The following is a 56,167-nucleotide window of genomic DNA, read 5'->3' as shown; positions in this document are numbered from 1 at the left end:
ATCGCGCAGGTGCGGGCCCCGGGCCTGCTCCACCCCGTGCTGGCTCGGCGCGGCACCGACGCCGTGCTCGTCCCGATGCAGGTGGCGCCGGGCGACGTCACGCCGGTGGTGCACGCCCTGCGGCAGGTGGCCAACCTGCACGGCATCCTCGTGACGGTGCCGCACAAGGCGGCCGCCCTGGCCCTCGCCGACCGGGCCACCGCCCGCGCGCGTTTGGCCGGCAGCGTCAACGCGCTGCGCCGGGAGCCCGACGGCACCTGGTCGGCGGACACCTTCGACGGCGACGGTTTCGTCCGTGGCCTGGTCGAGGCCGGGCACGACCCGAAGGGGTTGCGGGTGTGCGTGGTGGGTGCGGGCGGGGCGGGCAGCGCCATCGCGGTCGCCCTGCTCGACGCGGAGGTGGCCGAGTTGCGCCTGGTCGACACCGATCCGAGCCGGCTCGACACGCTGCGGCGGCGGCTGGCCGACGCGTACCCGGGTCGGGTCACCGCCGCGACCGGGCCGCAGCTGGCCGGCCTCGACGTCGTGGTGAACGCGACGCCGCTGGGGCTGCGGCCCGACGACCCGCTGCCGTTCCCGGTCACCGGGCTGCCGGCGCACGCCGTGGTGGCCGACATCATCATGCAGCCGGCGGAGACGGCGCTGTTGCGGGCGGCCGGCGGGCGGGGCCTGGCCACCCACCCCGGCGAGCCGATGCTCGCCCACCAACTGGACTCCTACCTGGACTTCTTCGACCTCTAGCCTGGCCCCTTCCGCCCGTCAGGGCGCTGCTGACGCGCCGGCCGGCTCCTCCCGGTCCCCGCCGCCGCTCACCTTCCTTACCGGCAGCCCGGCCACCAGCATCACCCTGTGACGGCACGGCTGTCCGGCCCGTCGGGCCGGCCGCAGTGACCGGTACCTGCCGGCGGAGTCTCTCGGACCCCGCCGGCAGGATCACCGGCGCGTCGGGTGGGCGGGTACAGCAGCCGGACCCGGTCAGGCTGCCTCCGCCGTACGGCCCGGCGGTCCCGCCGTCAGGTCGACGGGTCGGCCGTGCGCCCAGAGGTGTTCGAACTCCTCCCGGAAGTGGCGGTACCACTGCGCGCTGGCGGCGGTCACCAGCAGCATCGGCTCCCGTGCCGCCGGGCGGTGCGAGTAGAGATCGACGTGGATACGTCCGGTGTCGTCACCCGCGTCCAGCAGGATCATCCCCGACGCCGGGACGAACGGCAGCAACCGCACCTCCAGCCGTCCGCCGCCGGGGCGGTCCGTCAACGCGAGTTCCCGCAGCAGGTCCAACGTGGGCCGGACCCGGTTGACGAAGATGTCGCGGTCGTCCGGCAGGGTGGCCCGGCGGGCCGCCTCGGCCGGCGCCGAGGTGGCCGGGTCGATGAGCGTGATCCGGACCCGGGCACCCGCGGCGAGCCGGCGGTCGATCTGGTCGGCCCGGTTGCGCAGGGTCCGGCCGAGCGTCACTCCGACCATGGCGATGTCGTCGGCGTCGGTGAGGTCGACGTCCGCCCCGGAGGTGGAGGCGCGCAGCAGTGCGCCGCCGGCCTGGGCCGGTAGGTGCCGCATCATCCGCGCCGTGCGGTCGAGCAGCCGCACCACCCGGCCCAACTGCCGGCGTTCCCCGGCCAGGGTGGTGGCGAGCAGGGCGAGGGTGGCCAGGGTCGCGGCGGCCACGGTGGCGGCGTTCACGACGTCGAGGACGCCGAGTACGCCGATGGTCAGGGCGAGCGCGACGGTGACCGCGGTGTCCAGGTGGTTCAGCTGGCCACCGAGCGACCGCCGTCGCCGGACGGGGGTTGGCATCGCGTCCTCCCGGTGCGAGTGGTGCGGCCCGGGTCCACGTCGGACCCGGGCCGCACCGGTCAGTTCCGTGCGTCCCACAGGTACGGCAGCACGCGGCGGAACGCCGCCGCCGCGTGCCGGGCCGCCAGGTCGTGGTCCCGGTGTCCCTTGGCGGCGTCCGCGTGGTCGGAGATGCCGCGCAGCACCAGCCAGCCCAGCACTCCGGTGTTGTCGGCGTACTCCTCGCGGAACCCCTGTACGAGGCCACCGGACTCGGTCTCGACGGCCAGGCACTTCTCGTGGAACCCCTGCAGGAACTCCCTGATCCGGGAGTGCTCGTCGGTGATCACCGCACTGCCCGAGCCGAGCGGCCCCCGGGCCACCCGGAAGGCGCCGTCACGCTCCGGCGAGGGGATCATCAGCGGCTCGCCCTCGGTGCTGAACAGGTCGTTGACCGCGATCGTCATCGGCGCGGTCAGCGCGGTGGACTCGCCCCGCCAGCGGGTTCCCTCGGCGGTCTCCCGGCGCTCGTCGTAGTAGATGATCTGGTCGGCCAGGACCACGTCGCCGACGTCGAGCCGAGGGTTGATGCCGCCGGCGATACCGACGAGGGCGACGATCGGCGGGGCGTACCAGTGCCGAAGCTTGGCGTACGCGGCGGTGGCCGAACGCTGACCCCGGTCCAGGGTCTGCAGCAGGACCACGTCGAGCGAGCCGGACGGCGTTCCGAAGGTGGCCTCGTGCACCCGGGTGCGGTCGGGCAGGGTGCGCTGCCGGTAGTCGTCGGCCTGCCGGAAGACCGAGATCATCGCGCGGGTCTCCTGGGGCAGGACGGTGAGGACACCCACGTCGGCCCGCCGCTGCGGTCCCGGGTCACCGGGGCTCTCCTGCTCCGGCCGAGCCGCGGGGCCGCCGTACACCGGGCTGAACGAGCCCGAGATGTCGCCGATGTGGCCGATGTCGCCACCGACGGAGATGCCGCTGTTGCCGGTCTGACGGTCCATGCGCCCGCTCACTTCGTGCTCGGGTTGAAGGAGTCCTTGATGTCGCCGATGGCGCCGATGTTGCCGCCGGCGTACACGCCACTGTTGATCAGGACGTTGGCCCGCTGGCGGAACTCCGTCACGTCCACCCCGTTCGTCACGAGGAAGTCGAGGGTGGCCGCGACCACGCGACGGGTGATGATCTCGCGGTACTTGGCGACGTCCTGCTGTTGGAAGTCGTTGCGGACCTCATCCAGGGTGGCCAGCTCCCGCACCCCGACGCGGGCGCCACGGTCCACCCCGTACGGCAGGACGCCGTGGTTGTCCTGCACGCGTCGCACCACCCACCGTATTCCCGCCCGGATCAGGTTGACCGGTGCCTGCGCCACGACCCGGGGCGACTCGGCCAGCCCGGTCCAGGCCGCCCGCAGGTAGGGCACCGGCCCGAGGCTGCGGACGTCGTCGACGACGCGGTACTCGTCCCGGCACGGCGCGAGGGCGCACGTTGCGGTCTCCAGGTAGAGGGTGCGGCCCTGGAGCGCGAAGTGCACGTACACGCTGGTGACCAGCTCGCCCTTCCAGGAGGTCACCTGGCAGGCGAGATAGTGCCGGCGGGCGTCGAGGGGCTGGCGGATGATGCCCATCATCGTCGGCCCGTCGGTGGACAGGGCCAGCTCGGTGGTCTCGGTACCGACGGTGAAGACGTGGTCGGTGACCGTCAGCCCCGGCAGGCGGTGCTCCGGGTCGCTCGCCCGACCGAGCGGGGCGAGCCGGTCGCGGACGTACCCGACCAGCTGCTCGGCGACGAACGGCAGCTGCTCGTACTCCCGCTGCGCCTCGGCGGTGCGGTCGTCGAAGCCCTCGGACTCGCGGATCATCCGCAGCGCCATGTTCGTCGTGCCGAGCACCGGGCCGGATCCGACGAACGGCGAGTAGCCCGAGTAGACGATGGTGTTGCCGCCCTGCTGGCGCCGGATCTCCTCGATGCGGGCGTCGAGGACCGGTGCCGCCGGTCGCCCGGCGGGCCCGTGCTGGACGGCATGGTGCCAGCGCAGCACCCGGGCGGTCACCGGCGGGCCGAATCCGGCGAGGACGGTCACCATGAACGTGCCGATGAGCATGCCGGCCACGTCCGACACGGCGCTGTCGGCCCCGCCCTCGACGAACTGACTGACCGCCAGGCCACCGACCAGCGTGGTGAGCAGCAGCAGGCACGTCGAGGCGACGGCGAAGCCGACCGTGCCGGTGACGGCGGTCCGGATGATCTGGTACGGCCGTGGCGGCTCGCCGGCGGTCAGCCGGTGCAGTGTCTCGCGGAACAGGCGGGCGGTCGAGACGGCGGACTGCGTCCCGGCCAGCAGTACCCCACCGACCACGATCCCGATCAGGCCGGTGACGCAGAGGCTGAGCAGGAACACGCCGACGATCACGGCGTCCCGGACGAGCAGGATGCTGCTGGCCCGGCGGCAGTGGGCGAGGACGGTGCCGAGGTCGAACCCGTACGACGGCGCGACCGCCCGCCGGGGCTGGTCGTAGACCTCCTCCAGGGCGGCGCGGCAGAAACGCTCGTCGAGGTAGGCCCCGGCGACGAGATGCCGGGTGGCGGTGCTCATCGACAAGGGATGCGTCGCCCCGGCGGACGGCGGCGGAGCCGGCCGGGGCTGCGGGACGGACGAGGTCTGATCGGTCATGGCGCGACCTCCCGGGCAGAGGGGAGCGGGAACTGGGAGTGGACCGCGACGAGGCGATGGTGGCGTCACGGATCGTGAGAGCTTTCGTCAGATCGACGAGAACCCTTTCCCAAGGTAATCGGCCGGTCGCCTTATCGTCAAGATGACGAAAGGGTAGGCTCGACCTGTGAACGGTCCAGGAACGGTGACCCCGGTGTCGCTGACGGTCGACCTGGTCGTGCTCACCGTGCGGGACGATCGGCTGCACGTCCTGCTGATCGAGCGGGGTAAGGAGCCGTTCCGGGGAAAGACCGCCCTGCCCGGTGGGTTCGTCCGGTCCAGAGAGGACAGCGACGCCGCCGCACTGCGCGAACTCGCCGAGGAGACCGGCCTCGACGGCCGCACCCTCCATCTCGAACAGTTGCGCAGCTACACCCGGCCCGACCGGGATCCGCGCGGGCGGGTGGTCAGCGTGGCGTACCTCGCGCTCGCCCCAGACCTGCCGCTCCCCGTGGCCGGCACCGACGCCCGGCGCGCCCGGTGGACGCCGGTCGCCGACCTCGGGCCCGGCGACCTGGCCTTCGACCACGCCAGGATCCTGGCCGACGGCCTCGAACGAGCCCGCGCCAAACTGGAGTACACGACGCTGGCGACGGCGTTCTGCCCGCCGACGTTCACCATCACCGAGCTGCGCCGGGTCTACGAGGTGGTCTGGGGGGTGAGCCTCGACGCCCGCAACTTCCACCGCAAGGTGGTCAACGCCGACGACTTCCTCGTCGCCACCGGCACCCGGCGGGTGCCCGACGTCGGTCGGCCCGCCGCGCTCTACCGGGCCGGCGGCGCCACCGTGCTGTACCCGCCGATGCTGCGCGCCGCCGCGCAGCACCCCGTGGCCCGGACCTGAATGCCACCACCGGGCAGGCGGGCGGTCAGGCCAGGTAGTCCGGCGGCACCGCGTCGGTGAGCCACACCCCGTTGGCGCTGCGGTAGAAGACGTGCCCGTCGCGGGCCATCGCCGCCGCGTCCACGGTCAGCACCACCACCGCGCCGCCCCGGCGAGCGCCCACCCGCCGGGCCGTCGCCACGTCCGCCGACAGGTGTACGTGGTGCCGCCCGCCCCGGTGCAGTCCGGTGGCCCGGATCGAGTCGAGTGCCGCCGCGCCGGTGCCGTGGTAGAGCCGCACGGGCGGGGACGAGGGCTCCAGGCCCAGGTCGACGGGGATGGAGTGGCCCTGGCTGGCCCGGATCCGCTCGACCCCGTCGGCGTCCCGCTGCACCGCGAAGCGCTGCTTGTCGTTGCCGACGACCACCGCGTCGAGGTCCGCCCGGTCTATCCGCATCGCCGCGAGCAGGTCGTCGACGGCGACCCAACCGGCCCGGTCCGGGACGAGCCCGAACCTCCCGGGCTGGTGCCGCAGCGCCAGTGACATCCGCTTGCTCACCCGCACCAGCGCCCGTTGATCCACTCCCGCATTGTGGGGTACCCCCGTAGCCGGGTGCGAGCGGATTCTTCCCGCCCCCGGGGCTGAAGGCCGTGGACGCGGACGCACCTGACCGAGGTGCGGGCCACCCGGGCCCGCTACGACGACGCCCGCCGACCCGGCCGGGACGTCACGGCCGCCGGGTGAACCGGTGCGCGTCCGCACCCGCCAGCCGCCCCGCCGGTAGCCGGCGCCCGCAGACCACCAGCAGCAGGTCCTGGGCGAGGCCGCGCAACGGCGTCCCGGTGCCGAAACGCCAGTCCAGGTCGGTCGCCTGGAGTTGGACACCGGCCAGGTCGGCGCCGAAGAACCCGATACTGCGCGGCGACATGCCGGCCAGCACCGCCGCCACCCGATCGGGCGAGACGCGCCGGTCCATTCCCAGGCCGACGATGATGTCGAGGCCGTGGATCACGTCGTGCGACAGCGCGCCGGCCAACCCGCCACCCGGCGGCGTCCACGGGTGCTCGGCGTTGTCTGCCAACGCCGCGACCAGGTCCGCGGGCGACAGCCGCCCGGCGTCCCGGCGGGCGCACCGGTCGGCCATCCGGTTGACACTGCCCCGCGCCCGCACCAGCTCCAGCACGACCCGTCCGACCGACGTACGGAACGGCATCGTGGTGTGGGCGACCACCTCCCGGACCCGCCAGCCGTCGCAGAGGGTCGGCGCGTCCCACTGCTCCGGTTCCAGCGCTGCCAGCAGCGCCGCCTGCTCCCTGCGTTCCGCCGCCACCGCCGCGCGAAGCTCGTCCTCGCCCATCGTGGACCTCCCGTCGGGTTCGTGAGCCCGCTGCGGGCTCCTCGACGGGGATACGGGGCGGCCGCCCGGAACTCATCGGTGGCCGGTCACGGCACGTATGGTGACCGGGTGCGCGAGGCATCGCTGGACGACGGGCTGGAATCGCTGCGTACCGAGCTGACCGGTTACTGCTACCGGATGCTCGGCAGCGGCTTCGAGGCCGAGGACGCCGTACAGGAGACGCTGGCCCGCGCCTGGCGCTCCCGGGACCGCTACGACGCGCGGCGCGGCTCGCTGCGCACCTGGGTCTACCGGATCGCCACCAACACCTGTCTGGACATGCTGCGCAGCCCGCAGCGCCGGGCCCGCGCAATCGACCTCGGCGACCCCGCGACGGGCGGCGCGGACCTCGGCCCGCCCCTGCCCGAGCAGCACTGGGTCCAGCCCGTCCCGGACGCCCTCGTGCTGCCGAGGCACGGCGACCCGGAGGAGACGGCGCTGCGCCGGGAAACCGTACGGCTGGCGCTCGTCGCCGCCCTGCAACGGCTGCCCGCCCGGCAGCGGGCCGTGCTGATCCTGCGGGACGTGCTGTGCTGGCGGGCCGAGGAGGTCGCCGACCTGCTGGACGCCAGCGTCGCCGCGGTGAACAGCGCCCTGCAACGGGCCCGGGCCACCCTGCGCGCCGCCGAACTGACGGCCGGGGACGTGCTGCGCCCCACCGACGCGGCCCAGCGCGACCTGCTCGCCCGCTACTGCGACGCCTTCGCCCGACACGACGTCGCCGCGCTGGTCGCCCTGCTGCACGAGGACGCCACCATGTCGATGCCGCCGTTCGCCTGGCGGCTGCGGGGGCGGGACCGGATCGCCGAGGCGCTGCGCGACCCGCGCAGCTCCTGCGCCGGCTCACGGCTGGTGCCCACCGCGGCGAACGGGTCACCGGCGTTCTGGCAGACCCGTCCCGGCCCGGACGGGCGACACACGCCGTTCGCCCTGGTCCTGCTCGACGTGGCCGACGGCCGGGTACGGAAAATCGTCACGTACCTCGACGTGGACCGGCTGTGGCCACTGTTCGTCCGGGCGGGCGCCGGTGACGTCCCGGACCAGCTCCCGGAACGCGTTGTCCGCGCCGTCGCCGGTTGACGCACCGTCCTCAGCCCCTCTCGGCGACGACCATCGCGGTGAGTTCGCGGACCACGTCGACCAGCAGGTCCACGTCGGCCTCGGTGGAACGCCGGTTGACGATCGCCGGTCGCAACGCGCGTCGCCGGCCGGCTGCCACAGCTCGCCGAGCAGGGCGACGCTGTCCGGGTCGTGCACCGGGCAGCCGGCCGCGCCGGGCGGTAGCGCCGGCCGTCTCCACCCTGGCACCACCCGGCAGGCCGTCGCGCGAGCCGATTCCGCCGCGCTGGCCCGCCCGGATTCGCCCCGAGGCCGGCACGGCGCGAGGCCCGACCTGCCCCGACGGTCCGGGCGGTAAGGAGCGGACGTGAGGGCCGTCATAACGGCTGGACGCCCACCCCGATCGGGTTGCTAGCCTTCACGGCAGGTCATGAGCGCCAGCGCGAAGCCCCGGCTCGCTGGCCGGCAACCCTCCTCCACGGTGGGGTGCTCCGGGTGAAGACCAGGCACCGGCGCAGCGCCGGTGCAAGCGTGGCCTGGTCCCCAGGTCAGCACCGACCCGGGAGAACCATGTCTGCTCACCTGTGCGCCCCGCCCGTCGGCGGCGCCGCGCCCGCGGCCCCGTCGGCGACCGGCATCGCGCTGGTCAAACGACGGCACGTCGACCTGATGCGGGTCTGCAGCGACGGCTGTCGCCGCCTGTCCGCGTAGTCGACGGCCCCTCTTCCTCGTACCACCGCCAAGCGGTGCGCCCGGCGGGCGGGCGGTGATCCGGCGTGCCCACGTACGCCGACCGACATCCTCGGAGACAACTGTGCGACTCCTTCCCGCCCTGACCAGGGTGGTCGCCCTCGGTGCCGCCGCCGTCCTCGCCGCCACCACGCTGACCGCGTGCGGTGGCGACGACTCCGCCGCCGCCGCGGACAACCCGTACCGCCTGCTCCAGCCGGGCGTGCTGCGCGCCGGCACGCTCACCGACGCGCCGCCGAACGTGTACCTCGAGGACGGCGCGTTCACCGGCTTCGACAACGACCTGCTCGTCGCCGCCGCCGCGAAGGTCGGCCTGAAGGTCGAGTTCGTCGGCACCGACTTCTCGGCGCTGCTGTCCCAGGTCAACAACCGCACGTTCGACATCGGCAGCTCCTCCGTCACCATCACCGAGGCGCGGAAGAAGACCGTCGACTTCGGCAACGGCTACGACTTCGGCTACTTCGGCCTGGACGTACCCGCCGGCTCCCCGATCACCGGCTTCGACCAGCTCGCCGGCAAGCGGGTCGTGGTCGTGCAGGGCACCGTCCAGGACGACTACGCCACCACCAAGGGCCTGAACCCGGTCCGGGTGCCCGACTACAACGGGGCGATCAACCAGCTCAAGGCCGGCACCGCCGACGCCTGGATCGCCCCGGCCGAGATCGGCGAGAAGTCGGCCGCGGACAGCAACGGCAAGATCACGGTGGCGGCGAAGGAGCTCAGCCGCGCCCCCACCGCGTACGCCTTCGCCAAGGGCAACGACGCGCTGCGCGAGGCCCTGAACAAGGGCCTGGACGAGGTCATCGCCGACGGCACCTGGACCCGGCTGCAGGAGCAGTACTACCCGGGCCGGCCGATCCCGGCCGAGTTCACGCCGGGCAGCGGCACGGTCGCCGTCCCGTCGGCATCGGCCACCTCCTGACGGTACGACCACACGAGCGAGCGGGGCGGTAGGAAAGCGCTGATGGATCCGTTGAGCACCCTGTGGGAGACCTTCTTCGACACCGACTCCATGCGCGAGGCGCTGCCCGAGATGCTGACCGTCGGGCTGCCCAACACGCTGATCCTGGCGGTCTCCGCCGCCCTGCTCGGCTCGCTGCTGGGCATGCTGCTGGCCATCGCCGGCATCTCCCGTACCCGATGGTTGCGCTGGCCGGCGCGGGTCTACACCGACGTGTTCCGCGGCCTGCCCGCCGCGGCGACCATCCTGCTCATCGGCGTCGGCCTGGCGCCGCTGGGCATGGAGATCTGGGGGCCCAACCCGTACCCGCTGGGCATCCTGGCGCTGTCGCTGATCGCCGCCGCCTACATCGGTGAGATCTTCCGCGCCGGCATCCAGAGCGTGGAGGTGGCACAGCTGGAGGGGGCCCGCGCGCTCGGCTTCTCCTGGGGTGAGGCGATGCGCCTGGTGATCGTCCCGCAGGGCGTACGCCGGGTGCTGCCCGCCTGGGTGAACCAGCTGATCGCCCTGATCAAGGACTCCAGCCTGGTCTACTTCCTCGGCCTGCTGGCCAGTCAGCGAGAGTTGTTCCGGATCGGGCAGGACTACGCGGCGAACACCGGCAACCAGTCCGCGCTGCTGTTGGCCGGCCTGTTCTACCTGGCGCTGACCGTGCCGCTGACCCACGCGGTCAACTGGATCGACCGGCGGCTGCGCCAGGGCCGCACGGTGACCGTGCACCCGGACGACGACGGCGGGCCGGCAGCCCTGGCCGGCGAGAGCGCCCTGCCGCGGCCGAACCCGACCAGGAAGGACCCGCGATGACGGCCACCGCCACCACCACCTCGGTCAGCCTCGGCGTCCGCGACGTGCATCTGGCCTTCGGGGCCAACCGGGTGCTGCGCGGCGCCGACCTGGACGTCGCCTTTGGCGCCACCGCCTGCGTGATCGGCCCCTCCGGCTCCGGCAAGTCCACCCTGCTGCGCACCATCAACCGGCTCATCGAGCCGGACTCCGGCGACGTGCTGCTCGACGGGCGCAGCGTGCTGCGCGACGACCCGGACGCGCTGCGCCAGCGGATCGGCATGGTGTTCCAGCAGTTCAACCTCTTCCCGCACATGAGCGTGCTGCGCAACATCACCCTGGCGCTGCGCAAGCTCAAGAAGCTCTCCGAGGACGAGGCCGTCCAGCTCGCCCGGGCCCAGCTGGACCTCGTGGGGTTGGCCGCCAAGGCCGACTCCCGGCCGGCGCACCTGTCCGGCGGTCAGCAGCAGCGGGTGGCCATCGCCCGCGCGTTGGCCCTCCAACCACAGATCATGCTCTTCGACGAGGCCACCTCGGCGCTCGACCCGGAACTGGTCAAGGGCGTCCTCGCCCTGATGGCCGACCTGTCCGCCGGCGGCATGACCATGGTGGTGGTCACCCACGAGATGGGCTTCGCCCGCTCCGTCGCCGACACCGTCGCCTTCATGGACCACGGCGTGGTGCTGGAGGCCGGCGAGCCGGCCGCGATCTTCGAGGCCCCGGAGCACCCCCGGCTGCGCCGGTTCCTGTCCCAGGTGCTGTGACCGGCCGGATCGGCGCCGGTCCGCGCCGATAATGCCGGTATGCCACTGGACCGCTACGGCGTGCTCGTCGGGACGCTCACCGAGCACCACCGCGACCCTCCGGACGAGCAGGGCCGCTGGTTCCACGTCAACCTGACGGTCGCGGCGCCCACCGGCCACTACCGCTGTGCCGTGGACGTCGACAGCAAGCAGTCGGCGACCGGGGTGCAGTGGCGGCTGGTGACCCTGCCTCCGGACCTCCTCCCGACGCTCGGCACGTTGTCGACCGGCTACCACCCGCTGGCGACGACCTCGTCCTCGGGAGCGCTCGACTACATCCGGCATCCCGCGTTCCGGCTCACCGACGGCTGCCTGACCGCCCTGCTCCCCCGCCCGGTACGCCGGTGGCTGGCCGCCCGGGCGTGGTCGGCCGGATCCCACCTGGAGGCCGCCACGGCACTGGAGTCGATCCTGGTGCCCGGCGCCCGTACCGCGATCTTCGGCGAACCGTTCGAGCGCGGGCTGGGCATGCACAACATCCACCAAAATCAGGGCGATCCGGCCGGCTCGCAGTGGTGGGCGGAGAACGGGACCTGGCAGGACGGGGCCACCGTGGTGTTCCGGCCGGACGGTCGCTACGACGTGTTCCTGTCGAAGTTCACCTCCCAGTCGTACGAGACCGACGGTGCGGGACATCCGCGGTAGGTGCGGCGCGGTGCGCGGCGTTCCGCACCACGGCCGGCGGGCCGCCCGAGCTGTCGACCGGCGGCGGAGCCCGGGCAGGGGATCGCCGGCCAGGCGGTGCCGGCAACCGGCGCGACGGCCTCCGGTCGGGACAATGCGCTTGCCGGCGGGCGCCCGGGCGGCGAAGGTGGGCACTAACCGCGTACCGCGACGTCGAAGGGGGCGACCGTGGACCTGCGGACCGGTCTGGCGGAGGCCGCCCGGACGCCGGCCAGGGCGGTGGTGCTCGTCGAGGGCGTCAGCGACCAGGTCGCGATCGAGGTGCTGGCCGAGCGGACCGGTCGGCACCTGGACGGGGTCCGGGTGGTGCCGATGGGCGGCGTGACCAACATCGGCCACTTCCTGGAGCTGTTCGGCCCGCACGGGCTCGACGTCCGCATGTCGGGTCTCTGCGACGCCGGGGAAGCCTTCCACGTCCGTCGTAACCTGGCGCGCGCCGGACTGGGCACGGAGCTGGCGGCCGCCGGCTTCTCGGTCTGCGTCGTCGACCTCGAGGAGGAGCTGATCCGCGCCCACGGCACCGTCGGGGTGCTGGAGCTGGTCGAGGCGCACGGCGAGCTGGCCTCGTTCCGGCGCTTCCAGCGGCAGCCCGCGCAACGGCTCCGCCCCACCGACGCCCAGCTGCGGCGTTTCATCGGCACCCGCAGCGGCCGCAAGATCGAGTATGCCCGCCTGCTCACCGGATCACTCGACGCCGACCGCGTCCCCCGCCCGCTCGCGGAACTGCTGGACCGGCTCTGACGCCGGCGGCGGCACCTGTCGCCAGGGCGGGCAGCCCTCGCACGATGCCGCGCCGGTCGGCACGCCGACAGCAGCACCTGTCACGCCCTCGGCGGGCAGCGCTCGGGCCACGCCGCGCCGGTCGGCACCAACGGCCGATGCCGCCCCCGCTGGGCGGGAGCGGCATCGGCGGACGTGACGGGCGCGAGCGCCGTCAGGTCATGTCGTCGTAGCGGCGGTCGATCGGCGCGGGCGCGGCGACCGGCTCCGGTGCGGTGATCGGCCCGGAGTGACTCAGCTCCGGCGCGGCGGTCACCGGCTCGTCGTCGAGCTGCAACGGCGAGACCTCGTCGTCGGCGATGCCGGCATAGATCTCCTTGCCCCGCCCACGACGCTTGTCGTTGAGGAAGGCGACGCCTACCGCGGCGAAGTAGAGCGCGGAGAGGCAGATCGCCAGAGCGGTCATGCCGAACGGGTCCGGGGTCGGAGTGACCACCGCCGCGAAGGCGAAGAACACGAACACCGCCACCCGCCACCAGCTCAGCAGCTTCCGTCCGCTGGCCAGGCCGACGAAGTTGAGCATCAGCACGACCAACGGGAACTCGAACGCCACCCCGAACAGCATGATCAGGTTGGTGACGAACGAGATGTACCGGGTGATGTCCAGTGTGGTGGTGATGTCCCCGCCGCCGGAGATGTTGAGCAGGAACTCCAGCCCCTTGGCGGTGACGAAGTACGCCAGCACCGCGCCGGCGGCGAAGAGCGGGGCGGCCAGCGCCGTGAAGAAGTACGCGTACCGCCGCTCGTGCCGGTGCAGGCCCGGAGCGATGAACGCCCAGAGCTGGTAGAGCCAGACCGGCGCGGCGATGATCAGGCCGACCCAGAGGCCGACCTTCAACTGGAGCAGGAACAGGTCCGCCGGGCCGAGCTGGACGAAGTTGCACGACCCGTTGACCAGCCGCGCCTTCGGCAGGTCGCAGTACGGCTGCTGGAGCAGGTGCAGCACCGGGCCGGAGAGCCAGATGCCGAAGCCGAAGCCGACCAGGATCGCCAGCGAGGCGCGGAACAGGCGGTTACGCAGCTCACGGATGTGCTCTATGAGCGTCATGGACCCGTCGGCGGCCCGGGCGAAGTTGCTCGGGCCGCGCTTGCGGAGCGCGAAGGCCACGGTGTTCGGGCCCTTCGATCAGTTGTCGCGGACGCGCTGCACCGGGTCGACCGGCGGGGCGACCGGCTGCTGCGGAGCCTGCTGCGGGGCGTACTGCTGCTGCGGCTGGACGTACGGCTGCTGCACGTACTGCTGCTGCTGAGCCTGCGGCGGCAGCGGCTGGAAGCCGGCCTGCGCGTCGGCCTTCTCGGCCAGGTCCTTGTCGTCGTCGTGCAGGCTCTTGGTCTCCGCCTTGATGATCCGCAGCGAGCGGCCCAGCGAGCGGGCCGCGTCGGGGAGCCGCTTCGCGCCGAAGAGCAGGATCAGCACAACCACGAGTACGGCGATGTGCCACGGCTTGAGGGCACCCATGGGAAGCTCCAGTCGCTCTGTGTCGAAGGGTGTGTCGCCGCCCATCGTACGTGCGTCTCGGGCCGCTGCCACCCGCCGGGCCGCTGGTGACGCGGCCGGCCGGTGAAGTCTTGACCACCTGCGAGTGTCCCGTCAACCACCTACCGGCGCTCGGTGCTGCGCGAAACGGACGTCGATCGCGCAGATCGCGCGCGATTCACCGACCGCAGTCGATCATCTGCCGCGCTTGGCCTTGATCAGCTCGATCCGGTCCTGGGCGAGCTCGGCGCGCTGCTGCAACGCCTCCGCCCGTACCTGGAGCACCTCGGCGGCCTCGCGCAGCGCCTCCGCGTCGGCGTGGCGGCGCTGCAGGGCCACCGCCGCCCGGCGCAGCCGGGGCAGCCGCGCCATGACCGGCCGCACCGCCAGGGCCAGCACGACGAGCGCGAACAGCACCACCGCGAGCACGATCCACTTCACCACGGCGGTCAGCCTACTGGGTGACGGCCCCCACCGCCTGATCGGCCGACGGTGCCGCGCCGGCCGGTGTGGCGTACGCCGCCAGCGCGGCGGCGGCCTGGGCGCGGACCTGCTCGGCCAGCTCGACCGGGGCGAGCACGGTGACGTCCGGCCCGAGCCCGAGCACGAACCGGCGGGCCCAGCCCAGGTCGGTCACCCGCAGCGACACCAGCCAGTGGTCGCCGTCCACCTCCACCCGCTCGCACGGGTAGTACTCGGTGATCCACCGGTCGCCCCGACCGATCCGCAGGGTGATCAGCGGCAGGTCCGGCGAGGGACGGAACACGCCGTCGGTGAGGTCGTGCCGGCGGGCCTGCGGCGGCACGACGGCCGCCTCGTCGAGCTCGGCGACCGCGTCGATCCGGTCGGCGCGGAACAGCCGCACCCCCTCCGCCCGCCGGCACCACGCCTCCACGTACGCCCGGCCGGCCACCATGAGCATCCGCAGCGGGTCGATGGTCCGCTCGGTGGTCTCGTCCCGGGCCGCCGTGTAGTAGGTGATCCGCAGTGCCCGGCCGCGCTCGACGGCGGCGCTCAGCTCGCGCACCCGCTCGGTGTCGCCGGGCAGCCGCACCGCCACCGGCGCGCCCACCAGGTCTCCGGCCGCGCTCTCGATCTTCGCGAGCGCCCGCTCGACGGCCTCCCGGTTGGCCACCCCCGGGGTCTCCGCGAGCATCCGCAGGGCCACCACCAGCGCGAGCGCCTCGTCCGGGGTGAGCCGCAGCGGCCGGTCGATGCCCGCGTCGTAGGTGATGGTCACCCGGTCGCCGTCGAAGGCCATGTCGATCAGGTCACCGGGGCCGTACCCGGGCAGCCCGCAGACCCAGAGCAGTTCCAGGTCCTCGCGCAGCTGCCGCTCGGTGACGCCCAGGTCCCCGGCGGCCTCGGCGATCTCGATGCCGGGGCGGGCCAGCAGGTAGGGCACCAGGTTGAGCAGCCGGGCCAGCCGGTCGGCGGAGGCGCGTGAGCCGCCCTTCGCGGCCGGGCGGGTCACCGGGCACCCCCGGCCACGGCCAGATCCTCGTGCCGGGCGGCGATTTCCTTGAGCCGTTGGATCACCGCGTCGCGCACCTCCGGCGGATCCAGCACCCGCACGTCCGGGCCGTACCCGACGAGCTGACCGGCGAGGAAGTCCGGGTCGGCGTAGGGCAGGGTCAGCCGGTCCCCGGCGGGATCCGGCACTGTCCGCACCGCCCAGCGACGCAGGCCGGCGGCCCGGCCCGGGGCGGCCAGCACGGTGGCCCGGCCGGTCCGCTCCACCGGCCCGGACCAGCGGGCGACGTGGCTGATCAGATCCACCCCGGCCGGAGGTTCGTAACCTCCCGGCTCGCCGGTCACCCGCACGGCGCCCACCACCCGGGACAGCCGGAAACAACGGGTGGCGTCACGGTCCAGGTCGTGGCCGACCACGTACCACCGGCCACGCCAGCAGACCACCCCCCACGGCTGCAACCGGCGGCGGGTGGGGGCGTCCCGGTCGGGCACCCGGTAGTCGAAGTTGACCTGCCGCCGGTCGCGGGCGGCAGCGGTCAGCGGCGCGAACGCCGGGTCGACCGTGACCATGGGCTCCAGGCCCAGGGTGGCCTGCGGGTCGACGTCCACGCCCGCGGCGCGCAGCTTGGCCAGCCCGGAGGAGGCGGCGGCGGCCAGCCCGGCGTGCTGCCAGAGCCGCGCGGCGATGCCGACCGCGGCGGCCTCGTCCGGTTCGAGCGGGATGTCGGGCAGCGCGTACTCGCGGTGGGCGATCCGGTAGCCCGGCTCGGCGTCGAAGACGCTGGCCGTCCCGGTCTCCAGCGGGACGCCCAGCTCCCGCAGCTCGGCCTTGTCCCGCTCGAACTTGCGCTGGAAGGCCTCGTGCTCCTTGGGGTCGTCCGGATCGTGCTCGTAGCCGGGCACGGTCGCGGCGATCTGCGCGGCGGTCAGGAACCGTCGTGTGGACAGGAGACAGATCACCAGGTTGACCAGGCGTTCGGTGCGGTTCCGCGACACGGGTGAACGCTAGCAGCCCGCGCGGGCGACCCGTGCACCCGCGCGGGCGCGTCGTGCCGCCCGACACCACCCGACGGTGCCGGACCGTGTCAACCGGATGGACCCAGGGTGAGCCCCAGGTTGGAAGTCGAGGTCAGGACCGGGAGCGGCCCCGGACGTGGGCGGCGACCGTCGCGCCGATAGCGTGCCGGGCATGGTGCGATGGCGGTCCGGGACGGTGGCGGCGGTACGGCGACGGTGGGCCGGCGCCGTGGAACTCGACGTCGACCTGCCCGACGGGGGCGGCATGCGCGCCCTGGCCTACCCCGCGCTGGTCGGCGACCCGCAGCCCGGCGACCGGGTGCTGCTCAACGCGGGAGCCCTGCTGATGGGGCTCGGCACCGGCGGCTACGCCCTGGTCGTGGCGCTGCCCGACCGGCTCCCGCCGGACCCGCCGCAGGCCGGCGACACCCGCGACGCCGGGCACCTGGTCAAGGCCCGCTACACCCCGTTGCAGGCGATCATGCTCGGAGTGGACGAGGAGGCGTCCCCGCACCACGAACTGCTGGCCGGCGTGGACAGTCTGGACGGCCTGCCGGTGGTCACCGCCGACCTGCACTCGGCACTGCCGGCGATCGTGGCGGGCGTGCACGCCGACGCGCCGCAGGCGCGGGTGGCGTACCTGCTCACCGACGGTGGGGCGCTGCCGGCCTGGTTCTCCCGCACCCTCGACGGGCTGCGCGACCGGCTCGTCGGCACGGTCAGCGTCGGCCAGGCGTTCGGCGGCGACCTGGAGGCCACCACCGTGCACAGCGGCCTGCTCGCCGCCCGGCACGTGCTCCGCGCCGACGTCGCGATCGTCGCCCAGGGACCCGGCAACCTGGGCACCGGCACCCGCTGGGGCTTCTCCGGCGTCGGTGTGGGCGAGGCGGTCAACGCGGTCGCCACGCTGGGCGGGCGACCGGTCGGCTCGCTGCGGATCTCCGACGCCGACCCGCGCCCCCGGCACCGGGGCGTGTCGCACCACAGCCTCACCGCGTACGGCCGGGTGGCCCTCGCCCCGGCGGAGCTGGTGGTGCCCACCGGCCTGGACGTGGCACTGGCCGCCGAGGTGGACGCGGCGCTGGCGCCCCTCGCGGGGCGACACACGCTCGTCCGGGTGCCCACCGACGGCCTGGACGCGGCGCTGCGCGCCCTGCCGGTGACGCTGTCGACGATGGGCCGGGGCCTGGACGCCGACCACGCCTACTTCCTCGCCGCGGCGGCGGCCGGACGACACGCGGCGCGGCTCGCCCACTGAGCCCTGACCCGGGCCCGATGGACCCGGCACGCGCCGTAGCCGTGGGCCGCGATGTGCCCCCGACTCAGCCGAGCAGGAAGATCAGCGCCAGCCAGCCGCCGACGATGGCGATCAACGCGACCGCGAGCACCCAGGTCGGCACGGTGTACTCGCCCCGGCGGTTACGCTCGACTTCGGCGCGGATCTTCTCGCGGCGGCGCTCGATCCAGTTCAGCTTCTCGGTGCCGCCGCGCTCGCGGTCGGCCGGGTCGGAGGTCATCATCGCGACGCCAGCGTACCGGTGCGGCGGCGGCCGGTGCGCCGCGCACCGGCCGCCGCCGGCGTCTCACATGCTGGCGATCAGCCGCTCGACCCGCTCGTCGTACGCCCGGAACGGGTCCTTGCAGAGCACGGTGCGCTGGGCCTGGTCGTTGAGCTTCAGGTGCACCCAGTCGACGGTGAAGTCGCGCCGCTTCTCCTGGGCGTGCCGGATGAACTCGCCACGCAGCCGGGCCCGGGTGGTCTGCGGCGGGGTCTCCTTCGCCTCGAAGATCTCCGGGTCGGTGGCGACCCGGTCGACCTGGCCGCGCCGCTCCAGCAACCCGTACAGGCCCCGGCCGCGCCGCAGGTCGTGGTAGGCCAGGTCCATCTGGGCGACCCGGGGGTGCGACAGCGGCAGGTCGTGCTTGCGCTGGTAACGCTCGATGAGCCGCAGCTTGCTCACCCAGTCGATCTCCCGGGCCACCGGGTCCAGGTCACCGGTCTCGACCGCGCGCAGCACCCGGCCCCAGAGCTCCACCACCCGCTTGGCGGTCTGGTCGCCGCCCCGGCGCTCGACGAACTCGGTCGCCTTCGCCAGGTACTCCTGCTGGATCTCCAGGGCGCTGACCTCCTTGCCGGAGGCGAGCCGGACCTTGCGCCGCCCGGTGATGTCGTGCGACACCTCGCGGATCGCCCGGATCGGGTTCTCCAGGGTCAGGTCGCGCATCACCACCCCTGACTCGATCATCCGCAGCACGATGTCGGCGCTGCCCACCTTGAGCAGCGTGGTGACCTCGTTCATGTTCGAGTCGCCGACGATGACGTGCAGCCGCCGGTACCGCTCGGCGTCGGCGTGCGGCTCGTCGCGGGTGTTGATGATCGGGCGGCTGCGGGTGGTCGCCGAGGAGACGCCCTCCCAGATGTGCTCCGCCCGCTGGGACAGGCAGTAGACCGCCCCGCGCGGGGTCTGCAGCACCTTGCCCGCGCCGCAGATCAACTGCCGGGTGACCAGGAACGGGATGAGCACGTCGGCGAGCCGGCCGAACTCCCCGTGCCGGGAGACCAGGTAGTTCTCGTGGCAGCCGTACGAGTTGCCGGCCGAGTCGGTGTTGTTCTTGAACAGGTAGATCTCCCCGGCGATGCCCTCGTCGTGCAGCCGCTTCTCGGCGTCGATGAGCAGACCCTCCAGGATCCGTTCACCCGCGCGGTCGTGGGCGACCAGGTCGGTGACCGAGTCGCACTCGGGGGTGGCGTACTCGGGGTGCGAGCCCACGTCCAGGTAGAGCCGGGCCCCGTTGCGCAGGAACACGTTGCTCGACCGGCCCCACGACACGACGCGGCGGAAGAGGTACCGGGCGACCTCGTCAGGGGACAGCCGACGCTGCCCACGGTAGGTACAGGTGACGCCGTACTCGGTCTCAAGGCCGAAGATTCGCCGCTCCATGATGTGACATTAGCCGCCCGGGGGCCCCGATCGTCACGGTCACAGCACAGGTCGTGCGCTCCGGTCGATCAAATCCCGTCCGAGTATGACAAACCGTCCGTGCCCAGACTCGCCACGAACGTCCGGCAGGTCTGGTAGTCCGGCAGCAGGCCGGCCTCACGCGCCTGCGCCAGCGTCGGCGCGTCGGCGTCCCGGGCGGACAGCTGCGGGAACTCGGCCGGCCACTCGATGGCCAGCTCCGCATCGAGCGGGTGCACCCCGTGCTCGCCGGTCGGGTTGTAGGTGGTCGAGCAGAGGTAGTTCAGTGTCGCGTCGTCGGTCAGCGCGCAGAAGCCGTGCCCCAGCCCCTCGCTGAGGTACACCGCCCGCCGGTCGACGTCGTCGAGCCGGACGCTGTCCCAGTGGCCGAACGTGGGCGAGCCGACCCGCAGGTCCACCACCACGTCGAGCACCGCGCCCCGCACGCAGGTGATGTACTTCGCCTGCCCGGGCGGCACGTCGGCGAAGTGGATGCCGCGCACCACACCCCGGGCCGAGACCGACAGGTTGCCCTGCGCCAGACGCAGCGGGTGCCCGACCGTCTCGGCGAGGTGATCGAAGCGGTACCACTCCATGAACAGCCCGCGCGGGTCGCCGTGCTGCTGCGGGGTGATCTCCCAGGCGCCCTCGATGCCCAGCTCACGCATCTTCATCGCCCCGCCGCCTCGTTCTTCTCGGCCAGCAGGCCGAGCAGGTAGTCGCCGTAGCCGCTCTTGGTCAACGGCTCGGCCAGCTCGCGGAGCCGGTCGTCGTCGATCAGGCCGGCCCGCCAGCAGATCTCCTCGACGCAGCCGATCTTCATGCCCTGGCGCTCCTCGATCACCCGGACGAACTCGCCGGCCTGCATCATCGAGGTGAACGTGCCGGTGTCCAGCCAGGCGGTGCCCCGGTCCAGCACACTCACCGACAGCTCGCCGGCCACCCGGTACGCCTCGTTCACCGCGGTGATCTCCAGCTCGCCCCGGGCGCTGGGCTTGAGGTCACGGGCGATCCCGACCACCCGGTTGTCGTAGAAGTACAGCCCCGGCACGGCGTAGCGGGACTTCGGCTTCTCCGGCTTCTCCTCGATCGAGAGCACCCGGCCGTCGGCGTCGAAGTCGACCACGCCGTACGCCTCCGGGTTGGCCACCGGGTACGCGAACACCCGACCGCCGACCGGATCGCCGCCGGCGGCCAACTGCCGGCCCAGGCCGGCGCCGTGGAAGATGTTGTCGCCCAGGATCAGCGCCACCGACTCGTCGCCGATGAAGTCCGCGCCCAGCACGAACGCCTGCGCGATGCCCTCCGGGCGGGCCTGCGTGACGTACTCCAGCCGCAGGCCCCACTGGCTGCCGTCACCGAGCAGCCGCTGGAACTGGGCCTGGTCCTCCGGCGTGGTGATCACCAGGATCTCGCGCACACCGGACATCACCAGCGTCGACAGCGGGTAGTAGACCATCGGCTTGTCGAAGATCGGCATCAGCTGCTTGGAGACCGCCCGGGTGATCGGCCAGAGCCGGGACCCGGTGCCACCAGCGAGAAGGATTCCGCGCACCCGGCGAGACTACCTGCACCGGTGTGAACCGGACACCGGGGTCGCCGTCCCCCGGCTCTCCTGCGGATTCGCGTAGACTTCCGGACCCGTGAGGATTCTCGTCACCGGCGGAGCCGGATTCATCGGGTCGGAGTACGTACGGATGCTGCTGGGCGTGCCCGGCGGCGACGCGTCCGGCGTGCCCGCCGTCGAACCGGCCGCGGTGACCGTGCTGGACAAGCTGACCTATTCCGGCAACCTGGACAACCTCACCCCCGTCCGTGAGGATCCACGGCTGCGCTTCGTGCAGGGCGACATCTGCGACCCGGCGCTGGTCGACGAGGTCGTCGCCGGCCACGACGTGATCGTGCACTTCGCCGCCGAATCACACGTCGACCGCTCGATCGCCGGCGCCGCGCCGTTCGTCACCACCAACGTGCTGGGCACCCAGACGCTGCTCGACGCCGCCCTGCGGCACGGCACCGGCCGGTTCGTGCACGTCTCCACCGACGAGGTGTACGGCTCGATCGACTCCGGTTCCTGGACGGAGACCTGGCCGCTGTCGCCGAACTCTCCGTACTCGGCCTCGAAGGCCGGCTCGGACCTGCTCGCCCTGGCGTACCACCGCACCCACGGCATGGACGTGGTGGTCACCCGCTGCTCCAACAACTACGGGCCCTACCAGTTCCCGGAGAAGGTCATCCCGCTGTTCGTGACCAACCTGCTCGACGGCGGCACCGTCCCGCTCTACGGCGACGGCGGCAACGTCCGGGACTGGCTGCACGTGCACGACCACTGCCGGGGCATCGCCCTGGCGCAGCAGAAGGGCCGCGCCGGCGAGATCTACAACATCGGCGGCGGCACCGAGCTGACCAACAAGGAGCTCACCGGCCGGCTGCTGGACGCCTGCGGCGCCGACTGGGACCGGGTCGTCCCGGTCGCCGACCGCAAGGGTCACGACCGCCGCTACTCGCTGGACATCGGCAAGATCAATGCGGAGCTGGGGTACGCCCCGAGCATCGACCTGGACCGGGGCCTCGCCGAGACGGTGCGGTGGTACCGCGACAACCGGGCCTGGTGGGAGCCGCTGAAGGCGGCCAAGACCGCATGACGCGCGTCCTCGTCACCGGCGCGGGCGGCATGCTCGGGCAGGACCTGCTGGCCGTGCTGGGCAGCCGTTCCGACCTGACGGTGAGCGCCGCCACCCGCGCCGAGCTGGACGTCACCGACGCCGGGGCGGTCCGCGCCGCCGTCGCCGGGCACGACGTGGTGTTCAACACCGCCGCCTGGACCGACGTCGACGGCGCGGAGCGGGCCGAGGCCGCCGCCACCGCGGTCAACGGCGACGGCGTGGCGCACCTCGCCCGGGCCTGCGCCGACACCGGGGCCCGCCTGGTCCACGTCTCCACCGACTACGTCTTCCCCGGCAACGCCGACGCCCCGTACGCCGAGGACGCGCCGACCGACCCGATCAACGCGTACGGCCGCAGCAAGCTGGCCGGGGAGCGGGTCGTCGTCCGATTTCTCCCCGAAACCGGCTACGTGGTACGGACCGCGTGGCTCTACGGCACGCACGGCCCGAACTTCGTGGCCACCATGCTGCGCCTGGCCGGCCAGCGTGAGCACCTCGACGTGGTCGACGACCAGCAGGGCCAGCCCACCTGGTCGTACGCCCTGGCCACCCGACTGGTGGCGCTCGCCGACGCGGCGCTGGCCGGACGGGCCCCCGCCGGGATCTACCACGGCACCTGCTCCGGCCGCACCACCTGGTACGGGTTGGCCCGCGCCACGTTCGCCCTCGCCGGGCTCGACCCGCAGCGGATCCGCCCCACCACCAGCGACCGGTATCCGCGTCCGGCCCCCCGACCGGCGTACAGTGTGCTAGGGCACGACCGCTGGGCGGTGGCAGGTCTGCCGCCGCTGCCGGACTGGCACGACACGCTGTCCGACGCCTTCGCCTCCCCCACTCCACCCGCCCCGTGGAAGGACGCATGAAGCTCACCCTGGTCACCGGCCTGACCGGTCTGATCCTGCTCGTCACCATCGTCGAGCTGCTGCGTCGTCGGCAACTGCGCGAGAAGTACGGCATGCTCTGGCTCGCCGTCCTGCTGATCGTCGTCCCGCTGTCGCTGTTCCCCCGGCTGCTGGACAACGTGGCCGGCACGCTCGGCGTCGCCTCCGGTGTCAGCCTCGTGCTCTTCCTCGGCATCGTCTTCCTGCTGCTGGTGTGCGTGCACCTGAGCTGGGAGGTCAGCGCCCTGGAGGAGGAGACCCGCACCCTGGCCGAGGACTTCGCCCTGCTCCGCGCCGAGGTGGAGGCGGAACGGGCGGCCCGGACCGAATCAGCCCGAAACGAACTGGTGTCCCACGATGGTTAACGGCAAGCGCGTACTGATCATCATCCCCGCGCTCAACGAGTCCGGCTCCATCGCCGACGTCGTCGGCGAGGTCCGCGGCGAACTGCCCGGCGTCGACGTGCTGGTCGTCGACGACGGCTCCACCGACCGCACCGCCGCCGTGGCCGCCGCCGCCGGCGCCCGGGTCGCGAAGCTGCCGTACAACCTCGGCGTCGGCGGGGCCATGCGGCTCGGCTACCGGTACGCCCGGGACAACGGCTACGACGTCGCCATCCAGATCGACGCCGACGGCCAGCACGACCCGCGCTACGTGCCGAAGCTGGTCGACCAGCTCGACGAGGTCGACCTGGTCATCGGCGCCCGGTTCGCCGGCGAGGGCGACTACAGCGTCCGCGGCCCCCGCCGCTGGGCGATGGTCATGCTGTCCCTGGTGCTGTCCAGGGTCGCGAAGACGAAGCTCACCGACACCACCTCCGGCTTCCGGGCCGCCAACCGGCGAGTCATCGAAATGTTCGCCGGCTGGTACCCGGCCGAGTACCTCGGTGACACCGTCGAGACGCTGGTGCACACCGCCCGACGCGGCTACACGATCCGCCAGGTTCCGGTCGCCATGCGCAAGCGGATGGCCGGCACCCCCAGCCACTCCCCCGCCAAGGCCATGATCTACCTGGGCCGCGCCTTCGCCGTACTGACGCTCGCGCTCATCCGCCGGTGATGCGGCGCCTGCTGAACCTCGTCCCGCCCGGCACCCTCGCGGTGGGTGCCGGGCTGGCGCTGCTCGGGCTGGCCTCCTACGTCCACCTCGCGGTCGCCGGGCACAGCCTCACCGGGGCCGACTACTCCTCCCTGTCGGTACTCTGGTCGATCGTCTTCACCCTCGGCATCGGCGTGTTCCTCCCCGTCGAACAGGAGATCGCCCGGGTCGTCGCCACCCGCCGCAGCCAGGGGCTGCCCCCGGGGCCGGTGCTGACCCGCGGCACCGCCCTCGCCGCCGGTGCGCTCGCGCTCATGGTGGTGGTCCTGCTCGCCGGCCACGACCTGCTCGCCGACCGGCTCTTCGCCGGCGACGCCGCGATGGTCTGGGTGCTCATCGGCTCGCTCGCCGCCATGGCGGTGGCCTACACCACCCGGGGCGTCCTCTCCGGCCTGCAGCTCTTCGGCTGGTACGGCGGACAACTCGGCGTGGACGGCGGCCTGCGCATCGCCATGGTCGCCCTGCTCGGGCTCACCGGCGTCACCTCGCCCCTCTGGTACGGGCTGGTCCTGGTGATCGCCCCGCTGGTCGGCGTCCTGCTCACCCTGCCGCCGGTGCTGCGCGCCGTCGGTGGCGGCGTACCGGTGGCCTGGGGCGCCCTGCTGCGAGGGCTCGGCCTGCTCACCGTCTCCAGCCTGCTCTCCCAGGTCGTGGTCAACATCGGCGTGATCAACGTCCGGCTGCTCGACCCCTCCGACGTCGCCACCGCCGGGGCGCTGCTCTCCGCGCTGGTGCTGGTCCGCATCCCACTGTTCGTCTTCGCCTCCCTGCAGGCGTCCCTGCTGCCCGGCCTGGCCACCTCGGCCAGCACCGGCGACCTCGGCGGGTTCCACAACCTGCTGCGGCGGGCGCTCGGCATCGTCACCGCCCTCGGCGTGCTCGGCGCGGTCGGTGCCGTCGCCCTCGGCCCCTGGCTGGTCGGTGCCCTCTTCGACGCCTCCGACGTGCTCGGCCATGGCGACTTCGCCTGGTTGGCCGGGGCCACCCTCGCCTACCTGTGGGCGATGGTGCTCGGCCAGGGCCTGCTGGCCCTCGACCGGCACCGGGCCCAGGCCGTCGCCTGGACGATCGGCGTGGCCGCCCTGCTCGCCGTGACGCTCGCCCCGATGTCGATCGCGCTCCGCGTCGAGCTGGCCTACGCCGTCGGTTCCGTCGTGGTGGCCGCCACCATGGCGCTGCTGCTGCGCCGCGGCACCCCACCCCACCCCACCCCGACCCGGCCCCTCGACGAGGCCGTGGCGACCGGAGCTTCCGGAGGCATCCGATGACCCGCCCGCAGGTCTCCGCGGTGATGCTGGCCTACGGCGCCGAGCCGTACCTGGTCGACGCCGCCCGCGCCGTACTGGACAGCGCCGACGTCGAGATCGAGCTGATCGTGGTCGACAACGGCTGCACCGGCGACGGCATCGACATCGTCAAGGGCTTCCCCGGCGTCCGGGTGATCCGCCCCGAGGAGAACACCGGCTACTCCGGTGGCTGCCGGGTCGGCGCCGCCGAGGCGACCGGCGAGTGGCTGGCGTTCGTCAACTCCGACGCCGTCGTCGCCCCCGACGCGCTGGCCAAGGTCGTCGCCGTGGCCGGCGAACCGGGCGTCGGCGCCGCGATGGCCTCCATCCGGCTCGCCGACAACCCCGAGCTGATCAACACCTCCGGCAACCCGCTGCACTTCACCGGCCTCTCCTGGGCCGGCGGCAACGGCGAGCCGGCCAGCGCCCACGCCGTACGCACCACGGTCCCGTCGCTCAGCGGCTGCTGCTTCGTGATCAACCGGGCGCTCTGGCGGGAGCTGGACGGCTTCGCCGCCGAGTACTTCGCCTACCACGAGGACACCGAGCTCAGCCTGCGGCTCTGGCAGCGCAACCTGCGGCTGGAGTACGTCCCGGACGCCGTCGTGCGGCACCACTACGAGTTCTCCCGCAACGCCCTGAAGCTGTACCTGGTCGAACGCAACCGGCTGGTCACCCTGCTCACCGCGTACGAGACCCGCACCCTGGTCGTGCTCGCGCCCGTCCTGCTGCTCACCGAGGTGGCCATGCTCGCCGCCTCCCTCGCCGGCGGCTGGTCCCGGCAGAAGTTCAGGGGCTGGGGCTGGCTCTGGACCAACCGGGCCTGGCTGCGCGCCCGCCGCCGGCAACTGCAGGCCGAGCGGACCGTGCCCGACGGGATCATCGCCGAGCGGATGACCGCCACGGTCGCCCCGTCGAACGTCGACTCGCCACCCGGTATGGGCGTCTTCAACGCCGTCGCCGCCGGCTACTGGGCCCTGGCCCGGCCGCTGCTGCGCAAGCGCTGACCGTCTCCGCGAACGGCCGCCCCGGCAGGATCCGGGCGGCCGTTCGGCGTATCCCGGGCCGGGCGGGTCGCACCGGGCGGGGTCGGCCGGCCGGATCGCGCCGGCCGGGGCCGCCAGGCGGGGTCGCATCGGACGGCGGCACGCCCTGGGCTGGTTGGTGCCGGACGGCGACCCCGCCCGGGCGGGGTCGCGGCGTCGGGGGGCGTACACCCGTCGCGGCCGGCATGCGGCGCGAGCCGGCGGACCGGTCGGGCCCGGACACGCCGCAGGGGCCGGGGAAAATCCCCGACCCCCGTGGAGCTGAGGCTGTTACGCCTCCGGCTGCTCGTTCTGGTTGCCCTCCAGGTCCGCGGAGCCGGCGGAGGTGGTCGGCTTGTGCGCCTCCTCCGTCGGCACGGTCGGCGTCTTGGCCCGGCCGCCGGCCGGCGCGGCGTCGCCCGCCGCATCGCCGTCCAGCAGGGCGGTCAGCGCCGCCCCGGTGATCCGCCGGAAGGTACGGCCCACCCGGGCGCGGTCCAGGACCGCCACCTCCAGCTGGTTGGCCGCGATGGTGCGGGCGGCGCCGCCCTCACCGCCGACGGTGCTCAGCGCCCGCACGGCCACCCGCACCGCCTCGCTGAGCGACATGTCCGGCCGGTGGTCGGACTTGAGGACGTTGGTGATCGCCTCGGCCTGGCCACCCATCGCCATCCGGCCCGGCTCGTCGTTGACCGAGCCGTCGTAGGTGATGCGGTAGAGCTCGTCCTCCTCGGACGTAGCACCGACCTGCGCCACACAGATCTCCACCTCGAACGGCTTGGACTGCTCGGTGAAGATCGCGCCGAGGGTCTGCGCGAACGCGTTGGCCAGGGCGCGGCCGGTGACGTCGCGCCGGTCGTAGCTCAGGCCGTTCAGGTCGGCCATCCGCACGCCGGCACGGCGCAGGTTCTCGAACTCGTTGTACCGGCCGACGGCGGCGAAGCCGATCCGGTCGTAGATCTCACTGACCTTGTGCAGGGCGCTGGAGAGGTTCTCCGCGACGAAGAGCACCCCGCCGGAGTAGCTCAGGACCACCGCGCTACGGCCCCGGGCCACGCCCTTGCGGGCCAGCTCGGAGCGGTCGCGCATGATCTGCTCGGGCGAGGCGTAGAACTGCATGGCCACGGCGGCGGTTCTCCTTCGGGCGCTGTGCTGACGACTGCTGACTGGGTGGGTGGGAGCGGGGTCAGCCGCCCGGGTTCTCCATCCGCGCGGCGACGACCGACTCGGCGATCGACGCCGTCTCGGCGTCGGTGAGCCGGTGGGTGCCCTCGGCCGTCGCCGTCATCACCACCGGGTAGATCCGGCGGGTCAGGTCCGGCCCGCCGGTGGCGGTGTCGTCGTCGGCGGCGTCGTAGAGCGCCTCGACGGCCAGCCGGGTCGCGTCGTCGATCGACAGCCCCGCACGGAACCGCTTCTTCAGCGCCGACTTGGCGAAGAGCGAACCGGAGCCGATCGCGTCGTAGCCGGTCTCCTCGTACGGGCCACCGGTCACGTCGAAGCTGAAGATCCGACCCGCCCCGGCCGGGTCCTTCGCGGCCAGGTCGAAGCCGGCGAAGAGCGGGATCACCGCGAGGCCCTGCATGGCCGCGCCGAGGTTGCCCCGGATCATCGAGGCGAGCCGGTTGGCCTTGCCGTCGAGCGAGAGCATCGCGCCCTCGATCTTCTCGTAGTGCTCCAGCTCCACCTGGAACAGTCGCATCAGCTCGATGCCGATGCCGGCGGTGCCCGCGATGCCGACCAGCGAGTACGCGTCGGCCGGGTGCACCTTCTCGATGTCACGCTGGGCGATGAGGTTGCCCATGGTGGCCCGTCGGTCGCCGGCCATCACCACGCCACCGGCGGCCGAGATGGCCACGATGGTCGTCGCGTGCGGTGCCATGTCGGCGGCCATGCCCGGCGGCAGCGGCCGACGGCCGGGCAGCATCTCGGGGGCCACCCGGCTCAGGAACGTAGTGAAGGAGGACGTCCCCGCGTTGGTGAACACATCTGGTAGACGCCCGGATGGATCAAAACCCGCTGCCACGTGGTTCCTCTCAGGTACGTGATCGCCCTGGCCAGCCTCATGGGACTGTCACGGGACTGGCCAAGACCACCGTTGCAGTTGAAGCAGAGTATCCCGCGCACCCAGCCGGTGCGATGATCGTGGTCCAGATGTCGGGGATCTTCCCCGCCGCAGATCCCGCAGACGCCGCCCTGCTCGGTCAGGAGGTCCTGGAACTCCTTCTCGCCGACGCCGTAACGGCGGCGCAGGTGATACTCGCGGCTGCCGCCGTGCAGACGAAGCTTGCTCTCCTTGCCCTTCTCGTTGTGACAGGGCTTGCAACAGCGGCCGTAGCCGCCCCGGCCGGCCCGGTTACCCGGGAAGTCCGCGAGCGCCTTGGTCTCACCGCACGTGGGACAGCGGCGGTGACCGTCCGGCACCACCGGCATGTCGCGCACCTCCCGACCGTGCTCTTCCTTCAGCCGCTTTGCGTAGCTCGCCTTCGAACGAAGGCTGAAGCAGGGTTTGCAGTAGCTGCCGCGACCGTCAGGCCGACGACTGTTGGCGCAGAACTCATCGAGGGGCTTCCACTCATCGCAGTCGCGACAACGGCGGAGGCCGTCCCGATCATCAAGAGGCCGAGGCATGTCCGGTTTGCCCGGCTATTACCTACTGGCCCCCTTTCTGCACGTAGCCCCTGACAAATTCCTCGGCGTTCTCCTCCAGGACGGAGTCGATCTCGTCGAGCAGGTCGTCGACGTCCTCGGTGATCTCGGCGTGCCGCTCGGCGACCTCCGGGTTCGCCTCGGTGGTGACGTCCTCGATCTCCTCGCCCTGACGGGCCTTGCCCGACTGCGACTGCCCGCCGCTGTCACGAGTGGCCATGGCTGCCTCCTCCACGATCGTCTCCGATGAACTTACCTCGCCTGAGCGACGAAAAGCCCGTCGCGCGCCGGCTTGCGGCACCCGACGGGCTCCATCGGTGGCCGATCAGCCGCCGGTCAGCGTCTCCAGCAGGTCCTTGGCGCTCTCGCAGCGGTCGAAGAGGGCACCGACGTGTTTGCGGGTGCCCCGCTCCGGCTCCATCATCGGCACCCGTACCAGCGACTCGCGGCCGATGTCGAAGATCACCGAGTCCCAGCTCGCCGCCACCACCTCGGAGGCGTACTGGGCGAGGCAGCGGCCCCGGAAGTAGGCCCGGGTGTCCTCCGGCGGCTCCACCATCGCGGTGCGGGTCTGCTCGTCGTCGAGCAACGTCTTCATCGAACCGCGCGACACCAGCCGGTGGTAGAGGCCCTTCTCCGGGCGTACGTCGGAGTACTGCAGGTCGACCAGCTGGAGCTTGTGCGAGCCCCAGCCCAACTTCTCCCGCTCCCGGTAGCCCTCCAGCAGGCGCAGCTTGGCCACCCAGTCCAGCTCGTCGGCGCAGAGGAACGCGTCGCGGCCGAGCCGGTCCAGCACGCTTTCCCAACGGTCGAGCACGTCGGCGGTCTGCGCGTCCACATCGACGCCGTACCGGTCGTCCACGAAGGACCGGACCCGCTCCAGGTACGCCCACTGGACGTCCAGGGCGGTCAGCCGGCGGCCGTCGCGCATCCGCATGAGGTGCTTGAGCGACGGGTCGTGGCTGACCGCGCGCAACTCGCTGACCGGATCGGCGATGCCGAGGTCGGCTCCGAGCGCCTTCTCCTCGATCATGGTGAGGATCAGCGCCGTGGTGCCGACCTTCAGGTAGGTGGAGATCTCCGACAGGTTGGCGTCGCCGATGATGACGTGCAGCCGGCGGTACTTGTCGGCGTCGGCGTGCGGCTCATCGCGGGTGTTGATGATGGGGCGCTTCAGGGTCGTCTCCAACCCCACCTCGACCTCGAAGAAGTCGGCCCGCTGCGAGATCTGGAAGCCGCTGGTGCCGCCGTCCTGGCCGATACCGACCCGGCCGGCGCCGCAGACGATCTGCCGGGTGACGAAGAACGGCGTCAGGTACGCCACGATGTCGGCGAACGGCGTCTGCCGCCGCATGAGGTAGTTCTCGTGCGCGCCGTAGCTGGCGCCCTTGTTGTCGGTGTTGTTCTTGTAGAGGTGGATGGGCTGGGTGCCCGGGATGGTGGCGGCGCGGCGGGCCGCCTCGGCCATCACCCGCTCCCCCGCCTTGTCCCAGCGGACGAGGTCCAGCGGGTTGGTCACCTCCGGGGTGGAGTACTCCGGGTGCGCGTGGTCGACGTACAGCCGCGCGCCGTTGGTGAGTATCACGTTGGCCAGGCCGAGATCCTCGTCGGCGAGCGCCTCGGCGGGGTCGTACGCGGCGCCGGAGTAGGTGAAGCCGCGTGCGTCGCGCAGCGGCGATTCCTCCTCGTAGTCCCAGCGGGCGCGGCCGCCCCGGTTGAGTTCCGGACGCGCCCCGTAGGCGTTGACCACCTGCGAGGAGGTGACCATCGGGTTGGCTCCGGCCTGGCTGGGCACGGAGATGCCGTACTCGACCTCGGTGCCCATGATTCGTCTGACGCTCATCGACCTACCTGCTCCGCTCGGCCCAACCCGGTCCCCCGTCCACGTCGAGCGTAGTCGCCCTCAGGGCGTGGAGGGGCATGCCGGCACAGCCGGCGTCGTCTGCGGGGTGCCGGGCGGGGGTGGCGCATCCGAGGGGAGCACGTCGCACTCGGGCACGCTCAGCGGCACCCAGGTGACCCGCTCCCGCAGCGCCGGGTCGTTGACCAGCATCCAGTGCACGCGCCGCTGGGCGGGGTGGTCGGCGGCGATGAACCGGATCGGCCCGGTGACCCGCCGGGCCGTCTCGTGGGTGCGGTCCGGTTCGTCGAACACCATGTTGTAGACGCCGGGTTCGGTGCGGGCGGTGGTGCCGTGCAGGGCGGAGAGGCAGAGCGTCTCCCCGTACGCCCGGTAGGCGCCGCGGTCGAGCACGATGGTGGTGACACCGGGCTGATCGGGGTAGCGCTGCTGGGCGTCGGCACAGATCCAGGCCACTCTGGACGGCAGGCTCAGGTCCTGGTGGACCCAGCGTTGGGTCCAGGTCTGGGGGTGGGCGACGAGCAGGCCGTGGTGCCATCCGGTGACCCCGCACAGGGTGACGGCGAGGGCCGCCACGAGCACCGCGCCGAGGACGCCGGTGACGCTGGCGGTCACCGCACGCCAGGACCGGCCGAGGCGCGGCGCGGGCAGCAGCCGGACGACGGCGGCGGCGCCGACGACGAGCAGCGCGGTGGCCAGGTGGGTGGACTTGATGAAGTAGTAGCCGGGTTCGACGCCGGAGATGGTGTTGTACCGCGCGATGCCCAGCGGCAGGGCGACGCCGACGACGCAGACGAGCAGCCAGCGCCGCCAGGCGGGGTCGGCGCGGCGGATCTGGACGAGCAGGGCGACGCCGACGATCCCGCCGAGCCAGATCAGGGCACGCCAGGCTTCGGTGCGCGCCCCCACCCCGCCGCCGATGTCCAGGGCCTCGGTCTGCTCCGCGCGCAGCACACCGAGCAGGGGGGCGACGAGGGCCAGCGCGGTGCCGGCGAGGCCGACGACGAGGACGGTGGTCCAGCGGCGCAGCGCCTCCCGCCAGTGCCCGACGAGCCAGCAGAGCACGAGCACGGCGGCGGGCGGGAGGAAGAGGTAGTAGGTGAAGCCGACGCCGACGAGCAGGGCGACCAGTAGCACGAACTGCTCCCGGGTGCCGGCGACGGGACGGCCGACGAGGGCGGCGAGAAGCACCGTGAGGGTGAGCCCGAGGACCTCGGTCGGATAGCCGGAGAGAAGCAGCCGGGGCAGTTGGGTGCCGAGCAGCAGCGCGCAGACCACCACGGTGAGGGCGGTGCGGTGCAGCGGGTGGATGGGACCGGAGATCCGCTGGGCGGCCCAGTTCACGGCCAGCACGAGGAGGCCGAAGCCGGCCAGGGTCCAGCCGGCGTAGTGGGCGACGGCGTCGGCGCCCCGGGGGGTGACGCCGACGGGCACGAGGAACCCGTCGAGCATGGCGGCCACGAGGTGCCAGCCCTGGGGGTAGTACAGGAGCTGGGAGAGGATCTGGTCCTTGGCGGCGGCGGGGTCGACGAAGGCGTACCCGCCGAGGCGGCCGACGACGTCGAACAGGGCCAGGTGGCGCCAGTTGTCCTCGCCCCGGCCGAGGATGCTCAACTGGTCGGCGAGGTCCGGTGCGCGTCGCCAGGGCCCGCTGAGGTAGATCATCATCCCGGCGGTGGCGACGACGGGGAACAGGTCGGACCAGCCGGGGCGGGGCAGTCGGGGTCGCCGCCGCAGCGCTGCGGCGCTGAGGACGACCGCGGTGAGGGCGAGCCCGGTCAGTGGCACGGGCCGCATGCCCCAGGGCCAGACCGCGAAGAGCAGGCCGCCGGCGGTGGCGGCGCCGAGCAGCAGCGCGAGCGCGAGCATCAGCCGGTCGAGGAGGGTACGCCCACCGCGCAGCACGCTGGCCGTGGCGAGCAGCACCAGCGGGAGCAGCAGCCACTCGCGGTGCAGGGCGTGCGCGGCGAGGGGAGCGAGCCAGGCGACCGTGAGCCCTGCCGGCACCACCACGAGCGCACGCCGTCGACGGTGTCGGGTAGGGGTCGGCGGGTGCTGCTGGTCCTCGGCTGCCGGGCGGGTCGGCGGCTCGACGACGGTGAGCTCGGACAGCACGAGGCTCCTCGGCGGGTCGACGGCGGTGCGGGAAGTCTACCGACGAGTCGGGCATTCCGCCCGTCGGGAGGGCGTCGCCCCGGCGAACGTGTCGTGACAGGCGGGAAGGGCCTGCGGTGTGCGCCGCAGGCCCTTCCGACGTCGTCCGGTCAGAGGTACTGGCCGGTGTTGCTGGCGGTCTCGATGGAGCGGCCGGCCTCCGCGCCCTTGCCGCCGGAGACGAGCGTGCGGATGTAGACGATCCGCTCGCCCTTCTTGCCGGAGATCCGGGCCCAGTCGTCCGGGTTGGTGGTGTTGGGCAGGTCCTCGTTCTCGCGGAACTCGTCGACGCAGGCGTCGAGGAGGTGCTGCAACCGCAGCCCCTTGCGCCCGGAGGTGAGGAATTCCTTGATCGCCATCTTCTTGCCGCGGTCGACGATGTTCTGGATCATCGCGCCGGAGTTGAAGTCCTTGAAGTAGAGGACCTCCTTGTCACCGTTGGCGTAGGTGACCTCCAGGAAGCGGTTCTCCTCGGTCTCGGAGTACATCCGCAGCACCACCGCGTCGATCATCGCCGCCACCGTGGCCTGGGCGTCGCCGCCGTGCTCGGCCAGGTCGTCGGGGTGCAGCGGCAGGCCCTGGAGGATGTACTTGGAGAAGATGTCCTTGGCCGCCTCGGCGTCCGGACGCTCGATCTTGATCTTCACGTCGAGCCGGCCGGGGCGCAGGATGGCCGGGTCGATCATGTCCTCCCGGTTGGAGGCGCCGATCACGATGACGTTCTCCAGCCCCTCCACACCGTCGATCTCGCTGAGCAGCTGCGGCACGATGGTGTTCTCCACGTCGGAGGAGACACCGGAACCCCGGGTCCGGAAGATCGAGTCCATCTCGTCGAAGAACACGATCACCGGGGTGCCCTCGCCGGCCTTCTCCCGGGCCCGCTGGAAGATCAGCCGGATGTGCCGCTCGGTCTCGCCGACGTACTTGTTGAGCAGCTCCGGGCCCTTGATGTTGAGGAAGAAGCTGGTGTGCTTCTCCTTGCCCTGCCGCTCGGCGATCTTCTTGGCCAGTGAGTTGGCCACCGCCTTGGCGATGAGCGTCTTGCCGCAACCCGGCGGGCCGTACAGCAGGATGCCCTTCGGCGGGCGGAGCTGGTGCTCACGGAACAGGTCGGCGTGCAGGAAGGGCAGCTCCACCGCGTCGCGGATCTGCTCGATCTGCGCCTGGAGGCCACCGATGTCGGTGTAGTCGACGTCGGGCACCTCCTCCAGGACCAGCTCCTCGACCTCGCTCTTCGGGATCCGCTCGTACGCGTACGCCGAGCGGGGCTCGATCATCAGCGAGTCGCCGGCCCGGATCGACGTGCCGATCAGGGTGTCGGCGAGGTGCACGATGCGCTCCTCGTCGGAGTGCGACACCACCAGCGCCCGGTCACCCGGCGTGCCGTCGGGACCGGCGAGGATCTCCTTGAGCATCACCACCTCGCCGACCCGCTCGTAGCCGAACGCGTCGACGACGTTGAGCGCGTCGTTGAGCAGGACCTCCTGGCCGCGCCGCAGCTCGGCGGCGTCCAGCGAGGGTGAGACGGCGACGCGGAGCTTGCGCCCGCCGGTGAAGATGTCCACCGTGCCGTCGTCGTGCCGCGCGAGGAAGACGCCGTAACCGCTCGGCGGCTGTGCCAGGCGGTCGATCTCCTCCTTGAGCGTCACGATCTGCGCGCGAGCCTCCTTGAGGGTGCTCACGAGCCGGTCGTTGTTCTCGGTGAGCCGCGCCAACTGTGCCTGGGTGGCCGCCAGCCGCTCTTCGAGCTGCCGGACGTGTCGGGGGCTTTCGGTCAACTTGCGCCGCACCAGAGCGAGTTCCTCTTGCAGGAACGCGACCTGCGTGGAGAGATCGTGGGCTTCCTTCTCCCACCGTGCGGCGCGCGAGTCCGCGTCGTCGCTGCGTGCCACGTCCCACCTCCCCGGGGGGCTTGAACGTTCTGCCCTAACACTAGCCGCTATGAGGCCGATTCGGTCCTACGCAACACCCTCGTCACCGAACCTTGATCGCGAAGGGTCGCCTGAGGGGCAGGTCCGGGCGTTCGGGTACCGTCGAGGCGTGGGACGGGAGAACATGGGGGGTGCACCGGTGGCGGAGGTCGCGACGGACCAGCTTCAGGTCTGGGTGGATCAGGACCTCTGCACGGGCGACGGGCTCTGCGTGCAGTACGCGCCGGAGGTCTTCGAGTTCGACGTCGACGGCCTGGCGTACGTCAAGGGCCCCGACGGCGAGCTGCGGCAGGCGCCGGGCGCCCAGGTCGACGTGCCGGAGCACCTGCGCCTCGAGGTGATCGACTCCGCGAAGGAGTGCCCGGGCGAGTGCATCCACGTGGTGCGCGGCAGCGACGGGGTCGAGGTGGCCGGCCCCGAGGCCGAGGACGACTGACCCGCCCACGCGCGGCGGTACGAGCCGCGGACGACCAGGGTCGTCCGCGGCTCTCGCGTACTCAGAGCACCGGGCGGCCGACCACCGAGGCGACCAGCCGGGCGAACTCCTCCAGCCGGGCGATCTGACCGGCCCCGCCGTCGTCGAGCGTCTTGCCGAAGCGCAGCGCGTCGTGCCGGGGCGCGCCGACGACCTCGTCGCCGGGCGGCGCCTCGTCCAGCGAGGTGAGCAGCAGGTAGACGTCGATGCTGTCGACCCGGACCTCGCCGGTGTCGGCGCGGGTCAGCCGCCGCCGGCAGCCGACCTCGGTGACCGTGGAGACCGGCACCACCCGCAGCGAGGAGGTCATCGAACCGGGCGGTCCCTCCCCCGGCGGCACGTCCTCGCCGTGCCACAGCACCAGCCGGCTGCCGTCGCAGACGACGACCTCCTGCCAGACCCCGTTGACCTCGTTGACGAAGCGTTCCAGCGTGAAGCCGAGCACCGACGCCCCGCGCAGCACCCCGCCGAGGGCCTCGAGCGCGATGTCCGGGTCGCGCAGGTACGCCCGCGCGGCCGACTCCAGGTCGGTGTAGGGCGACCAGTCCGGGAACACGGCCGGCAGTTCACCACCGCCGAAACCCGGCCGACTCATGCCATCTCCCCCAGGTCGTGCCGCCGACCCGCACCGGCCGGCGGAATCCGCCCGATCACTCCCAGCCGCCCCGCCGCACCGTCACGGCCGGTCCACCTCGCCCGTCGTGGTCGGCTCGACGCCGGCGGCCTGCGCGGCCGCCGCCTGGCGGGCCGCCGCCGCATCGCGCAACGCCTGCTTGCGCTCGGCGTACGCCTCGGCGCCCTTGCTGGGCTTGCGGCGCCGAGGCGGGGCGGTGACGCCCGGAGCGAGCTTACGCGCGGACACCAGGAACGCGGTGTGCGCGATCATCCGGTGGTCCGGGCGGACGGCCAGCCCCTCGGCGTGCCAGTCGCGCACCAGCGACTCCCAGGCCCGCGGCTCGGTCCAGCCGCCGCGCTCACGCAGCGCCTCCACCAGCTCGGACAGCTGCGGGGTGGTGGCCACGTACCCGATGAACACGCCGCCGGGCAGCAGCGCCCGCTCGACCATGTCGAGGGTCTCCCACGGGGTGAGCATGTCCAGGATGATCCGATCGAAACCGGTCTCCGGGCAGTCGGCGACGTCACCGACGTGCAACGTCCAGGCCGGGTGCGGGGCGCCGAAGAAGGCCTCCACGTTGCGCTTGGCGATCTGGGCGAAGTCGTCGCGCATCTCGTACGAGTGCAGCTCGCCGCCGGTGCCGACGGCGCGCAGCAGTGAGCAGCTCAGCGCGCCGGAGCCGGCGCCGGCCTCGAGGACCTTCGCGCCGGGGAAGATGTCGCCCATGGCCACGATCTGCGCCGAGTCCTTGGGGTAGATCACCTGGGCGCCGCGGGGCATGGACAGCACGTAGTCCGACAGCAGCGGACGCAGCGCGAGGAACGCGGTGCCACCGCCGGAGGTGGTCACCACGCTGCCGTCGGGCTGCCCGATCAGCGCCTCGTGCTTGAGGATCCCGCGGTGGGTGTGGAACTCCTTGCCGGGCTCCAGGACGACCGTGTGCATCCGCCCCTTCGGGTCGGTCAGCTGGACCCGGTCGCCGGGGCGGAACGGCCCCCGGTGCACCGGAGGCAGCTCCGGGACGGCGGTGCGTGTGCCGGGCTCGGCCGGGAGTGCGGAGGGATGTGCGGTCACCTGTTCATCTTCCGTGTGGGTTCGAGGACCTGTGCCAGATCCGCGATGTGCAGAACGCCGACGACATCTTCGCCTGCCGTCACCACGTACCGTGCGGCCGGGTGTGCCTGGACGACCTCCATCACCCGCTCGCCGTCGAGCCCCGCCGGCAGCGTCGGCAGCTGTGCCAGCGACCGGGCCACCGCGTCCACCGCCAGCCAGGGCCGCCGCTGCGCGGGTACGGCGTCCGCCGCAGCCGGGTCGACCAGGGCGACCGTACGGCCGGCGGAGTCGAGCACGGTGACGGCCGCGCCGGGCGGCGCCTGCTCGGCGTGCCGGCGCTGCGCCTCCGCCAGCGGAGTGCCGGTGGGCACGCCGAAGACGGGGCGGGTGAGCCGGCCCAGGTCGATCAACGGGACGCGGCGGCTGATCCGGGCGTACCGGATGGACTGGCCGGCGCCGCGCCACAGGGTGACGGCGACCAGCAGCATCAGCGGCAGCGCCAGGGGCACCAGGAGCCGCTCGACGGTGAGCAGGACGACCAGCCCGGCGGTGCCGAGGGCGACGGCGCGGCCCACCCAGCCGGCGACCTCGGTGGCCCGGTGCCGGTCGCGGGTGAGCGCCCAGACCGCGGCGCGCAACGCCCGACCACCGTCCAGCGGCAGCCCGGGCAACATGTTGAAGATCGCGACGACGACGTTGCTCAACGCCAGTTGCAGGGCGAGCTGGTGGGCCAGGGTGCCGGTGGGCAGTGCCAGGGTGAGGCCGACGCCGACGGCGCCGAGCACCGCGGAGACCGCCGGCCCGGCCAGGGAGACCAGCAGCTCCACCCGGGGGTTGGGGGCGTCGGAGTCCATCTCGGTGTAGCCGCCGAGCAGTTCCAGGGTGATCCCGCGCACACCGATGCCGTGGCGACGGGCGGTCAGCGCGTGGCCCAGTTCGTGCAGCAGCACCGAGCCGAGCAGCGACACGACGAAGCCGAGGCCGATCAGGTAGCCGCCGAGCGGGGGCAGGTCGAGCCGGTCCCGGGCGTACTGCGCGTACGTCACGGTGATGAGCAGGGTCAGCAGCAGCATCGAGACGTTGACGCGCAGCGGCACCCCGAGCACCCGGCCCACGGTCAGGCCGGTGCGCCGACCGGTGCGACGCGGAGCTGGGGTCGGGGAGTTCACCGACCCGATGCTACGCGGTGCGGATCATGCTCCGGTGCGGCGATCACCGGCCTGTCACACCGGTGCCCTAACCTTCGGGGCATGACGGCGGAACCGGTGATCGACCAGCAGGGCACTCCCGGGGCGGGCGCGCTGCCGGTCACCGTCCGGGCGTCGCTGTCGCCGTCACGGGCGGCCGACTTCAAGACCTGCCCGCTGCTCTACCGGTTCCGCAGCATCGACCGGCTGCCCGAGCGGCCCACCGTCGAGCAGGCCCGCGGCACCCTGGTGCACGCCGTGCTGGAGCGGTTGTTCGACCTGCCGGCGACCGGGCGCACCCCGGACGCGGCCGGCGACCTGGTCGCCCCGCAGTGGGACCGGCTGGTCACCGAGCAGCCGGAGCTGGCCGGTCTCTTCGATCCCGGCGACGCGGTCGGCACGGCCGAGTTCCTGCGCTCCGCGGCCGCGCTGTTGCAGGGCTACTTCGCGGTGGAGGACCCGCGCCGGCTGGAGCCGGCCGAGCGGGAGGCCCTGATCTCCGCGGTCGTCGACGACGAACTGCTCATCCGGGGCTACCTGGACCGGCTCGACGTCGCCCCGGACGGCGCGCTGCGGGTGGTCGACTACAAGACCGGCGGGGCGCCCCGGGAGGCGTTCGAGGCCCGGGCCCTGTTCCAGCTCAAGTTCTACGCCCTGGTGCTGTGGCGCACCCGGGGCGTGGTGCCCCGGGTGCTGCGCCTGCTCTACCTCAAGGACGCCGAGGTCTGCGACTACTCCCCCGACGCCGACGAGCTGCTGCGCTTCGAACGCACGGTGGTGGCGCTCTGGCAGGCGATCGAGCAGGCCACCGAGCGGCAGGACTTCCGTCCCCGGCCGAGCCGGCTCTGCGACTGGTGCAGCCACCAGGCGCTCTGCCCGAGCTTCGGCGGGACCCCGCCGCCGTTCCCGGACCGGTCGGCGGCCCCCGACCCGTTGCGCGACGCCCGCTCCCGCCCGGCCACGCCCGGCGCCGACGATTGAGACGGCGGGTGGAGGCGTCTCCTCCCTGAGGATGAGCACCGGATCACCGTCGGCGATGACCGGCGCCGCCGGGCCCGGCGGCTAGCGTCGCGGGTATGACCGGTCCACCCGCCCGGTGGTGGCGGGATCACCCGCTCACCGGCAATGCCCTCTTCGCCGCCGCCCTGGTGCTGATGGAGGTCGCGTTCACGCTGCTCACCCCCCGCGAGTTCTGGCCGAGCCGGCTGCCGCTCGGGCTGGCCTGGAGCGTGCTGTGCGCCACGCCGGTGGCGCTGCGCCGGGTGGCGCCCTGGCCGGCGGTGGGTCTCGCCGTGGCCACCCTGGCGATTCCGGCCTTCCTCGACCAGGCCCCGGCCAGCCAGAGCCTGACCTTCGTCGTGCTCACCTACACGATGGCCGCGCACCGGCCGGCCCGACCGGCGGCGGTCGCGGCGGTGCTGCTCTGGGTGCCGGTGGTGGTGGCGAACGTGCTGGCCCCGGTCGAGAGCGGGTTGCAGGTCGGCCCCGCGTACCTGGTGCTGAACAACCTGCTCACCGCGCTGCTGTCGTACGCGGTGGGGCGGGCGGTGCAGGCCCGCCGGGTCACCACCGAGGCGCTGCGGGAGCGGGCCCGGGTCGCCGAGGAGAACCAGCGGTCCCTGGCCGAGCAGGCGGTCGCCGACGAGCGCCGCCGCATCGCCCGGGAACTGCACGACGTGGTCGCCCACCACGTGAGCGTGATGGGCGTCCTGGCGACCGGGGCGCGTCGGGTGCTGCGCCGCGACCCGGGCACCGCCGACGAGGCCCTGGCCACCATCGAGGACACCAGCCGGGTGACCCTGCGGGAGATGCGCCGGCTGCTGGACGTGCTGCGTACCGACGCCGAACCGGCCGCCGACCTGACCCCACAGCCGGGTCTGGCCGGGATCGAGGCGCTGGTCGAGCAGGTACGCGAGGCGGGGCTGCCGGTCACCCTGCACGTCGAGGGCGATCCCGGCCAGGTGGAGGAGGGTGTGTCGTTGACCAGCTACCGGATCGTGCAGGAGGCGCTGACCAACGCCCTCAAGCACGCCGGGGTGGCGACCGCGCAGGTGCGGGTCGCCGTCGACGGCGGGTACCTGACGGTGGAGGTCGAGGACACCGGCCGTGGCCCGACGCCGGGGCCCGACCGGATCGGGCACGGACTTGTCGGCATGCGCGAACGGGTCGCCCTCTACGGTGGGACCCTGCGCACCGGTGCGCGCCCGGGCGGCGGCTTCCGGGTCTCCGCCCGGATCCCGGTGGAGCCGGCCGGCACGGTGCCGGCGTGACCGGCACCACCAGCGACGACGGGGAGAACTGATGAGCGACGGCGTGGCACCGGCCCGGCCGGTACGGATCCTGCTCGCCGACGACCAGCCGCTGCTGCGGACCGGCTTCCGGATGGTGCTGGGCACCGAGGAGGACCTGGACATCGTGGCCGAGGCGGGCGACGGACAGGAGGCGGTGGAGCTGTCCCGCCGGCTGCTGCCCGACGTGGTGCTGATGGACATCCGGATGCCACGGATGGACGGGGTGGCGGCCACCCGGGCCATCGTCGACGCCCGGCTGCCGGTACGGGTGCTCATCCTGACCACCTTCGACCTCGACGAGTACGTGGTGGGTGCGCTACGCGCCGGGGCCAGCGGGTTCCTGGCCAAGGACGTGCCGGCGGAGGACCTGGTCACCGCGATCCGCACGGTGGCCGCCGGGGAGGCGGTGGTGGCGCCCCGGATCCTCAGGCGGCTGCTGGACCGCTTCGCCGACGTGCTGCCCGATCCGGCGGCGACCCCGCCGCGGGCGCTGAGCACGCTGACCGAACGGGAGCGGGAGGTGCTGGTCCAGGTGGCCCGGGGCCTGTCCAACGCGGAGATCGCCGCCGAACTGTCGGTCAGCGAGACCACCATCAAGACCCACGTCGGGCACGTGCTGACCAAGCTGGGGCTGCGCGACCGGGTACAGGCGGTGGTGCTGGCGTACGAGACCGGGCTGGTGCGCCCGAAGGCGTGACGACGTCGCGCGGCGTACGCCCGGGGGCCCGGACGGGACGACGGCGCGGTGGCCGTCGTCACCTACCGTGACGAAAGGCGGCGTGGCGGGGTTGACCATGACGTGGCGTCGGGTCGTAGCGTCGGCGGGCGTGCCGGGCCGGGGGCCACGCGGATCCCCCGGATCGGGGACAACCCTGAGACGGCGTCGGGGCCGACCCGCACCGGGATTTCCGCCGTGGATCAGTCCTCGGGCGGACGGATCCGGGCCACGGCGCGGCGAGGATGGAACGGCCCCACCGACCAGCGGGGGCGGTGGGGATACCGCAGGCATATGGAAGAGGTAGATGACGTGACGGCGACGGTAGGCCGCCAGGCGCAGGCCGCGGCCCGGGCCAACGACGTGTGGAAGGTGTACGGCAGCGGTGAGGCGCAGGTCGTCGCGCTGCGGGGGGTGAGCGCCGAGTTCGAGCGCGGCCGGTTCACGGCGATCATGGGCCCGTCCGGCTCGGGCAAGTCGACGCTGATGCACTGCCTGGCCGGGCTGGACTCGGTCACCCGGGGCACGGTGGCGATCGGCGAGACCACGGTGACCGGGCTCAACGACGCCGGCCTGACCAAGCTGCGCCGGGACAAGGTCGGTTTCATCTTCCAGCAGTTCAACCTGCTGCCGACGCTGACCGCGCAGGAGAACATCCTGCTGCCGCTGTCGATCGCCGGCCGCAAGCCCGACCCGGCCTGGTACGACACGGTGATCGACACGGTGGGCCTGCGCGACCGGCTGGGGCACCGCCCGTCGCAGCTCTCCGGCGGTCAGCAGCAGCGGGTGGCGTGCGCGCGGGCGCTGGTCGCCCGCCCCGAGGTGATCTTCGCGGACGAGCCGACCGGTAACCTCGACTCACGTTCCGGCGCGGAGGTGCTCAACTTCCTGCGCAACTCGGTACGCGAGCACGGCCAGACCATCGTCATGGTCACCCACGACCCGACCGCCGCCGCGTACGCCGACCGGGTCATCTTCCTCGCCGACGGGCAGATCGTCTCGGAGCTGATCGAGCCGACCGCCGACACGGTGCTGGACACCATGAAGAAGCTCGACACGCCCGCCGAGGTGGCGCGCTGATGTTCCGCGCGACGTGGAAGAGCCTGCTGGCGCGCAAGGTGCGCCTCATCCTCTCCGGCCTGGCGGTGGTGCTGGGCGTCATGTTCGTCTCCGGCGCGTTCGTGCTCACCGACACGCTCGGCCGCTCCTTCGACCAGGTCTTCGCCGACGCGTACGAGGGCATCGACGTCAACGTGGCCGCCGAACCGAAGGTCACCCTCGGCGAGATGGAGGGCGAGCCGGTCGGCGCGCCGGTGCCCGCCGCACTGGTGGAGAAGGTGCGCGCGGTGCCCGGGGTGGCCGAGGCCACCGGCGTGGTGGCCGCCGACGGGGCCCGGCTGATCGGCAGCAACGGCAAGGTGGTCACCTCGTTCGGGCCGCCGCAGCTGGGCGAGAACTGGCTGGGCGAGAGCGACCTGGTGACGCTGCGGGAGGGCCGGGAGCCGCGCGCGGACGACGAGATCGTCGTCAACGCGGCGCTGGCCCAGGCGGCGAAGGTGAAGGTCGGCGACCGGGTCGGGGTGCTGACCCTGGAGCCGAAGAAGGAGTTCACCCTGGTCGGCGTCTTCGGTTACAGCGGTGACCGGGACTCGATCGGCGGGGCGAACGAGATCGCCTTCACCACCCCGGTGGCGCAGCGGCTGATGCTCGGCGAGCCGGACGTGTTCACCAACATCAACGTCACGGCCGCCGACGGCGTCGCCGACGAGACGCTGCGCGACGACGTGGCCCGCGCACTCGGCGCCGGATTCCAGGTCAAGACCGGTGAGCAGATGTCGGCCGACGCGGCGGAGGGGCTGAAGGAGGGGTTGTCCTTCTTCAACAAGGTCCTGCTCGGCTTCGCGGCGGTGGCGCTGCTGGTCGGCACCTTCCTCATCCTCAACACCTTCTCGATCATCGTGGCGCAGCGAACCCGGGAGCTGGCCCTGATGCGGGCGATCGGGGCCAGCGGCCGGCAGATCATCGGCTCGGTGGTGCTGGAGGCGGTGGCGGTCGGCCTGATCGCCTCGGTGCTGGGGCTCGCCGCCGGCATCGGGGTGGGCGCGCTGCTGGCGTACCTGTTCGGCAAGCTGGCCGGCGGGCTCAGCCTGGCCGGGCTCGGCGTGCCGGCGGCCGCGGTCATCGGGGCGTTCGCGGTGGGTCTGGTGATCACGATGATCGCGGCGCTGCTGCCGGCGCTGCGCGCGGCGCGGATCCCGCCGATCGCCGCCATGCAGGACGTGGCCACCCCGGACCGCCCGTTGACCAAGGTGACCGTGGGCGGGGCGGTCGTCACCGCGATCGGGGCGGCGCTGCTCTTCCTCGGGCTCAGCGGCAACGCCGGCGACAACACCCTGGCCACCATCCTCGGCGGCGTGCTGTTCGCCTTCATCGGGGTGGCGCTGCTGACCCCGCTGATCAGCCGTCCGGTGGTCTCCCTGCTCGGGGCGGTCTTCGCCTGGTCGGTGCCGGGCAAGCTGGGCCGGCTCAACTCGGGGCGCAACCCGCGCCGTACCGCGATCACGGCGGCGGCGCTGATGGTCGGCATCGCGCTGGTCACCGGCGTGACGGTGATCCTGGACTCGGCCAAGGGCAGCCTCAGCGCGCTGGTGGAGGACCGGATCAAGGCGGAGCTGGTGATCTCCGGGGCGCAGTCCGGCCCGCGTCCGCCGAGCTTCGACCCGGCGGTGCTGGAGCAGGCGGCCCGGATCCCCGGCGTGCAGCTGGTCGACGGCGAGTACGGCGACATGGCCAGCATCGACGGGCAGCGCACCTGGGTGGGGGCGTCGAGCAACGTCGCGGCGCTGGAGCGGATGTTCGGGGCGAAGGCCGTCGCCGGTGACATCAGCCGGCTCGGGCCGGAGGAGATGCTGGTCAGCTCCGACACCGCGAAGTCCCGCAACGTGTCCGTCGGTTCGCAGGTCACGGTGCAGCTGTCCCGCGGCGAGGCCAGGACCTACACGGTCAGCGGGATCTACGAGAGCTCCCAGCTGACCAACCCGGCGGTGCTGCCGCCGCAGGCGACGAAGGACTTCGCCGTCCCGCAGCCGATCCAGGGCTTCGTGCAGCTCGCCCCGGGGGCCCGGGTCGCCGACGTGCAGCCGCAGCTCGAGCGGCTGCTCGCCGACAGCCCCGAGGTGTCGGTGGCCGACCGGGACGCCTTCATCAAGCAGCAGACCAGCCAGGTGGACACCCTGCTCACGATGATCCAGATCCTGCTGGCGCTGGCCATCGTGATCGCGGTGCTGGGCATCATCAACACCCTCGCGCTGTCGGTGCTGGAGCGGACCCGGGAGCTGGGCCTGCTGCGGGCGATCGGGCTGCGCCGGGCGCAGACCATGCGGATGATCACCGTCGAGGCCGTGGTGATCTCGATCTTCGGCGCCCTGCTCGGCGTGGTGGTCGGCACCGGCCTGGGCGCGGCCGTCGTCGAGGCGCTCAAGGACGAGGGCATCACCGACCTGATCCTGCCCTGGGGCCAGATGGCGGTCTTCCTCGGCCTGGCCGCGATCATCGGGGTGATCGCCGCGGTGCTGCCCGCCGTGCGGGCCGCCCGGATCAACGTGCTCGGCGCGATCGCGCACGACTGACCCGGACCGACACGGGGCCCCGCCGGTGACGGCGGGGCCCCTCGTCGTGGCCGGTCAGGCCGGCGGCTCGCCGAGTAGCGCCGCCAGCAGCTCCAGGTCCGCCGCGGTCAGGCTCTCCAGCTGGTGTACGCCGTCCGTCGGCGCGAGCGGCACCTCCGCCGGCACGGCCAGCACCGCCGCCCCGGCGGCGAGCGCGCTGGCCACCCCGGTCGGCGAGTCCTCGATGGCCACACACCGGGCGATCGGCACGTCCAGCAGCCGGGCGGCGGTCAGGTACGGCTCGGGGTGCGGCTTGGTGGCGTCCACCTCGTCACCGCAGACCACCGCGTCGAAACTGTCCCGCCCCAGGGTGTCCAGGGCCACCTCCACCAGCGCTCGCCCGCTGGAGGTGACCAGCGCGGTGGGGATGCCGGCGGCGCGGACCGCCCGGAGCAGGGCCAGCGCGCCGGGCCGCCAGCGCAGGCCGGAGCGGAACAGCTCCAGGATCCGGGTGTCGATCCAGGCGGCGCTGACGGCCGGGTCACGTTCGGGCTGGCCGAGGTCGTCGTGCACGATCCGCATCGCCTCGGCCATGCTGGTGCCGATCACCGCCCGCCGGGCGGAGTCGGACAGGACGGCCCCGTACTCCTGCGCCAACTCGCGCAGCGCGACGTCCCACAGCTTCTCGCTGTCGACCAGGGTGCCGTCCATGTCGAAGAGCACGGCGGCGGGGTGTGAGCTGCTCAGCGGGGCCTCCTCGGACGTGGGCGGTCTGCGCCGGATCCTCTCAGCCGCGCCCGGGCCGCCGCCCGGCATCCCGGCCCCAGGTGACGCAGCCGACGCGTTCAGCTGAGGTCGCAGGCGTCCAGCGAGTTGCGGTAGCCCCGGAAGAACGAGTCGGTGCGCTGCTCGGCGGTGCCGTGCGAGCCCTCGGCGAACCACGGCTGGTCGGGGTCGTCGCCGACGGCGAGCAGCCCGTCGCGGAACTCGTCGAGGTCGCCCTTGTCGAGGGTGAGGGTGCCGTCGCGCACCGAGTCGCCGAGGTACGCCCCGGCCATGCAGTCGGCCTGGAGTTCCTGCTGGATCGTGAAGCTGTAGCGGATGCCCAGGCGCACCTGGACGCCGTGGGCGTACTCGTGGCCGAGCAGGTAGAACACGAACGCGTCGCCGACCTGCCGGAACGCGGCCACCGACCAGTTGACGTCGTAGGCGATGAAGTCGCCCTGGGAGCAGTAGACCGCGTTGTTACGGGGCAGCGGCTGGCCGCCGCAGGAGAGTTCCCCCTCCCGCTGGTAGGGCACGATCCGGCGGATCGGGCTGAACCGCTGGCCGGAGGCCTGGAACTGGGCGGCCCAGTAGCGCTCGGCGATGTCGACGGCGTCGCTGATGTCGTTCTTGAACTCGGCCACGCTGGTGGTGCCGTCGGCCCGGGTGGTCTGCGGGCCGGGTGACGCCTGCCGGGACTGCTGCGGACGGGGCTCGGCCGGCTCCGGCGGCCCGCTCTCCCCCACCCCGCCGACCGCGCAGCCGACCGCGACCAGGGCTGCCAGCGTGGCAGCCAGCGACCCTCGCGGCTGCCGTCCCGACCGTGCCGTCACCCGGTGCCTCCCCTGGCGTCCCTGCCGAACACGGCCGCAGTACCCGGCCGTATGTCGATCATGCCGGTCGGAGGTCGCCATGACCATCGCCGGAACGCACCAGTTCGGCCGAACCCGCGCCGCGGGCGCGGCACCCACCGGGTCGCGGCAGGTGTCGGCACCTGCGCCCGTGCCCGCCGGAGCCACCCCACGCGGCACTCCCGCTGGTGACGGGCCGGGCCGGGGACACAGGTCAGGCCGCCGCCTGCGCCACGGCCGGCGGACGGTCTCCTACCCTCGATACGTGTCCGGCGCGCCCCGGTGGCTCCGACGTACCCGGCGCAGGCCCTGTGCTGGGCCGACCGAGAGGAGTGACACATGAAGTACATGATCATGCTGTACGGGTCGCAGCGGGACTACGACGCGATGGCGGGCCGTCCCGGCGACGACCCGCCGCCGATGACGCCGGAACAGGTCGCCGCGATGCACGCCCACATGGAGGCGGTGCACGCCGAGATCGCCGAGTCCGGTGAGCTGGTCGACGGACACGGGCTCACCGCCCCGGTGCACGCCCGGCGGATCCGGCTGCGCCGGGGCGCGCCTGTGGTCACCGACGGGCCGTACCCGGAGACGCAGGAGGTGCTGGCCGGCTTCACGATCGTCGACTGCGACAGCTTCGACCGGGCCACCGAGATCGCCGCCCGGTTCGTCAACCCCGACGCCGACGGCGAGTACGTCGACGTGCGGCCGGTCGCCGAGGGCATCGAGGACCTGCACTGAGCCCGCCCGCCGTCGAGGACCTGCTGCGCCGGCACGCGCCGCAGGTCCTCGGCGCGGTGGCCCGCCGGTACGGCAACTTCGCCCTCGCCGAGGACGCCACCCAGGAGGCGCTGCTGGCGGCGGCGACCCGGTGGCCGGTCGACGGCGTGCCGGACGACCCGCGCGCCTGGCTGATCACCGTGGCGGCACGTCGCCTCACCGACCTGCTGCGCAGCGAGCAGGCCCGGCGGCGACGCGAGGACGACGCCGCCCGGCGGCTGCCGCCCGGGCAGTGGCTCGCCGACCCGCCGGACCGGCGGGAACCGGTCGACGACAGCCTGGTGCTGCTCTTCCTCTGCTGCCACCCGCAACTGCCCCCGGCCGGGCAGATCGCGCTGACCCTGCGTGCCGTCGGCGGCCTGAGCACCACCGAGGTGGCCCGGGCCTTCCTGGTGCCCGAGGGCACCATGACCCGGCGGATCAGCCGCGCCAAGCAACGCATCCGGGACAGCGGCGTGCCGTTCGCGCTGCCGGCCCGCGCCGAGCGCGAGGCCCGCCTCGACGCCGTCCGGCACGTGCTCTACCTGATCTTCAACGAGGGGTACGCCAGCACCGCCGGCCCCCGGCTGCGCCGGGTGGACCTCAGCAGCGAGGCGATCCGGCTCACCCGGATGCTGCACCGGGCGCTGCCCGACGACCCCGAGACGACCGGGCTGCTGGCGTTGATGCTGCTCACCGACGCGCGGGGCCCGGCCCGGGTGGGGCCGGGCGGCGAACTCGTGCCGATGGCCGAGCAGGACCGCCGGCTCTGGCGCGCGGACCAGATCGCCGAGGGCGTCGCCCTGGTCGAGGCGGCACTGCCGCACGGCGACGTCGGGCCGTACCAGCTCCAGGCGGCGATCGCCGCGCTGCACGACGAGGCGCCCAGCGCCGAACAGACCGACTGGCCGCAGATCGCGGCGCTCTACGGGCTGCTGATGCGGCTCTCCGACAACCCGGTGGTGGCGTTGAACCACGCCGTGGCCGTGGCCATGGCCACCGGCGAGTCGGCCGGGCTCGACCTGCTCGCCGGGCTGGCCACCGACCCCCGGATCGCCGACGACCCACGGCTGCACGCCGCCCGCGCCCACCTGTGGGAACGGGCCGGCCTGCTCGACGCGGCGCGGGCGGCGTACGAGCAGGCGGCCCGGCGGTCCATGAACCTGCCGCAGCAGCGTTACCTGTACGGCCGCGCCGCCCGCCTCGCCACGCCGGACTGACCCGTCGGCTCCACCCCACCGGCCGTCAGCCCTCGGCGAGGACCTCGCGCAGCCGGACGGCGAACGTGCCCGGGTCCTCGACGAAACCGATGTGCCCGCCGGGGAACAGGGTCGCCTCGACGCCCAGGGACGCGGCCAGCGCCCGGGACGTACGGTCGCAGATCTCGCCGGTCGACTCCTCGCCGATGCCGACGACGACCCGGGTGGGGCCGGCGCGCAGCGCCGCGACGTCCGGCTGGAACCCGATGGTGCCCCGGATCATGTGAACGTACTGGAAGTGCTCGTCGGCGGCGGCCTGCGGCTCCGGCTCGCCGCCGAACATGCCCAGCACGACCTCCTCAGGAAGCTCGATGTTGGCGATGGCGAGGAACTTGCGCCCGGCGCCCAGGCGGTCCCCGGAGACGTACGTGGCGATCATGTCCTCCTCCCGGGCGAGCAGTTCCTCGGCGTCGTCGAGGATCGTCACCAGGGGCGGCTCGTGGGCGATCACCGTGTGCGCCGCCTCCGGGTGGGCCTGGGCCAGCGCCAGCACGGTGACCGCACCACCGCTGGAGCCGAGCACGGCGGCCGGACCGACATCGAGGTGGGCGACGAGCCGGGCCAGGTCCTCGGCGCGCAACTGCGGCGTCGAGTCCTGGTGCGGGTCGTGCAACCGGCTGCGGTTGATACCGCGCGGGTCGGTCGTCAGCACCGTGTGGTCGACGGCCAGCAACTCGGCCAACGGCACGAACGCCCCGGCGTCCATCGGGGCGGCCACCAACGCCACCAGCGGGCCCCGCCCGCGTACCTCGTAGTGCAACAGACCGTCCGGAACCTCCAGGGCGCCGACGGTGACATTCTCGGTGGAAGTGGTGCTCATCAGGGTCCTTCCGGGTCGTGACGCGTCCGCGTACGCAGTAGGGACTCCCGTCGTACGGCAGAATCGTCGCTCGTGAGGGTGATTTCCGCGGAGCGCGACGGACGGGCGGCCGACGAGCCGGGCCTGACGCGGGCCCGCGACGGCGACGCCCGGGCGTTCACGCAGCTGGTGGCCCCGCTGCGCCGGGAACTACACGCGCACTGCTACCGGATGCTCGGCTCCAGCCACGACGCCGACGACGCCCTCCAGGAGGCGCTGCTGCGCGCCTGGCGGGGCCTGCCCCGCTTCGAGGGGCGCAGCTCACTGCGGTCCTGGCTGTACACCGTGTCCACCCGCACCTGCCTCGACCTGGTGGCCGGCCGCAACCGCCGCGCCCTGCCGGTCGACCTCGGCCCGGCCAGCGACCGGGCCGTGACCGACGACCCGCCGGTCACCGACGTCGCCTGGCTCGGCCCCTACCCCGACGCCGGCCTGCCCGACTCCCCCGCCGCCCCGCACGCCCGCTACGAACAACGCGAGGCCGTCGAGCTGGCGTTCGTCGCCGCCCTGCAACACCTGCCCGGCAACCAGCGGGCCGCGCTGCTGCTCTTCGAGGTGCTGGGCTTCTCCGCCGCCGAGATCGCCACCATGATGGTGACCTCGGTGACCTCGGTGAACTCCGCGCTGGCCCGGGCCCGCCGAATGGTGGCCGACAAGGTTCCCGCGCTCAGCCAGCAGCGCACCCTGCGGCGGCTGGACGACGCCCGCCTGCGCCGGCTCGTCGACGGCTACGCCACCGCCCTGGAGAACGGCGACGCCGACGCGCTGGTCGCCCTGCTCACCGAGGACGTCACCTGGTCCATGCCGCCGATGCCGCACTGGTACCGCGGCCTCGACGCGGTCATCGACTTCGCCCGGGAGGTGCCGCTGACCCGGTGCGGGCAGTGGCGGCACCTGCCCACCGCCGCGAACGGCCAACCGGCGCTGGCCTGCTACCTGCGCCGGGGCGCGGACGGCCCGTTCCTGGCCTGGTCGGTCAACGTGCTGACGCTGCGCGACGACCGGATCAGCGAGGTCAGCTCGTTCGTGGGGGCGGAGCACGTCACCGCGTTCGGGCTGCCCTCGTCGCTGCCGGCCGGCTAGTCGCTGCGTCTGCTGGCGTCGAGGGCGGCCTGCTCCACCCGCTGGCGGTGGTCCAGCCACCATGACTCGTCGGCGGGGGGCAGGTTGTCGTTGCTGGGCAGCAGCCCGGCCGCGCCGTCGATGAGTTCGCGCACGATGTCAGCGTGGCCGGCGTGCCGTTGTGTTTCCGCGATGACGTGGACCAGGACGTGGTGCAACGTGACCGCCGCATCGCCCCACCACGGCACTCGGCCGACCTCATCCAGTGCAAGGGCTTCGATGGTGGTGTCGGCGTGGGCGATCGCGCGACGGTACAAGTCGACGATCTCATCGCGGGTCTCATCTGCGGTCGCCCACATGTCTGCATTGATCTCCGCTCCGTCGCCGACGTACGGCAGCTCCTGCTCGAACGGTCGACCGAACACGACGCCGAAGTAGAGGATCTCCATGGCCGCCGAGTGCTTCACCAGACCGAGCAAGTTGGTGGCGGTCCGGGTCAACGGACGCCGAATATCGTATTCGCTGAGCCCGTCGAGCTTCCACAGCAGCGCGTCGCGGCCGCCCTTCAGGTAACTGTGCAGGTCTGCCTTCATGGTGCCACGATGACATCCGGTTGGGTCTTGGCGCTGCCCCGGATGATCCATACAGATCACGGTCGGCAGGACACGCCCCAGGGGGTCGCCTTCCCCGCCGCGCCCGGTCAGCTCCCCGTGCCCGTCGCGGCGGCATGAGTACTACGACTCAGGTGTCCGGGGCGCCGCGCGACGAGGATCGTCACCATCCCCCACGCCGACGATGTCGACCAGCACGAACAGGCGGACGGCCCGTCCGGCGGCCGGTCGCCCCCTCGGGGGCGATGTAGCCGGCCGCCCCGGGAAGAATCAGAAGGCCGTTGACGGTGGCCGTTGCGCCCGTGTGCTACCGATCGTGGTGTGGCCGTAGTCGACCCGTCACAAGGGCGATCGGGTTCCGGGGAAGTGGCATTGGCCTGGGGAGGCATTGTTGACTGGTCGTTCGGTGGTACTTCCCGTCTCCGTGGCGGGTGTGGAGCTTGAGGTCGAGGTGGCCCGCCCGGTCGGCTCAGAGGAGACCGGGCGCGGGGAGATGGTACGCGACACGGTGACGGACGCGTTCGATCGCGCCCAGGAGGCGATTGTCGCGGTGGCGGCGTCGACCGTGGGCACCATTGCGCAACTGGGTCAGCAGTCGCTGCGGCCCGACGAAGTTCAGGTCAAGTTCGGGTTGAAGTTCTCGGCGAAGGGAAACGTGATCGTCGCGGGTGTGTCGAGCGAGGCGACCATGGAGGTGGCACTGACCTACCGCGCTGCGGCGGGGCACTTCCCTGATGGCGCCTGACGAAAGGGTTCCGGGGTTTCTTGGCCGGGTTCTCAATGCGGCTGGCCGCCCCGAAGGCACATGTTTTCAGGTAGCGCCTGGCGTGTTCGTGACGGCGTGGCATGTGCTGCGGAACATTGACGCGGGCACCGCAGACGCAGGAGATATCGACGGTGTGGTGCAGGTTGATCCGTTGGCTGGTGGGGGCGGTTTCGCCGCGCGGATCATCAACGTTGACCGGGTGCACGACCTCGGTGTGCTGCGCGCAGAAAGCAGGCTTCCTGCGGTCGTGCCGGGCGTGGCGGCCACGGATGGCGTCGGGCTCAGGGCCGAGGTGGTGGTCACAGGCTCGGTGGATCTGCCGGACTATCAGGAGTATCGCTTCCTGGACGCGCCAGGGCACTGGGCGGGTGGTACGACCCGGGATGGGGTGCGGCTGGGTCGGTTGACGGCGAGCGCGGTGATGCGGGGGATGTCGGGTGCCCCGGTGCGGGGTGTCGACGGCATGGTCGTGGGTGTCGTGTCGGCCAGGTACAACACCAACGACAGCTGGGGCCGGGACACGGTGTGGGTCGCGCGAACAGAGGACCTGGCACCCCTGCTGCGCGACGTCGGGGTCGAGCTGCGGGCGTGGGAGAAGGCCGAATACCCCGAACCGCCCATACCAGGCATTTGCCCATATCCAGGCTTGTCCGCGTTCGCCGCGGGCCAGGCCGAGTGGTTCTTCGGCCGCGAGGAGCTGACCGCGAAACTGGTGCACCGACTGGTCGCGGCCAAGGATCGCGGATTGCCGTTGCTGGTGGTAGGCGTATCCGGCTCGGGCAAGTCGTCCTTGTTGCGGGCCGGTCTCATGCCCGCGTTGTCGCGTGGCGACCTCCCGATTCCCGGTTCCGCAGACTGGCCGCAGGTCCGGCTGACACCCGGCTCGAGGCCGCTGACCGAGTTGGTCAGCCACATGGCGGTTCTGGCGGGCAGTTCGGTCGGGACCTCGGTGGACGAGGTACGGGACGACCCGGTTCGGTTCGCAGCGCTGGCCCGCCAGGCGGCGCTCGCGGACGCAAGCAGGAAGGGACTCGACGTTGCCGGGCCGGTGGTGTTGATCGTCGACCAGTTCGAAGAGATCTTCACGCTCTGCAGGGACGCCGCCGAACGGGCCGCGTTCATCGCGGCCCTCCGCGCGGCAGCCGTCAGCGTCGCCGACGACGAGACCACCCCGAGCGCGCTGGTGCTCGCCAGCCTGCGGACAGATTTCTTCTCCTCCTGCGCGCAGGAACCGGGCCTGGCCGAGATCCTGCAGGACAACCAGTTTCTGGTCGGTCCGATGAGAATCTCCGAACTGCGGAGCGTCGTGGAAGGACCCGCAGCCGTCGTCGGTCTTGGCGTTGAGCGGGGCTTGGTCGATCGGGTGCTGGAGGACGTCGTCGACGCCGCCGGTCATCAACCGGGCACCCTGCCGTTGCTTGCGTATGCGTTGGCGGCTACCTGGAACAAGCGGCGAGGCAACACCATGGCGCTGGCCAGCTACCAGGAATCCGGTGGCGTTCGGGGCGCGATCAGCGAGACGGCGGAGAAGCTGTTCACCTCGATGTCCGAGCCGGAGCAACACATCGTACGGCGGTTGTTGCTGGCGATGGTGGCAGTCGGTGACGGTGTCGATGACACTCGTCGCAGGGTGCCGAAGTCGGAACTGACCGGTGGTGACGACGACTCGGTGACCGTGCTCAACCGGTTGGTCGCCACCCGGCTGGTGGCCGTGGACAAGGACACCGTCGAGATCGCCCACGAAGCCCTGTTACGCGCGTGGCCACGGTTGACCTCCTGGCTGAGCGAGGACCGGACCGGCCTCGTCGTACACCGCAGGCTCACCGATGCGACGAACGACTGGCTCAACCTGGATCGGGATGACGGCAGCCTGTATCAGGGCGCTCGGCTGGCTGTCCTCCGGGCGTGGTTGGACGAGCGGGACGACCGCGTGGCCAACCTCACCGATGCGGAACGCGAGTTCGTCGCGGCGAGCGAGGCTGCGGAGGAATCGGCGCACGAGACCGTCCGGCGCAACAACCGGCGACTGCGTCGCGGGGTGGTGGCGCTCGCGTTTCTGCTCGTTGCCGCCGTGGTTGCGGGCGGGCTCGCGGTGTGGCAGCAGCGGGTAGCGGACGGGCAGAGATACCGGGCCGAACAGCAGCGTGCCGTTGCGTTGTCGCGGCTGTACTCGTCGGAGTCACTGACCGCACGCGACGCCGATCCGCACCGGTCACTGTTGCTGGCGATAGCAGCCTGGCAGGTCGCGCCGACCGAGGAGTCGCGCGGCGCCATCCTGAGTGCGCAGAGCATTCCCTACCGGGGCGTGCTCGGCCCCGTTGAGGCCCGGCTGTTCGATACGGCTCTCAGTCCCGACGGCACGCTCGCCGCGCTGGCGGCCACCGACGGCTCAGTTACGTTGTGGGACACCGAAAGCCATCGTCAGGTGGCCGAGTTGACCGGCACGGATGGCGGGCTGCCGATCGTCGAGTTCAGCCCGGACGGAAACATACTCGGCACCGCCCATTCCACTGAACGCGCCGAACACCGGCTACGGCTGTGGGACGTACGCACGCGCAAACTCATTCGCAGCTTGCCCGGTGACGCCCTCAGTATGGCATTCAGCCAGGACGGGACCTCCCTCGCAACCGCATCCAGGAACGAGCCCACCATTGTGTTGTGGGAGGTGGCGAGCGGACGGCGGGTGCGTTCCTACGACAAGGGCGGCGCCGCGTTCGGAGTCGCGTTGAGCCCCGATGGCTCGCTGCTCGCGGCGGGTGGCGGAAACAACAGCGTCCAGGTCTGGCAGACCGCCACCGGACGCCGGGTGGCGGTTCTGGCCGGCCACGAGAAATACGTCACAAGCGCGGATTTCAGTCCGAATGGCCGGCTGCTGGCCAGTGGCAGTGCCGACGGGACGGTGCGGTTGTGGGACGTGCGCAACGGCCGAGCCGCGGGCGTTCCGATACTGCGCCCACCCGGCGGGAACGAGTTCATCAAGGAGGCGGAGTTCAGCCCGGACGGGCGACACGTGATCGCTGGCCTGAGCAGGAGCAAGAGCGTTCAGTGGTGGCGGGTTGTCGACGGTGCCACCGTCCGCTCCTTTGTCGGACACACCGAAGGCGTCGCGTCAGTCGGGTTCAGCCGAGACGGCCATGCCGTGCTCAGCGGCAGCCTCGACCGCTCGGCGATTCTGTGGCGAGCGCAGACCAATGTTCTCGACCAGTCCCACGCACCCACTGCCGTGGCGTTCAGTCCGGACCGGCGTTTGCTGGCCTTCCCGAGAGGCAAGGTGGTGACGCTGTGGGACATGACCAGACGGTCCGTGGTTCGTGAATTGAACACCGGGGTGATCAATTCGCTTTCTTTCAGGCCGGACAGTGCCGAACTGGCGACGGCAGGCGCCGACGGAACTGTGCGTCTGTGGAATGTCGCGAGCGGGCAAGCGGGCAGGCCCGGAGCCATCGGAGATGGCATGGTGCCCTACTCCGTCCGGTACAGTCCGGACAGCAGGGCTGTGGTTGCGCACGGTGGTCCGTCTCGGGAGGCGATAGACTCGGGCGACGCCAAAGTTGTACGCTTTCGGCTAATGCGTTGGGACCTATCCAATCCGGACTCTCCGCCGGTTCGGATAACTTATGAACCTGAGGACGTGACGCGCGACCCTTATCCAGGAGGCCAGATCGCTTTCTCCCCGGATGGGAGTTTGATCGCCGTCCCGTTGAGCAACGGAACGATCGAGCTTCGCGATCCGCGTACCGGCGATTTGGTTGACACCCTGGATGGCCGCCATGGATTTGCCACTGCGGTGGCGTTCAACCAAGACGGCACGATCCTGGCGAGCGGGGGCAGCGACCGAAACCTGCGGCTGTGGGATGTCTCCAGCAGAAAAGAGCTCGGCGGTGCGTTGAGCGGGCATAGTGGCGCCATCAGGGGAGTGGGTTTCCTGCCGGACGGCGACACGCTTGCCTCGGTCAGCGACTATGACATGTCGCTGCGACTGTGGGACGTATCGGCACAAAAACCCTTGGCGACGGTGCGCACATCCACCTCTCTGGACGGTCTTGCCGTGCAGCCCGGTACCGGGCTGATCGCCATGGCCGGGGTGCATTCGCAGATCAATATTGTGGATCCCGACCCCGATCGGGTGGTGTCCGACGCCTGCTCCGCGTTGCGTGGCACGCAGATGGTTGCCGAGGCGTGGAGAGCCACCGGCAATGATCCGGACCAGGCCCCACGATGCTGAGCTGTGGTGCGTGGCAGCCCTGCGTGCCCACCAGCCGGGCCCACTGCTCGACCGCCCC

General features: G+C 72.4%; 55 protein-coding genes and 1 riboswitch (1 of these 56 cut by a window edge). Of the genes, 27 read left to right on the top strand and 28 right to left on the bottom strand.

Annotation, left to right across the window (positions count from 1 at the left end; genetic code table 11):
- Positions 1-741, top strand: the 3' portion of a protein-coding gene (locus GA0070560_RS12115; RefSeq protein ID WP_091294939.1) for a shikimate dehydrogenase family protein. It extends 66 nt beyond the left edge of the window; 741 of the gene's 807 nt are visible here — the last part of the coding sequence; its start codon lies off the left edge, out of view; the stop codon is at positions 739-741.
- Between the two features lie 234 nt (positions 742-975).
- Here the strand turns inward: GA0070560_RS12115 and GA0070560_RS12110 are convergent, their stop codons facing one another.
- The 3 genes from GA0070560_RS12110 to GA0070560_RS12100 are packed head-to-tail and all read right to left on the bottom strand — an operon-like array spanning position 976 to position 4,447.
- Positions 976-1,794: a hypothetical protein gene (locus GA0070560_RS12110; protein WP_091294936.1), complete on the bottom strand. Its 819-nt coding sequence runs from the start codon at positions 1,792-1,794 to the stop codon at positions 976-978.
- A gap of 59 nt (positions 1,795-1,853) precedes the next feature.
- Positions 1,854-2,777 carry a 5'-methylthioadenosine/S-adenosylhomocysteine nucleosidase family protein gene (locus tag GA0070560_RS12105; RefSeq protein ID WP_091294933.1) on the bottom strand — a complete coding sequence of 308 codons (924 nt, stop codon included), beginning with the start codon at positions 2,775-2,777 and terminating at the stop codon, positions 1,854-1,856.
- Positions 2,778-2,785: 8 nt separating this feature from the next.
- Positions 2,786-4,447, bottom strand: coding sequence for a hypothetical protein (locus tag GA0070560_RS12100; protein WP_139131481.1), 1,662 nt, complete (start codon positions 4,445-4,447; stop codon positions 2,786-2,788).
- 193 nt (positions 4,448-4,640) lie between these two features.
- Between GA0070560_RS12100 and GA0070560_RS12095 the strand changes: the two genes are divergently transcribed.
- Positions 4,641-5,330, top strand: a complete 690-nt coding sequence (locus GA0070560_RS12095; RefSeq protein ID WP_211565816.1) for an NUDIX hydrolase — start codon at positions 4,641-4,643, stop codon at positions 5,328-5,330.
- A 25-nt stretch (positions 5,331-5,355) separates the two neighbouring features.
- Here GA0070560_RS12095 and GA0070560_RS12090 read toward each other — a convergent pair whose 3' ends face one another.
- Together GA0070560_RS12090 and GA0070560_RS12085 are read right to left on the bottom strand one after the other, a co-directional pair.
- The gene (locus GA0070560_RS12090) at positions 5,356-5,892 is read right to left on the bottom strand and encodes an RNA 2'-phosphotransferase (RefSeq protein WP_091294928.1); all 537 of its coding nucleotides are present in this window, start codon (positions 5,890-5,892) and stop codon (positions 5,356-5,358) included.
- A gap of 145 nt (positions 5,893-6,037) precedes the next feature.
- Entirely contained in the window at positions 6,038-6,667 is a 630-nt protein-coding gene (locus GA0070560_RS12085; RefSeq protein WP_091294925.1) for a maleylpyruvate isomerase family mycothiol-dependent enzyme, read from the bottom strand.
- A 108-nt stretch (positions 6,668-6,775) separates the two neighbouring features.
- Here GA0070560_RS12085 and GA0070560_RS12080 point away from each other — a divergent pair, with 108 nt between their 5' ends.
- The 7 genes from GA0070560_RS12080 (at position 6,776) to GA0070560_RS12055 (ending at position 12,487) form a co-directional block, all read left to right on the top strand.
- Positions 6,776-7,786 (top strand): sigma-70 family RNA polymerase sigma factor, encoded by a 1,011-nt coding sequence (locus GA0070560_RS12080; RefSeq protein ID WP_091295068.1) that lies wholly within the window; start codon positions 6,776-6,778, stop codon positions 7,784-7,786.
- Positions 7,787-8,191: 405 nt separating this feature from the next.
- Positions 8,192-8,303: riboswitch (SAM riboswitch) on the top strand.
- Positions 8,304-8,335: 32 nt separating this feature from the next.
- Positions 8,336-8,476 carry a hypothetical protein gene (locus GA0070560_RS28685; protein ID WP_170839373.1) on the top strand — a complete coding sequence of 47 codons (141 nt, stop codon included), beginning with the start codon at positions 8,336-8,338 and terminating at the stop codon, positions 8,474-8,476.
- A 103-nt stretch (positions 8,477-8,579) separates the two neighbouring features.
- Complete coding sequence (locus GA0070560_RS12075; RefSeq protein WP_091294921.1) at positions 8,580-9,437, top strand: ABC transporter substrate-binding protein; 858 nt, start codon at positions 8,580-8,582, stop codon at positions 9,435-9,437.
- A 42-nt stretch (positions 9,438-9,479) separates the two neighbouring features.
- A complete protein-coding gene (locus GA0070560_RS12070; protein ID WP_091294918.1) occupies positions 9,480-10,280 on the top strand; it encodes an amino acid ABC transporter permease in 801 nt (266 codons plus the stop codon).
- A complete protein-coding gene (locus GA0070560_RS12065) occupies positions 10,277-11,023 on the top strand; it encodes an amino acid ABC transporter ATP-binding protein (protein WP_091294915.1) in 747 nt (248 codons plus the stop codon). Before GA0070560_RS12070 ends, GA0070560_RS12065 begins: the two co-directional genes overlap by 4 nt.
- 39 nt (positions 11,024-11,062) lie before the next feature.
- Entirely contained in the window at positions 11,063-11,707 is a 645-nt protein-coding gene (locus GA0070560_RS12060) for a DUF2278 family protein (protein ID WP_091294911.1), read from the top strand.
- Between the two features lie 207 nt (positions 11,708-11,914).
- Positions 11,915-12,487 (top strand): ATP-dependent endonuclease, encoded by a 573-nt coding sequence (locus GA0070560_RS12055; RefSeq protein ID WP_245675477.1) that lies wholly within the window; start codon positions 11,915-11,917, stop codon positions 12,485-12,487.
- Between the two features lie 193 nt (positions 12,488-12,680).
- On the opposite strand, the gene tatC is transcribed toward GA0070560_RS12055, so the two are convergent.
- From tatC to GA0070560_RS12030, 5 genes are all read right to left on the bottom strand, one after another.
- Positions 12,681-13,634 (bottom strand): twin-arginine translocase subunit TatC, encoded by a 954-nt coding sequence (gene tatC / locus GA0070560_RS12050; protein ID WP_091294908.1) that lies wholly within the window; start codon positions 13,632-13,634, stop codon positions 12,681-12,683.
- A gap of 18 nt (positions 13,635-13,652) precedes the next feature.
- Positions 13,653-13,985, bottom strand: coding sequence for a Sec-independent protein translocase subunit TatA (tatA, locus tag GA0070560_RS12045; RefSeq protein WP_091294906.1), 333 nt, complete (start codon positions 13,983-13,985; stop codon positions 13,653-13,655).
- 213 nt (positions 13,986-14,198) lie between these two features.
- A complete protein-coding gene (locus tag GA0070560_RS12040; RefSeq protein ID WP_091294903.1) occupies positions 14,199-14,447 on the bottom strand; it encodes a hypothetical protein in 249 nt (82 codons plus the stop codon).
- Between the two features lie 10 nt (positions 14,448-14,457).
- A complete protein-coding gene (locus tag GA0070560_RS12035; RefSeq protein ID WP_091294900.1) occupies positions 14,458-15,477 on the bottom strand; it encodes a helix-turn-helix transcriptional regulator in 1,020 nt (339 codons plus the stop codon).
- Positions 15,474-16,472: a helix-turn-helix transcriptional regulator gene (locus GA0070560_RS12030; RefSeq protein WP_091294897.1), complete on the bottom strand. Its 999-nt coding sequence runs from the start codon at positions 16,470-16,472 to the stop codon at positions 15,474-15,476. The genes GA0070560_RS12035 and GA0070560_RS12030 overlap by 4 nt, the downstream gene beginning before the upstream one ends.
- Positions 16,473-16,665: 193 nt before the next feature.
- On the opposite strand from GA0070560_RS12030, the gene GA0070560_RS12025 reads away from it, so the two are divergent.
- Complete coding sequence (locus tag GA0070560_RS12025) at positions 16,666-17,751, top strand: DUF3866 family protein (protein WP_091294894.1); 1,086 nt, start codon at positions 16,666-16,668, stop codon at positions 17,749-17,751.
- A gap of 64 nt (positions 17,752-17,815) precedes the next feature.
- Here GA0070560_RS12025 and GA0070560_RS12020 read toward each other — a convergent pair whose 3' ends face one another.
- From GA0070560_RS12020 to rfbA, 4 genes are all read right to left on the bottom strand, one after another.
- Positions 17,816-18,013, bottom strand: a complete 198-nt coding sequence (locus tag GA0070560_RS12020; RefSeq protein WP_088979720.1) for a hypothetical protein — start codon at positions 18,011-18,013, stop codon at positions 17,816-17,818.
- A 63-nt stretch (positions 18,014-18,076) separates the two neighbouring features.
- Positions 18,077-19,435 (bottom strand): Pup--protein ligase, encoded by a 1,359-nt coding sequence (gene pafA / locus GA0070560_RS12015; protein WP_091294892.1) that lies wholly within the window; start codon positions 19,433-19,435, stop codon positions 18,077-18,079.
- 68 nt (positions 19,436-19,503) lie between these two features.
- Positions 19,504-20,127: a dTDP-4-dehydrorhamnose 3,5-epimerase family protein gene (locus GA0070560_RS12010; protein WP_091294888.1), complete on the bottom strand. Its 624-nt coding sequence runs from the start codon at positions 20,125-20,127 to the stop codon at positions 19,504-19,506.
- On the bottom strand, positions 20,124-21,008 hold the full coding sequence (gene rfbA / locus GA0070560_RS12005; RefSeq protein WP_091294885.1) for a glucose-1-phosphate thymidylyltransferase RfbA: 885 nt from the start codon (positions 21,006-21,008) through the stop codon (positions 20,124-20,126). Before rfbA ends, GA0070560_RS12010 begins: the two co-directional genes overlap by 4 nt.
- An 88-nt stretch (positions 21,009-21,096) precedes the next feature.
- Here rfbA and rfbB point away from each other — a divergent pair, with 88 nt between their 5' ends.
- The 6 genes from rfbB to GA0070560_RS11975 are packed head-to-tail and all read left to right on the top strand — an operon-like array spanning position 21,097 to position 26,391.
- Positions 21,097-22,098: a dTDP-glucose 4,6-dehydratase gene (gene rfbB, locus GA0070560_RS12000; protein ID WP_091294881.1), complete on the top strand. Its 1,002-nt coding sequence runs from the start codon at positions 21,097-21,099 to the stop codon at positions 22,096-22,098.
- Positions 22,095-22,982 (top strand): dTDP-4-dehydrorhamnose reductase, encoded by an 888-nt coding sequence (rfbD, locus tag GA0070560_RS11995; RefSeq protein WP_091294879.1) that lies wholly within the window; start codon positions 22,095-22,097, stop codon positions 22,980-22,982. Before rfbB ends, rfbD begins: the two co-directional genes overlap by 4 nt.
- Positions 22,979-23,365, top strand: a complete 387-nt coding sequence (locus GA0070560_RS11990; protein WP_091294877.1) for a DUF2304 domain-containing protein — start codon at positions 22,979-22,981, stop codon at positions 23,363-23,365. Before rfbD ends, GA0070560_RS11990 begins: the two co-directional genes overlap by 4 nt.
- Positions 23,358-24,059 (top strand): glycosyltransferase family 2 protein, encoded by a 702-nt coding sequence (locus tag GA0070560_RS11985; protein ID WP_091294874.1) that lies wholly within the window; start codon positions 23,358-23,360, stop codon positions 24,057-24,059. The genes GA0070560_RS11990 and GA0070560_RS11985 overlap by 8 nt, the downstream gene beginning before the upstream one ends.
- Positions 24,059-25,366: a lipopolysaccharide biosynthesis protein gene (locus tag GA0070560_RS11980; protein WP_245675476.1), complete on the top strand. Its 1,308-nt coding sequence runs from the start codon at positions 24,059-24,061 to the stop codon at positions 25,364-25,366. Before GA0070560_RS11985 ends, GA0070560_RS11980 begins: the two co-directional genes overlap by 1 nt.
- Positions 25,363-26,391 carry a glycosyltransferase family 2 protein gene (locus GA0070560_RS11975; protein WP_091294872.1) on the top strand — a complete coding sequence of 343 codons (1,029 nt, stop codon included), beginning with the start codon at positions 25,363-25,365 and terminating at the stop codon, positions 26,389-26,391. The genes GA0070560_RS11980 and GA0070560_RS11975 overlap by 4 nt, the downstream gene beginning before the upstream one ends.
- A 309-nt stretch (positions 26,392-26,700) precedes the next feature.
- On the opposite strand, the gene prcA is transcribed toward GA0070560_RS11975, so the two are convergent.
- From prcA to arc, 7 genes are all read right to left on the bottom strand, one after another.
- Positions 26,701-27,534: a proteasome subunit alpha gene (gene prcA / locus GA0070560_RS11970; RefSeq protein WP_091294870.1), complete on the bottom strand. Its 834-nt coding sequence runs from the start codon at positions 27,532-27,534 to the stop codon at positions 26,701-26,703.
- A 61-nt stretch (positions 27,535-27,595) separates the two neighbouring features.
- Positions 27,596-28,435 (bottom strand): proteasome subunit beta, encoded by an 840-nt coding sequence (gene prcB, locus GA0070560_RS11965; RefSeq protein WP_170839372.1) that lies wholly within the window; start codon positions 28,433-28,435, stop codon positions 27,596-27,598.
- Positions 28,354-28,842: an endonuclease VII domain-containing protein gene (locus tag GA0070560_RS11960; RefSeq protein WP_091295062.1), complete on the bottom strand. Its 489-nt coding sequence runs from the start codon at positions 28,840-28,842 to the stop codon at positions 28,354-28,356. The genes prcB and GA0070560_RS11960 overlap by 82 nt, the downstream gene beginning before the upstream one ends.
- 220 nt (positions 28,843-29,062) lie before the next feature.
- Entirely contained in the window at positions 29,063-29,278 is a 216-nt protein-coding gene (locus tag GA0070560_RS11955; RefSeq protein ID WP_074477166.1) for a ubiquitin-like protein Pup, read from the bottom strand.
- Positions 29,279-29,383: 105 nt separating this feature from the next.
- A complete protein-coding gene (gene dop / locus GA0070560_RS11950; protein WP_091294865.1) occupies positions 29,384-30,901 on the bottom strand; it encodes a depupylase/deamidase Dop in 1,518 nt (505 codons plus the stop codon).
- Positions 30,902-30,961: 60 nt separating this feature from the next.
- Positions 30,962-33,034 carry a hypothetical protein gene (locus GA0070560_RS11945; RefSeq protein ID WP_091294863.1) on the bottom strand — a complete coding sequence of 691 codons (2,073 nt, stop codon included), beginning with the start codon at positions 33,032-33,034 and terminating at the stop codon, positions 30,962-30,964.
- A gap of 149 nt (positions 33,035-33,183) precedes the next feature.
- Entirely contained in the window at positions 33,184-34,965 is a 1,782-nt protein-coding gene (gene arc, locus GA0070560_RS11940; protein ID WP_091294861.1) for a proteasome ATPase, read from the bottom strand.
- A gap of 178 nt (positions 34,966-35,143) precedes the next feature.
- Between arc and GA0070560_RS11935 the strand changes: the two genes are divergently transcribed.
- The gene (locus GA0070560_RS11935; protein WP_091294858.1) at positions 35,144-35,440 is read left to right on the top strand and encodes a ferredoxin; all 297 of its coding nucleotides are present in this window, start codon (positions 35,144-35,146) and stop codon (positions 35,438-35,440) included.
- Positions 35,441-35,501: 61 nt separating this feature from the next.
- On the opposite strand, the gene GA0070560_RS11930 is transcribed toward GA0070560_RS11935, so the two are convergent.
- The 3 genes from GA0070560_RS11930 to GA0070560_RS11920 all read right to left on the bottom strand — a co-directional run bounded on the left by GA0070560_RS11930 (position 35,502) and on the right by GA0070560_RS11920 (position 38,257).
- Positions 35,502-36,074 carry a hypothetical protein gene (locus GA0070560_RS11930; RefSeq protein ID WP_091294856.1) on the bottom strand — a complete coding sequence of 191 codons (573 nt, stop codon included), beginning with the start codon at positions 36,072-36,074 and terminating at the stop codon, positions 35,502-35,504.
- 81 nt (positions 36,075-36,155) lie between these two features.
- Positions 36,156-37,169 carry a tRNA (adenine-N1)-methyltransferase gene (locus tag GA0070560_RS11925; RefSeq protein WP_425412630.1) on the bottom strand — a complete coding sequence of 338 codons (1,014 nt, stop codon included), beginning with the start codon at positions 37,167-37,169 and terminating at the stop codon, positions 36,156-36,158.
- The gene (locus tag GA0070560_RS11920) at positions 37,166-38,257 is read right to left on the bottom strand and encodes a site-2 protease family protein (RefSeq protein ID WP_139131484.1); all 1,092 of its coding nucleotides are present in this window, start codon (positions 38,255-38,257) and stop codon (positions 37,166-37,168) included. Before GA0070560_RS11920 ends, GA0070560_RS11925 begins: the two co-directional genes overlap by 4 nt.
- Positions 38,258-38,401: 144 nt before the next feature.
- Between GA0070560_RS11920 and GA0070560_RS11915 the strand changes: the two genes are divergently transcribed.
- From GA0070560_RS11915 to GA0070560_RS11895, 5 genes are all read left to right on the top strand, one after another.
- Positions 38,402-39,319 carry a RecB family exonuclease gene (locus GA0070560_RS11915; RefSeq protein WP_091294854.1) on the top strand — a complete coding sequence of 306 codons (918 nt, stop codon included), beginning with the start codon at positions 38,402-38,404 and terminating at the stop codon, positions 39,317-39,319.
- A 95-nt stretch (positions 39,320-39,414) separates the two neighbouring features.
- Positions 39,415-40,608, top strand: a complete 1,194-nt coding sequence (locus GA0070560_RS11910; RefSeq protein WP_091294852.1) for a sensor histidine kinase — start codon at positions 39,415-39,417, stop codon at positions 40,606-40,608.
- A gap of 31 nt (positions 40,609-40,639) precedes the next feature.
- Positions 40,640-41,326 carry a response regulator gene (locus tag GA0070560_RS11905; RefSeq protein ID WP_091294850.1) on the top strand — a complete coding sequence of 229 codons (687 nt, stop codon included), beginning with the start codon at positions 40,640-40,642 and terminating at the stop codon, positions 41,324-41,326.
- A 330-nt stretch (positions 41,327-41,656) separates the two neighbouring features.
- Positions 41,657-42,424 carry an ABC transporter ATP-binding protein gene (locus GA0070560_RS11900; RefSeq protein ID WP_091294848.1) on the top strand — a complete coding sequence of 256 codons (768 nt, stop codon included), beginning with the start codon at positions 41,657-41,659 and terminating at the stop codon, positions 42,422-42,424.
- Complete coding sequence (locus GA0070560_RS11895; protein ID WP_091294846.1) at positions 42,424-44,973, top strand: ABC transporter permease; 2,550 nt, start codon at positions 42,424-42,426, stop codon at positions 44,971-44,973. Before GA0070560_RS11900 ends, GA0070560_RS11895 begins: the two co-directional genes overlap by 1 nt.
- Before the next feature lie 54 nt (positions 44,974-45,027).
- Here the strand turns inward: GA0070560_RS11895 and GA0070560_RS11890 are convergent, their stop codons facing one another.
- Together GA0070560_RS11890 and GA0070560_RS11885 are read right to left on the bottom strand one after the other, a co-directional pair.
- Positions 45,028-45,675 carry an HAD family hydrolase gene (locus GA0070560_RS11890; protein WP_091294843.1) on the bottom strand — a complete coding sequence of 216 codons (648 nt, stop codon included), beginning with the start codon at positions 45,673-45,675 and terminating at the stop codon, positions 45,028-45,030.
- Between the two features lie 122 nt (positions 45,676-45,797).
- Positions 45,798-46,550 (bottom strand): neutral zinc metallopeptidase, encoded by a 753-nt coding sequence (locus tag GA0070560_RS11885; protein ID WP_091294841.1) that lies wholly within the window; start codon positions 46,548-46,550, stop codon positions 45,798-45,800.
- Positions 46,551-46,907: 357 nt separating this feature from the next.
- On the opposite strand from GA0070560_RS11885, the gene GA0070560_RS11880 reads away from it, so the two are divergent.
- Both GA0070560_RS11880 and GA0070560_RS11875 read left to right on the top strand, forming a co-directional pair.
- Positions 46,908-47,309, top strand: coding sequence for a YciI family protein (locus GA0070560_RS11880; RefSeq protein ID WP_091294838.1), 402 nt, complete (start codon positions 46,908-46,910; stop codon positions 47,307-47,309).
- Positions 47,306-48,547 (top strand): RNA polymerase sigma factor, encoded by a 1,242-nt coding sequence (locus GA0070560_RS11875; RefSeq protein WP_091294835.1) that lies wholly within the window; start codon positions 47,306-47,308, stop codon positions 48,545-48,547. The genes GA0070560_RS11880 and GA0070560_RS11875 overlap by 4 nt, the downstream gene beginning before the upstream one ends.
- Positions 48,548-48,572: 25 nt before the next feature.
- Here GA0070560_RS11875 and GA0070560_RS11870 read toward each other — a convergent pair whose 3' ends face one another.
- On the bottom strand, positions 48,573-49,406 hold the full coding sequence (locus GA0070560_RS11870; protein ID WP_091294833.1) for an alpha/beta fold hydrolase: 834 nt from the start codon (positions 49,404-49,406) through the stop codon (positions 48,573-48,575).
- A 72-nt stretch (positions 49,407-49,478) separates the two neighbouring features.
- On the opposite strand from GA0070560_RS11870, the gene GA0070560_RS11865 reads away from it, so the two are divergent.
- Positions 49,479-50,528, top strand: a complete 1,050-nt coding sequence (locus tag GA0070560_RS11865) for a sigma-70 family RNA polymerase sigma factor (protein ID WP_091294830.1) — start codon at positions 49,479-49,481, stop codon at positions 50,526-50,528.
- Here the strand turns inward: GA0070560_RS11865 and GA0070560_RS11860 are convergent.
- Complete coding sequence (locus tag GA0070560_RS11860) at positions 50,525-51,100, bottom strand: DinB family protein (protein WP_091294827.1); 576 nt, start codon at positions 51,098-51,100, stop codon at positions 50,525-50,527. The two genes, GA0070560_RS11865 and GA0070560_RS11860, sit on opposite strands and share 4 nt — an antisense overlap.
- 451 nt (positions 51,101-51,551) lie before the next feature.
- On the opposite strand from GA0070560_RS11860, the gene GA0070560_RS11855 reads away from it, so the two are divergent.
- Both GA0070560_RS11855 and GA0070560_RS11850 read left to right on the top strand, forming a co-directional pair.
- Positions 51,552-51,863: a CU044_2847 family protein gene (locus GA0070560_RS11855; protein WP_139131480.1), complete on the top strand. Its 312-nt coding sequence runs from the start codon at positions 51,552-51,554 to the stop codon at positions 51,861-51,863.
- On the top strand, positions 51,853-56,109 hold the full coding sequence (locus GA0070560_RS11850; RefSeq protein WP_091294822.1) for an nSTAND1 domain-containing NTPase: 4,257 nt from the start codon (positions 51,853-51,855) through the stop codon (positions 56,107-56,109). The genes GA0070560_RS11855 and GA0070560_RS11850 overlap by 11 nt, the downstream gene beginning before the upstream one ends.
- Positions 56,110-56,167: the final 58 nt, after the last annotated feature.

Source organism: Micromonospora halophytica (genome assembly GCF_900090245.1).
In the GTDB taxonomy this organism is placed as follows: Bacteria; Actinomycetota; Actinomycetes; order Mycobacteriales; family Micromonosporaceae; genus Micromonospora; species Micromonospora halophytica.
The sequence above is the reverse complement of the archived record's forward strand: the minus strand, read 5'-3'. Positions and strand labels throughout refer to the sequence as shown.

What these genes read in the sequence shown, in the direction of transcription:
- GA0070560_RS11895 (WP_091294846.1), top strand. Translation starts at nt 42,424, where the DNA reads ATGTTCCGCGCGACGTGGAAGAGCCTGCTGGCGCGCAAGGTGCGCCTC.
- rfbD (WP_091294879.1), top strand. Translation starts at nt 22,095, where the DNA reads ATGACGCGCGTCCTCGTCACCGGCGCGGGCGGCATGCTCGGGCAGGAC.
- GA0070560_RS11930 (WP_091294856.1), bottom strand. Translation starts at nt 36,074, where the DNA reads ATGAGTCGGCCGGGTTTCGGCGGTGGTGAACTGCCGGCCGTGTTCCCG.
- pafA (WP_091294892.1), bottom strand. Translation starts at nt 19,435, where the DNA reads ATGGAGCGGCGAATCTTCGGCCTTGAGACCGAGTACGGCGTCACCTGT.
- GA0070560_RS12085 (WP_091294925.1), bottom strand. Translation starts at nt 6,667, where the DNA reads ATGGGCGAGGACGAGCTTCGCGCGGCGGTGGCGGCGGAACGCAGGGAG.
- dop (WP_091294865.1), bottom strand. Translation starts at nt 30,901, where the DNA reads ATGAGCGTCAGACGAATCATGGGCACCGAGGTCGAGTACGGCATCTCC.
- GA0070560_RS11980 (WP_245675476.1), top strand. Translation starts at nt 24,059, where the DNA reads ATGCGGCGCCTGCTGAACCTCGTCCCGCCCGGCACCCTCGCGGTGGGT.
- GA0070560_RS12020 (WP_088979720.1), bottom strand. Translation starts at nt 18,013, where the DNA reads ATGATGACCTCCGACCCGGCCGACCGCGAGCGCGGCGGCACCGAGAAG.
- GA0070560_RS12060 (WP_091294911.1), top strand. Translation starts at nt 11,063, where the DNA reads ATGCCACTGGACCGCTACGGCGTGCTCGTCGGGACGCTCACCGAGCAC.
- GA0070560_RS11985 (WP_091294874.1), top strand. Translation starts at nt 23,358, where the DNA reads ATGGTTAACGGCAAGCGCGTACTGATCATCATCCCCGCGCTCAACGAG.
- GA0070560_RS28685 (WP_170839373.1), top strand. Translation starts at nt 8,336, where the DNA reads ATGTCTGCTCACCTGTGCGCCCCGCCCGTCGGCGGCGCCGCGCCCGCG.
- GA0070560_RS11910 (WP_091294852.1), top strand. Translation starts at nt 39,415, where the DNA reads ATGACCGGTCCACCCGCCCGGTGGTGGCGGGATCACCCGCTCACCGGC.
- GA0070560_RS12025 (WP_091294894.1), top strand. Translation starts at nt 16,666, where the DNA reads ATGGTGCGATGGCGGTCCGGGACGGTGGCGGCGGTACGGCGACGGTGG.
- GA0070560_RS11905 (WP_091294850.1), top strand. Translation starts at nt 40,640, where the DNA reads ATGAGCGACGGCGTGGCACCGGCCCGGCCGGTACGGATCCTGCTCGCC.
- GA0070560_RS12105 (WP_091294933.1), bottom strand. Translation starts at nt 2,777, where the DNA reads ATGGACCGTCAGACCGGCAACAGCGGCATCTCCGTCGGTGGCGACATC.
- GA0070560_RS12010 (WP_091294888.1), bottom strand. Translation starts at nt 20,127, where the DNA reads ATGAAGATGCGTGAGCTGGGCATCGAGGGCGCCTGGGAGATCACCCCG.
- GA0070560_RS11955 (WP_074477166.1), bottom strand. Translation starts at nt 29,278, where the DNA reads ATGGCCACTCGTGACAGCGGCGGGCAGTCGCAGTCGGGCAAGGCCCGT.
- GA0070560_RS11880 (WP_091294838.1), top strand. Translation starts at nt 46,908, where the DNA reads ATGAAGTACATGATCATGCTGTACGGGTCGCAGCGGGACTACGACGCG.
- GA0070560_RS11975 (WP_091294872.1), top strand. Translation starts at nt 25,363, where the DNA reads ATGACCCGCCCGCAGGTCTCCGCGGTGATGCTGGCCTACGGCGCCGAG.
- tatA (WP_091294906.1), bottom strand. Translation starts at nt 13,985, where the DNA reads ATGGGTGCCCTCAAGCCGTGGCACATCGCCGTACTCGTGGTTGTGCTG.
- GA0070560_RS11870 (WP_091294833.1), bottom strand. Translation starts at nt 49,406, where the DNA reads ATGAGCACCACTTCCACCGAGAATGTCACCGTCGGCGCCCTGGAGGTT.
- GA0070560_RS12065 (WP_091294915.1), top strand. Translation starts at nt 10,277, where the DNA reads ATGACGGCCACCGCCACCACCACCTCGGTCAGCCTCGGCGTCCGCGAC.
- GA0070560_RS11850 (WP_091294822.1), top strand. Translation starts at nt 51,853, where the DNA reads ATGGCGCCTGACGAAAGGGTTCCGGGGTTTCTTGGCCGGGTTCTCAAT.
- GA0070560_RS11915 (WP_091294854.1), top strand. Translation starts at nt 38,402, where the DNA reads ATGACGGCGGAACCGGTGATCGACCAGCAGGGCACTCCCGGGGCGGGC.
- GA0070560_RS11960 (WP_091295062.1), bottom strand. Translation starts at nt 28,842, where the DNA reads ATGCCGGTGGTGCCGGACGGTCACCGCCGCTGTCCCACGTGCGGTGAG.
- GA0070560_RS12100 (WP_139131481.1), bottom strand. Translation starts at nt 4,447, where the DNA reads ATGACCGATCAGACCTCGTCCGTCCCGCAGCCCCGGCCGGCTCCGCCG.
- GA0070560_RS12110 (WP_091294936.1), bottom strand. Translation starts at nt 1,794, where the DNA reads ATGCCAACCCCCGTCCGGCGACGGCGGTCGCTCGGTGGCCAGCTGAAC.
- GA0070560_RS12070 (WP_091294918.1), top strand. Translation starts at nt 9,480, where the DNA reads ATGGATCCGTTGAGCACCCTGTGGGAGACCTTCTTCGACACCGACTCC.
- GA0070560_RS11860 (WP_091294827.1), bottom strand. Translation starts at nt 51,100, where the DNA reads ATGAAGGCAGACCTGCACAGTTACCTGAAGGGCGGCCGCGACGCGCTG.
- GA0070560_RS11990 (WP_091294877.1), top strand. Translation starts at nt 22,979, where the DNA reads ATGAAGCTCACCCTGGTCACCGGCCTGACCGGTCTGATCCTGCTCGTC.